Genomic DNA, 53620 nt, shown 5'->3' with positions numbered 1-53620 from the left:
GGCGTCTGCCTGCGGAGTTCTACAACCCATCGCCACTGCATGGGCGTTGAACACCTCCCTGGCGGCTGCCTTGTAGTCCACGTGGCGCAGATACTCGGCCATGTCCACTACCCTGGCCACCTTCTCCACCTGCTCTCTACAAGGCGAAAGTTCAAAAAGGGCGCGGGGCAACACTATGAGCGAGGAGACGCCGCGCGTGTTTAAGAAAAAGGCGCGGTCAACCACCATGCTGCACTTCTCCATCCAAGCCGCCGCCAGCTCTGCGCGGGGCACCAGGGGGTTGTCGTAGAAGTTTATCCCCAGGGGGTCGTAGAACCCCACGGCGTTGGGCACCTCGGGGAGCACCTCTAGCAAGTTGTCAAATGAGACGACGTCTGCGCCTAGGTCAATCACGGCGTAGTACTCGCCTGCCAATTTGGCGGCCACGTATCTGGCCACGACAGATTTCCCAACGCCGTGCGGCCCAATTAACACGACGGAGGTCCCCGCCTTCAGCGAGGAGACGAGGCGCGCTTCTAGTTCCTCAAACCATTTGACGAGCCGCGCCTTGTAGTTGTCTGTGATATTGAGCACGTAAAACTCGTCGGCCTCTTTGGCCACCCCGAGGAGAGAAGACACAAAGCCCCGTAGGCACAGCTATAAAAGTTATAAATTGAAGACTTCGAGGGGGCATGCCCATCACGCTGGACCCCGAGAAGTTGGCAATAGTGCTACAACACAGGTTTAACTACAAGATATGTAGAAACTGCGGCGCCCGCAATCCGCCAGACGCGGAGAAGTGCAGGAGGTGCCGCTCCCGCAACCTCAGGCCCAAGAAGTTTAAGAAGAAGTAGCTACAACAGTTCCACGTAGAACTTGGGCGGCTCAATTCGCTCGCTCTTGCACCGGGGGCATCTACTCGGCTTCTTAAGGCGTTCGCGGTCTCTAAACTCATAGCCACAGTTTTTACACACGGCTGGCACCATCTCCAGCCTATACCCCATCCTCTTCAACGTCTTTTTGACGTGTTCCAGCTCGTCGTAGAGCTCGGCCGGTTTGAGGTCTGTCGCCACTAGCGTCTGTAGTTGATAAACCGTGAGGGGCTCCCTGCTTTCGAGGAGCACTTTTATCAGGCGCTCTCTTACGGTCTCCATCAACGTTCTACTACGGCGGACTGGAGCCAAAGCGGCTTGAACTGCCCCCCTGGGCGCAACACGGCGAATGTGAAAATGTGCACGTTCTTGTCGCCGGGCTTGTTCGCCTCTATTCTTATGAACCTGGTCTGCTCCGGCTTCTCCACTGGGTCAACGTTGGCATCTAGGAGCTGTACCTTTGACGGAGTGTAGCCAGCCGCCTTTAGTTGCTCGACTATGCAGTTGGCTACGTCCTGCGGGCTGGCGCCGGTGCACTGGGCCTTTTCAATTGCCTCTTTTACCTTCCCGTGTTCTATGCTGTAATCCATGACGCCGCGTGTGTGGACATATTTAAATCAGTTGCTCAGCCGTCTTCACCTATCCGCCCTTGTAAGCTTCGTCACACTTAAAAAGGATGTAGATTCTTGCTATTTATGAGAGTTATCATAGTTCTTGCACTTGTTTTTATTATTATCGCCACTATTTTTATTCCACCCTCTTATCTCAGGCTTGCAGACCCGTTTAACGGGCCTATGAAGGCTGTTGCAAGGCCGCCTCCCCCCGCCGCCTTAGAAAACTACGTACTAGTCATAAAGGCCGACAGTGAGAGAGAGGCGTTTTACAAACTGGGGTACGCCCACGCGTATTACCGATTTTTCCAAATGGACGTAATGAGGAGAGTTGCGGAGGGGAGGTTAGCCGAGTTGCTCGGACCAGCCGCCTTGGAAACCGACGTTTATTTCAGGAGCAGAGGCCTCTACATCTCTGCCGCCAAGACGTGGGAATACATAAAGGCCAACTACCCCGAGTATGCGTCCCTTGTGGAGGAGTATGTCCGCGGAGTAAACGACTTTCTTGCCACGAATCCTCCTATACTGGAGTACTTGATATTGGGCAAAAAACCTGAGCCCTGGAGACCAGAGGATACCTTTGCCATTAACAAGTTAATCGCGTGGTCTCTAAGCGGGGGAGAGGACGACTTAACTCTCAAGGCCTTGGTGGATAGGGCAGGGCCCTGGGTCTTAGAGGTGGCGTTGAAGAGGGAGGTTAATACGCCTATTCTGCCGCGGCGGGCGACATTCTCGCCTGTAATGCATATGTTAGGCGAGAGCAATAACTGGATTATTTCGCCTAATTTCACTCAGTCTGGGGCGCCGATACTGGCGAACGACCCCCATCTCTCACTGTCGGCGCCGCCTATTTGGATTTTTCAACGAGTTGAGGCGCCGGGCTACACTGTGATGGGCGTGGCGTTTCCCGGCACTCCTGTCGTAGTAATAGGCACAAACGGCTTTGTTGCATGGGGGTTTACAAACACAGGCGTCGACGTAATTGACTACTATTACTACGTGTGGAATGGGACAAAGTACTTGTACAACGGCGTTTGGCTCGAGGCTGGGAAGAGGGAGGAGGTGTTGAAGGCTTGCGACGCCGATGGAAGATGTAGTCAGAGGACTTTGGTAGTTCTCGAGACGGTGCATGGGCCTGTTATTGAGTACAATGGGGAAAGATACGCGATGAGGTGGCTCGGCAATAACGTAACTCTGGAGGCGCTTGCCCTATATCAAATGGGCAAGGCGAGGAATTTGACAGAGTTTTTAAACGCGCTTAAATACTTCGTAGTCCCCAGCCAGAACACCGTTTATGCAGACATACACGGCGTAGTGGCTTATTTTGCCAGCGGCTATTTCCCCATCAGAGATGGGGGTTATCTCCCGTTTAATGGGTCGAGGGGGGAGGGCGAGTGGCGGCGTCTTGTGTGGTTGCCTAGTGTTTTAAACTACGTAAACCCACCCTACTTGGCCACTGCCAACAACAAGGTGGCAGACGCCAATATATACCTCCAGTGGAGGTGGGCTGACCGCTACCGCCATGATAGAATTATGGAGTTGATAACCCAGAAGATAGTTGCAAAGGGCAAGGTATCTGTAGACGACATAAAAGAGATTCAGCTAGACACGGTCGACATCTCGTGTAGAGATGTGAAAGCCTTGCTGAGGGACTACGGCGGCACGAGTGCCAAAAAGTTGTTTGACGAGTTGAATAAATGGGACTGCGTAATGGCCGCGGACTCCGTTGCCGCGGCGAGATACGCCACGTTTGTTTACACGTTGCAGAAGTTGGCGTGGGGCAAGTACAACGTCTCTCTCACTTTTATGCCGTTTGAAGTAACTCTTGAGGCAATTAAGAGGGGGTATGTGGATAGAGGCGTCGTAGAGGAGGCCGCGGCCGAGGCGTTGAAAGTGGACAAGCCGTGGGGGTCTTTGCATACGTACGACATAGAGCACGTCTTAGGCGGCGTATTTCCGCAGTTGAACTACAGGCCGGTTGCTGCCCCGGGTAGTTGGTTTACGGTGAACGTGGCGCCGGACTTCCACGTATCGCATGGGCCTAGCGTAAGATTCATAGTGGACTTTAAGGAAGGCGTGTACATGATGTTGCCAGGGGGCCCAGATGGCGATCCCCTGAGCCCGTTGTATGACGCAATGTACATGCCGTGGGTGCGGGGCGAGTATGTTAAAGTGGGTTAAGTATATAGGGGTCGCTCTGCCGCTTCTCGGATTTGCCGTAGAGTCACATTGGGTGAATGTGGTGCTTTTGCCCTTCCTCGGCGGAGTTGTGTTTGGCCTATTTGCCACAAGACGTGACCTGCTCCTCTCCCCCATAGCCGTCCTGGCGCCTATAGCCGCGGTGTTGCTATACTACGCCGCAATTGACTTACCGCGGCTTATGCGCTTTATCTACCTCTTCCCCCTGTTTGTGCTCCTGTGGATAGTTTTTTGGGCCGTCTTCTTTACGCTTGGGGCATTGGCTGGACGTATACTGAGCCAAAAGATAAAAACTTAAGAAAAGTGTGACGTATGAACTCAAAACTTCTGGCCGCAATACTTGCCGTAGTTGTTGTAATTATCGCCGCGGTGCTACTGGCCTGGCCTCCGGCCCAAGCCCCCGCCACTACAACTAGCCCCGGCGCGCAGACCACCACCCAAGCGGCAAAGCAGTCTATCTATGTGATATACGACATAGGTGGGAGAGGCGACTTGTCTTTTAACGACATGGCGTATCTAGGCGCCTCTAAAGCCGCGAGAGACTTCGGGCTAGGGCTGAAGGAGGTTCAAAGCAAGACGCAGGACGACTATGTGCCAAATCTGAGGGCAGCCGCGCGCTCTGGCGACGCTGCGCTGATCGTCGCCGTCGGCTTTCTAATGACTGACGCGGTAAAGCAGGTGTCGCAGGAGTACCCCAACGCCAAGTTTGCCATAGTGGACGGCTATGTGCCAGACAGGCCTAACGTTGTATCTATCTTGTTTAGGGAGAATGAGGGCTCTGCGTTAGTGGGCGCTCTGGCGGCCTTGACGGCCTACTACTACAACTGCACAAAGGTCGGCATTGTGCTAGGCATGGAGATCCCAGTGTTGTGGAAATTTGAAATTGGGTACGCCTACGGCGTGAGGTGGGCCGAGCGTTATGTAAAGCAGAAGTTTGGGAAAGACATAAAGTTCGACATATACTACATATACACCGGCTCTTTCAACGACCCGGCGAAGGGCAAACAGGCGGCAGAGGTCATGCTTTCCCAAGGCGTCTGCGTAATTTACCAAGCCGCGGGCGCCACTGGCTTAGGAGTGTTTGAGGCCGTGGCAGAGGCTGGGAAGAGGGCTGGACGGACCATGGGCCCGCCTTTTGCGATAGGCGTCGACGCCGACCAAGACTACATCAAGCCCGGCTTCATTTTGGCGTCTATGATGAAGCGCGTAGATGTAGGCGTTTACAAGGCCGCGGAGATGGCCGCCAGGGGCACTTTTAAGGGCGGCGTCCTCGAGTTGGGCTTAAAGGACGGAGGCGTTGGCGTAAGCACCTTAGACGACTTGACTCAGTTCATAGAGATAGGGGTTAGAGCTGGCGCCGTGAGGCAAGAAGACGCGCAGAACATTGTAAACACTGTGAGAGCCATGAGGTCTCAGATACCGAGCTGGGTGTGGGAGGGCGTCGACGTGTTGAAACAGGACATAATATCTGGGCGGGAGAAGGTTCCGCTTCCAACTACCCAGGACGAGGTGAACGCGCTTAGGAGAGAGCTCGGCCTAGGCGCCGCTAAGTAAATGCACGTCTCGCTTAGGAATATTCACAAGGTTTTTTCAGATGGTACACACGCCTTGAGGGGGGTTTCTCTCGACATTAACCCCGGCGAAGTAGTGGCGTTGTTGGGGGAGAACGGCGCTGGGAAGACCACTCTTATGAAAATACTCTCAGGCGTCTACAGGCCCACCTCTGGAGAGATATACATAGACGGCAAGCCCGTGAAGTTCAAAAGCGCGCGCGAGGCGATGAGGTTCGGCATCGCCATGGTGCACCAACACCTGTCCCTTATCCCAGGGCTGACGGCATTGGAGAACGTGGCCCTCCTCAGCGGCGGCGGACTTTCTCCCATTTCGCAAGAGCTTAGGCAGAAAGTGGCCGCAATAGCCCAAGAGCTGGGCTTTGAGGTAGAGTGGGATAGAGACGTGGAAGAACTACCTCTGGGAGTTAGGCAGAGGGTGGAGATTGTCAAGGCGTTGTACTGGGGCGCCAAATTGCTCATATTGGACGAGCCGACTACCGTGCTTTCTCCGCCGGAGGTGAAGTCTCTTTTCCAAGTGGTAAAGCGGCTGAGGGAGGGAGGAAGGGCGGTGGTGTATATTACGCACAAGATTCCGGAGGTGTTAGAGGTCGCAGACAGAGTGGTGGTTCTCAGGAGGGGGCTTGTGGCCGGGGAGTTTAAGCCCCCGTACGACGTCGACAAATTGGTGGAGGCCATGGTTGGGCGGCGGGTGGCTGGAGGCGTGGAGAGAGTGGGGCAACCAGGCGAGGGGACGGTGCTCGAGGTGGAGGACTTGTGGGTGTACGAGGGTGGAAGGGCGGTGGTACAGGGGGTGAGCCTTAGAGTGCGGGAGAGGGAGATCTTGGCCATAGTGGGCGTCGAGGGGAACGGCCAAGAGCAGTTGGTGGAGGCTATAGTGGGCGTTAGGAGGGGCAGAGGCGTGGTTAAGATCCATGGGGGCTACGCCTACATACCCGACGACAGGCACAAGGCACTTCTGCTGGAAATGACGCTTATGGAAAACTCGATAGTGGGGATGGAGGATAGGTTTGCAAAGAGGTGGCTTATCTCGTGGAGGGACGTGGAGCAGTTTGCCTCCAAGCTGATAGAGGAATACAACATAGTCGCACCGGGGCCCCGCGCAGTGGTTAAACACTTGTCTGGGGGGAACCAACAGAAGCTTGTGGTAGGGCGGGAATTTAGTAGAAACGCCAAGTTGATAATTGCCCACCAGCCGACGCGCGGCCTAGATGTGGCTACCACAGAGTTTGTCCACGGCCTCATAGTGGAGGCGAGAAATAGGGGGGCCGGCGTGCTGCTTGTGACAAGCGACTTAGACGAGGCGTATAAACTCGCCGACACTATAGCTGTCATGTTCAAGGGGAAGATCGTGGCGCAGGGGCCCGTGGAGGAGATGGGGCTGGAATACGTTGGGCGCAAGATGGCGGGGCTATGAGAGCCGGCTTGGACATACCTCTGGCCGTTGCGGCGGCCTTCGTAGTAGGGGCGCTGGCCATGTGGGCCTCTGGCTACGACCCGGCGGCCTCCTACCGCTCCATGCTGTTGACGCCGCTCATGGACCACGTGTACCTGTTTTCCGCGCTGGCCTTCTCAGCCCCCATAGTGTTGACCGGCCTCACGTTTGCGGTTGGGCTAAGGGCGGGGCTCTTCAACATAGGGGCTGAGGGTCAGGTCTACATGGGCGCGCTGGGCGCCGTGTTGGCCGCGTACTTAGTGAAGGGGTGGGCCGCCCTCCCCCTCGCCCTGTTGGCAGGAATCTCGCTTGCGGTGGCTTGGGCGGTGGTTCCCGCCCTATTGAAATCCCTCAGGGGGGTTAACGAGGTTGTCAGCACGATTATGATGAACTGGATAGCCTACTGGCTATCGATAATGGCGGTATCCACGGTTTTTGCAAATCCCCTCCAGCCGGAGGAGTCGGTGAAGACGCCGCCTGAGGCGAGGCTGACTCCCCTAGTGCCTGGCACCGATTTAACGCTCGCAGTTCCCATAGCCTACGCCGTGGCGGCGCTGGTCTACGTTTTCCTCAAGTACTCTGTGTGGGGCTTCCGGATTTCTGTGAGTGGGCAAAACCCCCTCGCCGCCAAGTCGTATGGCATAAGCCCGGGGCGCACAATTTTCTACGCCTTCGCCGTCGGCGCAGCCGTGGCCGGCTTAGCTGGCGTATTGCAGGTGGTGGCGAGGCCGCCCTCGTATAGTCTAGCCCGGAACTTGGCCAACGTATATGGGCTAGGCTTCGATGGGATAACTGCGGCAATGCTGGGGAGGGGCCACCCCCTCGGCGTAGTGCTCGCGGGGATTTTCCTCGGCGTTTTGCAAGAGGGGGCTCGGCATATGCAAATTGAGGCTGGGACGCCCTTTGAGTTCGTGAGAATTATACAGGGCGTGATAATTCTATTCCTAGCCGTGAGAATTTTGAGGACATGACAGACCTCGCACTACTGTTGCTCTACCAGGCGCTCTTCGCCTCTGTGCCTATCCTCCTGGCGTCGCTGGGAGAGATACTGACCGAGCGCAGCGGCGTGGTCAACATAGGCCTCGAGGGGCTTATGTTGCTAGGCGCCTTCTTTGGGCCACTCACCGCCGACTTCTTGAAATACCGCCTAGGCCTCTCGCTTCCAGACCCCTTGTGGCCCTTGGTGGCTCTGTTGGCCTCTGCGCTTGTGGGAGCCGTAGTTGGGGCGCTACATGGGTACATATCTACGTATCTCGCAGGGGATCAAATTATCAGCGGCATAGCCATAAACCTCTTTGGAGCAGGCGCCGTGGCGTACGGCATACAATCGTATTGGGGGGTAGCGGGCTATAAACAGGTGCCAGATTTTGTAAAAACAGATCCCACTGCCATTGCGGCGTTTGCCCTTGCCCTTGCCGCATTTATGTGGTTTCTCCTATTTAAGACCAGGCTTGGCATTGTGATAAGGGCGTGCGGCGAAGACCCCGAGGCTGCCTTTAACATGGGTGTGGACGTGGACAAGGTGAGGCTCTTTGCCACAATTGCGGGCGCAGTTCTAGCCGCCTTAGCCGGCGCATATTTGAGCATCGCATATCTCTCAGTTGTAACTAAGGAGGTTTCGGCTGGGAGGGGCTTTATAGCGCTTGCCAATGTGGTATTTGCAAACTGGAACCCCGCCCTAGCCGTTGCCGGCGCCTTTATCTTCGGCTTCTTTGACTCCTTGTCCTACTGGCTACAGACGCTGGGCGTGGCGCGGTACGAGTTGACGAGGATTATTCCATACGTGGCCACTTTGCTAATAGTCGCCGGCGCGATAGGCAGGGCTAGGCCGCCCAGGGCGGTGGGGAAGGCCTTCAGAAAAGAATAAAATACACGCCCATTTACTACCATGGACGAGTTTAGGAAGGCAATGGAAGAGCTTGCGAAGTCTATTCAGAAGATTGTAGAATCTGCAACAAAGGAGGCCACTAAGGCGGTCCAGTCGGTGGCTGGAGAGGGGAGAGAGTACCGCATAAGAGAAGAGGGCGAGGAGTTGATAGTCGAAATAGACATGCCCGGCCTCGAGGCGCAGGATATCTCGCTTACAATTTCAAAGGACGGCGCCTATATAAGAGCCGAGGGGGCGAGGGGCGATAGAAAGTACGCCAAGTACATCCGCCTCCCAGTCAGAATTGACCCCTCAAGTGCCTCCGCCGTATACAGAAACGGCGTATTGTACATAACTGCGAAAAAGGTCAAAGAGGAGGAGATAAGAGTACCTGTCAGAGGCTGAGCAACTTGTATAGGGCCACTGCGAGTTGGCCAAGCGAGCCAATGTCTCTATTCACCGCGTGGCTTAGGACAGCCCCGGGGGGCAACTCCCTCGGCGAAAACGAGAGATCTGCCCCGTGGACCAACAACAAAACCCTCCCCTCCACTTTTTCCACAGGCCTCGTGTCTTTGTCCGGCCTAGTTAGGGCAAAAACGACGTCGGGCTTCACAACCTCCACCACGTCGCCTATGTCGTTGAAGACCAAGACCTCCCCGCCCATTTTAAAGGCTAGTTTAAACAAATCGCCTATCTGCTGAGCCGCTGCTCCAAATACCTTGGCTAACACCAGCCGCTTGACTCCAAAGCCGTAGGCGATTTTGGCAAATTCCAACATCTTCGAGGCTGAGTTTATGTTGTAGACGCCTACTACGACTTCCACGGCGGGGAAAAGATGGGCTCTTTTAAATAATACGCGCCGGCTACTTGGCCCTAGCCGCTATGCAGAGCCTCTCCTCGTTACATTCGACGAAGAAGGGGACTCCGCCGAGTATGAGCAATCCCCTCTTAAACTCGCCCAGGTCGTCGCTTAGCTCATAGCGCATCCCGCAGATTTCTAGCTCTCTGCCTGCCTTAAACGTGAGGACGTCTGCGCACGGCTGTAGCTCCTCGACTTTTATAATTGCTACGTCACGTACCTGCACCACTTTTATTATCATGCTCCGCCAATATCTTAACCGCCTCGTTGGCCACCTTTATTGCGTCCTCAACCCCCACCTCTGGCTGAAATTCGTCGGTCTCTCTGTTGGCTATGGCCGCGTAGACTCCGCCGGCCCGCGCCCCATAGATAGAGGCAAGGGTAAAAATTGTGGCAGACTCCATTTCAAAGGACAGCACCCTGAGGCTTCTCAAAGTCTCTATAAGCCCCCTCGCCCAAGGCGGCATGAAGCCCCGGAACCCTGGCCTCTCTTGTCCAACGTAGAAGGAGTCGGTGGAGGCCACAATGCCCACGTGGTGTCTCACGCCGAGTCCCTCCGCCGCGTCGACGAGGGCCTTTACCACTTGCCAGTGGGCAACTGCGGGGTACTCAGGAGGCGCATACCAGCGGCTTGCCCCCTCCCACCTGACGGCGGCGGTGCCGATTATCAAGTCGCCCAGCTTTATCTCCCTCTTAAGCGCGCCGGTGGTCCCCACTCTTATGAGCGTATCAGCGCCTGCGTAAAGGAGCTCCTCTACCGCAATGGCGGTGGAGCCAGACCCTATGCCCGTGGAGGTGGCCGCTATCCTAACCCCCTTGTATATGCCCACCCACGTCGTAAACTCTCTGTTGCGCGCCACTTCTCTAGCCTCCTGCCAGTGTTTTGCAATAAGTGGGACGCGGCCGGGGTCCCCTGGCAGGAGGACGTAGCGCGGGACGTCGCCGGGGCCTATCAACAAGTGGTACGCCTTGTGCCCTATCTGCGGCCTTTGTGCCATGGCTACCCGGCAGTCCCCGTTTTTAAGCGTAGCGCTCTTACTAGGTTTATGAAAGAAAGTGCGCTTGACAGGGCGTTCAATGCCGTAAATACCGCATCGCCAATCAGTGCGGCGTAGATCGTGAGCGAGACGCTTCCGAGGAAGTAGAGTATTGTCAAATCTAGAGGCGGCGGGGGGCTTCTCCTCAAGATGTTCACGGCCCACGCCGCCGCTATTAATACAAGGCCCAGAAAGCCGAATAGCTGGATCATGCCCCGCCTCTGTATATGGAGACCTTGTAATACGCGTAGTTCATAGCCGTGAGAATTTTCTCAACGGCGTCTCCGTCTCTGGGCAGTATCAACACGGCGCCTCCTCTCCCAGCCCCGCTGATTTTACCCCCGTATACAAACGGCCTCAGTATCTCCAACGCCTGCACCACTCGGCTGTCTACCACGCCCAGGGCGCCAAGGAGCCAGTTGTTTATTTCCATAAGCTCTCCCACACAAGCCAGGTCTCCCGCCACGAGGCATTTGTGAGCCTCCTCAACCACTTCGCCGATTGCCTCAACCACGGCCTTAAGAGAGGGGCGGCGCTGCAACTTCGCCCTTACGTCTGCCACAATTTCGCCGGTAGTCCCCCTCCTCGGCAACAACAAGACGTAAAACTGGGGCAACTCGGCGCCTATTTGCTCGGCTCTGAAGGGGCTTGGCCAAATTTTTAAAAGGCCCCCCATGGCCGACACGGCGGTGTCCATGGGAGACGCGATGCCTTGAACCTTCAACTCAACGCTGTGGCCCAGCCTCGCAAGCTCCTCGGGACTAGGCCTTGCGCCGACGCACTGAGAATATGCCTTGAGCAACGCCACAGACACTGCAGCCGACGTGGCCAGCCCCACGCTGGGGGGAAAGTCGCTCTTGATCTTAAACGTCGCCCTCAAGTCCCCCCACCGCTCTCTCGCCACCTCCAGAGCCGCGTCGACGTAGGCAAAGAAGCGGCCTACGCCGACGCCCTCCACTCTGCCCCTCTCCGGGTAGTACACGGCCTCTGAGAGGGGGGCCACAGTCTCCACACGCAACTCGCCCCCTTCCTCACACTCGACATAGACCCCCTTATCTATGGCGGCGGCTATTGCCGGCTTGCCATACACCACCGCGTGCTCGCCAAAAAACTTGACGACACAGGGGGCAAATACCTTCATTAAAAGAGTGCGCCCAGAGAGCCGGCGATTTCCTCCTCGCTTGGGCCCTCTTTCTTCTCCTCAGCCTCCCCTCCCGCGGCGGGCTGTTGTTCAACTTGCTGCGGCTGGGCGGCTGGCTGCGGCGCCACTGCGACAGAGAGCCCGAGCTCCGGCGCCTTTGGCGCTACGGCGGCGGCCAGGGCGTTGGCCTCGGCAACGGCTCTGCTTAACAGCGCTGGGAGAGTCTCCTTGGTCACTACGCCGAGCTTGACAGCCAGGGCGAGGGCTCTCGCATGCGCCGCTGGTATAACCACTTGGAGCACTTCCCTCGTCGGATACACCACGTTGAGGGCCAAGTTTCTCGCGTAGGTGGCCGCCGCCTCTATCAGCTCTCTGTACTGCTTCACGTCGATTATGAGCTCCTCTATTGGGACAAAGCGTTTGCCCTTCCACAGCACTCCGATGAGGCGGAGCGACTCGAATATGGGCTCTATCCCCACTACTCTCAACACTTCGGCCATCTCGGGTGTAATCTCCTGCCCTGCCTTAGCCACCACTGTGTCTTTTGCAATCCAGATCTTGCCCTCTTGTACCCTAGTGGGTATCTTCAACTTGCCGAACTTGGAGATTATGGGGCCTGGCGATGCGTTAGTGGGGCCTGCGGGTATGACGATGTCGAAGGGCGCCTTGTCCCCCGGCCTGGCGGCTCTTCTAACCGCGTATTTGGCAACTAGTTTAACAACCTCTGCGGGGTTGTGATTTGTGAAAAAGAAGCCCACCTCGCCGCGGACTTTTTCAGCTATTTCAACCGGCACCCCGCCGTAGACCTTGGCGTATGCTATCTTGAACAGAGTCGGCTTAATTATCTTGACGGCGCCGTAGGGCCTGAGCTTGTACCTATACTCGCCGAGTATTCTGGCGGAAAGGCCGTGGAGGTCAAAGAGAAATACATACTGGTACTTCTGCAACAGCTCAGTGGCCTCTTGTACAATTCTGACCTTACGCGGCGGGTAGCTCTTCTCTCTGACATACTGCCTCTTGCCAATGGCGAGCATCAGGGATGGGGGATGGGGGATTTATATAATTTCAACGCGCTAAAACCTCAGCCGGCTTAATTCGCACAGGCGGCGACATGGTCTTCTTGATGTATATGTCTCTGAGGTACTGGCGTAGCGGGAACTTCCTATTTAGCTCCTCGAGCACTGCGAGTATGTTTGTCAAGATCTCCTCAGGCTTCTGCCCTTCTGCGCCAACTCTCACCTTTATCACTGGCTCATTCCTCAGCCTCACGCGCACAACTCTCCTCAGCCTCTCTACCACGGTTTTAACGTCGACGTTCGGCGGCACGACCTCGGGCATCTTCCCCCTTGGGCCAAAGATTGGGCCTATCACTCTGCCTAACAGCGGCATTAAGTCGGGAGGAGCTATAAAGAAGTCGTACTGCTTAGCCAACTTCCTAATGGCCCTCTTGTTTCCAGCCAGGCCCTCCACCTCCTGCCTCGTAATAACGGCGTCAACTCCCGCGTTCTTGGCCTGAGTCTCAAAGGCGCCATGGGCAAACGCGGCAATCTTATTGAGCTTAGGCGGGTGGGGCAACTCCACCAGGAGGTTGATACGATTCTCGGGCTTGCTCAAGTCGATGCCTCGAAGCACCACTATTAGCTCGACGCTCTGCCTAAACCGCCTCTTTTTCCCAGACTTGAGAGCCTCGTCAATCTTTTTCAACAAGGCCTCCCTTTGAACTACGGCGCTCATTGCGACCACTGAGATTCAAACTTTTTAAGTACTTCGTCGTATTTGCCCTCGTCGACTGCCTTAAGGACTTCGTCGGCCCTCTTCCCATCTACAAGAATGCCCATGCTCTTACACGTACTCAACAGCTGCTTAACAGCAGACTTGAGAGACTTAGACTTCAACTCGTCCCTCTTGAGCACCGCTATTTCGACAATTTTCTCAAACGGCAGATCGCCCAGCGTCTCCTTGGCAGAGTCGTGCGCGCCTGTGTCTTTCCCCAAGAGCTTTAGGAAGAGGTCTCCTATTGGCGGCAGATACACCTTCACCTCGTAGCCATCCGGCGAAACCTCCAGCTCCACCTTCTGCACTGGGTACTTCCCATATGCCTTCAACTTCTCCTGAACCTCCTGCACCACCTTGTTGGGGTCTAGCCCTGCCTGTTTAAGAGCGTCTTGGAACTGGGGATTAACAGCCACCTTTCCTCCCTGAAGCGGCACGACGATAACGCGCTTAGACATCGACCAGGCGAAGAGGCGAGTATTAAAATTTACCTATTGTTGCCCCGCCTTTTTTACGAGCTTCACCTCCGTGATCTTCAAGTCGAGCGGCATGGGGAAGGCGCTGTCTAGGAGCTCGACGCGTACAATGCCCTTTTCTCTGTCGACAAAGGTCACCCTGGCCCTACTGCCCTTTAATACGTCGGCGGTTATCTCAACTTCGTCGTTGACGTCGATCTCGACGGTCGGCTTGGGAGGCTTGAGTACCCTCATCACCTCCTCCACGTTTGTTATACCGCGCATAACCCCTTTTACGTGCTTCACTCCATACACCGCGCGGCTGACAACCGGCAAAGACTCTCCCTCAATGAACAACACGCCGAACGACTCGGGGGGTACCACAATGGCGTAAATTGGCAATTTGCCAGACTCCACCCGCATCTTCAACAGCATCACGATGTTGTACTCCTGCCTCGAGACGACGCTTACTGTGAAAACAGGGCACCTCTCAGACGACATTACCTCAACTTAGCCAACAAGTAAAGCATTGCGGCAAAGACCACAATCAGAGACGTCAATATAGCTATACTCTCTCTCACTGGGTCAAGCGGGGCAAGCCACTGCCCATACACGGCGCCACGGATATAGACACTCGCCACGTGAAACACGAGCTGAAAGGCCCCCGCCACGAACACCAAAAGCAAGAGGAAGCGCGCAGTGAGTTTAAACTCCTCGTCGTCGGGACGCGCCGCTGTGGAAATAACCCACCTAATGTCTCTAATCAAGTTGGCAATCTTCTCCTCAAGAGACGACACACATGAGCAATGCCACCACTATTTAAACTTAGACCCAGCTTCCCCTCACAGAGGTCCACCTGTCCACTCCCCATTATCTCGATAAATTCCACTCTCACTCAACCTAGTTATATATGGTGCCACAGCTTTCATAAGACCGATGTAGGGATCTTCTCCAGAGGACTAAGGCGACAAAGAGGGCCTACTCCACCAACTGCTTCACGTAGTCCAGCTTGACGAATTTTACAAGGTCTTTGTAGCTTTGTCCAACACCGAGGAAATACACTGGCCGCTTCAGAGTATACATAAAGGTGAGAATAGAGCCGCCCTTGGGGTATGCGTCGACCTTCGTCGCAATCATCCCGTCTATTCTGACGTATTTCGAGTAGTAGCGCGCAATCTCTAGCGCCTCGTTCCCCAGCTGCGCGTCAAAGACAAAGATGGAGAAGTGCGGCTCCGCCACCCGTTGAATCTTCCGAAGCTCCTCCATCAAGTTGGCATCGGTATGCATTCTCCCCGCCGTGTCGATGAGGACGAAGTGGTGGCCCCTAGACCTGGCGTGTTGCACGGCGTCGAAGGCCACCGAGGCTGGATCAGCCCCATATGGCCCCCCGATGACCTTGAACCCAACCCGCCTCCCATGCTCCTCTAACTGCTCCCTAGCGCCCGCCCTGAAAGTGTCGGCCGCGGCCCCCACGACGGTGTACCCCCTCTCCATTAGGTGGTATGCAAGCTTGGCGAGAGTGGTCGTCTTGCCGTACCCATTCGGCCCTAGGAACATTACCACCACCGGCCTGGCCCTATCCAGAAGCTTGCCCCCCTCCTCGTAGAAGTCGACGTCGGGGACGTCGGAGAGGATCTGTAGAACAGAATCCACCACCGCCCGCTTCACTGCGCCCTCTTTATCCCCAAACCGAGGCACCTTCAGGCCGACTAGCCTCCTCTTGAGCTCCTCCACAAGGGCGTCGGCCACCTCCACCGCCACGTCGCTCTCCACAAGCTCAAGGTAGAGATCTGTCACAAACTCCTCAACCTCCTTCTCCCCCAACGTGTCCTCCGTAACCGCAGATACAACCGCGTTTACAAATTTAGAAAACGTCCTCTTAAGCCTATCAAACATTACCTAAGCCCCAGCCTCTCCAGCACCTGGCGTATCTGAAGCGCCCTCTCAGTGAGCTTCTCAATGTTTTCCTCAAGAGAGGTCTTCACCTTGGAGTACTCCTCAAGCCTCTCTTTGACAATTCTCTCAGCGTTCTCCAAGTCGAGGAAGGCGTAGTACCCGGCGCCCAGCGGCGTAAGCACCTCCCGCCCCTCGAAAACGCCCCCCACGAAGATTCCGGCCCCTATATGCACGAGCCGCTCGCCGCCCTCGCTCTTCAAAAGCCTCACACCGTCAAGCGCGGTGCTCAGCTCCTCAACCAGCTCAGACACAGTGGCGTGCTGAGCCTGCAGACTCGCCAACAGATCATTCAACAACTGGTACTCCTCCAAGAGCCGCTGAATATCCTGCCTAGAGAGAGACATGCTAGTACCTCACCACCTTCTCCAACACCATCAACATCTTGGCCTCATTAGACTTAGCAGACGACGGCTCCACCACAGACACCTCCCTAATCCTAATCTGCGTCCTCTTAAGCTTATGCCTACTGCCGAGAACAGAGTAGACCTTCTCCAACGCGTCGTAAGGCCTCTCACCCACGACCTCTACGACAAACTTCATCCCAGTGGAAGTGTCCCCAACTACTCTATAAATCTTAGGCATGTGGCCCAATATGCCGAACCTTAATAAATTTTCGTCGACGGATGAAGAGCCAAACAGCCCGGCGGAAGAGAGATGTCAACCTTCTTCTCTAGATAGTCATAGCTACACACAGCGTGATGAGAGTGGTGTATTGCCGCATAATGTTAGCAAGGGTTCAGAAGGTGGAAGGCAAACTACGGCGGCCAGATATACGGACTAGATAAAGGAGACAACCGTGGCCTAGCCAAGTACTTGAGTAATCCTCATCAGTTCAGGGCCAGCCGTCTCGTCGCCCACAAGGGCCCCGTAGTCGTTGACCACAAGCCCCCCTCTCAGGAAGCTCTTGCCCTTGTTCACTGTGCCTACGTCTACCTTGACCTTGAAGTAGTCGGCCAGCTTCTTCAGGTCGTCGTCTGTGGCCTCGGGGGCCACTAACAAGCCACGGGAGTTGACGACTGCGAGTGACCCCACCAGCGGATTTCCTGCTATTGTGTCTACCACCACCTCGACTCCGAGCACGTCGGACACGGTCTTACGCGCCTGAGGCTCCAGGAGGGGGGACACCAGAGCCGCCCTGTTGTTTGCAAGCACGAGGTTGGACACCGCTGTGTACTTCGTGGCCACGATGCCCACGTTTAGCCCAAGGGACTTAAAGAGCTTGACCTCTTCCTCGAGGGCCAGCGGGGAGAGGAGGACTCCGTTGTCGTTTACTACGGTGAATATGCCAAGGAGGGGCGACTTGGCTATGGTGAACTTGGCCACCGTTGTGCGGAGGGTGTTGCGCACCAAATCGTCTATTTTCTCGGGGGTGTCAGGCGGCACAAAGGTGACGGTATTGTTAGTGGCTAGGAATACTCCGACGGACGACGAGCCGAACAGCCTGGCGGGGGAGATGTCGAACTTCACTGTTTCAACTCCACGCGGACAGTTCCGTCGTCTAGCTTTTCTACCACAACATGTACTCTCCTGGGGGGTTTCTCAATGCTACGGGCCCAGAGAGCCTCGTTGAGCGCCTGGCCTAGCTTGACGGCCTTGGGCTCCACTTTTAGGTGGCGTGCAACAAACCGCCTTATGAGGCCCACGGCGTACTTAGCCCTCTTGGTTCTCGACACCTCGCGAGTCCTCCTCAGGTTTATTACATACTCCCTCGTCAAGACTACCTTCTTTTCCTCAGACACGGGCTGGAAAAAGTGGCTGATTATAAATTTAGCCCCACAGCAACTCCGGCTTTTTCTTTCCCTCCACCTCCTTTACTCCTCCCTCTTTTCTTACCTTAAACACGTATATATCATTAACCTATATTTTAGCTTTTCCTTGTATATTTTTCAAGCAAAGTAAATAATTTAAGGCCTACGGCAGTATCTAACGTGGGCGGGAGCGGCAGACCGCATATTGATCCCGAGAGGTTGCTACAGCTTGTGCTCACATACGCAGTAAAGAGTGTGGGGGGCAAGGTGTATAGGTTGTACAAGAGGTTCAGGGCTGACAGGTGGTACGGCGGCATAGCCACCGCCGATGTCGTCGGGTGCAATCTGCGCTGCGGCATGTGCTGGGCGTGGCGCAACACCTCTTTTGTGCTCAGCGGCGGCGTGTGGATGGCGCCGGAGGAGGTGGCGGCGCGGCTTGACGAAATTGCAAAAGCCCGCGGGTTTAGGCAGGTGAGGATCTCGGGAGGGGAGCCCCTGATAGCGCCTAGGCACCTCCTAGAGGTGGCGGACTTACTGTCCAAGTACATCTTCATAGTGGAGACCAACGGCATACTCGTGGACAGGGAGCTGGCTAGGGAGCTCGCCGCGAGGCCGCACTTGGCTGTGCGCGTCTCTATAAAGGGCGCGACGCTTGAGGAGTTTGAGGAGATAACGCTGGCGCCGCCCTCCTACTTCTACAAACAGCTGGAGGCCATACGCGTGTTGGTGGAAAGCGGGATGGAGCCGTGCCGCGACGTCTACCCGGCGGCCATGCTGGGGTTCTCCACAGACGCCGCTGTGAAGAGGCTGGAGGAGGCCCTCGCCGAGATAGACCCGCGCCTGCCCAACTGCATCGACGTGGAGTACGTAATACTTTACCCACACGTGGTGAAGCTTATGAAGGCCAGGGGCCTCAAGCCGACCCGCGCCGTGACGCCGGACGGCGTGCCGGCTTTCATGATATGAACTGCCTAGACCTCACCCTCTACCCCAGCCTAGTCCTCGCCCTACTTGACGGCAATTATGTGAAAAAATTCGGCGTGAAAAAGGGCGTCTGGGCGGGCGACGATATATACATGTCGGGCCGCTGGTATTCGCCTTGGCGCTATGTAAACGAGGTGGATAGGGCTGCGGCCGACTACATACAGCCCCTCTTGGAGGAGTACGGAGACTGCGTAGGCATATCCACATCCCCCGGGGACGAGGACCTGCTCTTCGTAGTGGCCTTCCTAACCCAGAACACTAACTACCACGTGAACGTGCTGAGGTGGGCCAACGCGCTGTTTTCAAAGAGCGAGGACATCCGCGCCGCGGCGGCGAATGCCCCCAAAGTGGGGAGAAGCTACCAGTTGGCCAAGCTCCCAGATGCGGTGGCAGACTACATACGCCTGGGAAAGCCCAAGGATAGGCCCACTCTGCTAAAAATCAAGGGGGTAGGCCCCAAAGTCGCCGACCTCTACCTCCTCTACACGGGGGACGCAACAGCCGCCCCAGTGGATAAACACTTCACGAGAATAGCGCCGAGGCTTGGCCTCAAGGGGGAGCCGCCGCGCGCCGAGTATTGCAGGCGTTATGAATGCGGCAACTGCCCCCTGGCGGACAGATGCCTACGGTACAGAGCCTACGCGGCCTTCGGCAGATTGGCGGGGTGGGTGCAGACGATGAGCTACTTAATCGACAAGGGGCTGGCCGCCCCGACACGCGGCGCCCCGAGGCGTTGATCTTTTTATACCCCTGGCTTAGGTGCCTCCAATGGGGTGGACGAGGAGTTTGTAGTAACTCCGTGGGAGGTCAGGGGGAGGGTGGACTACCAGAAGCTGATGCAGCAGTTTGGCGCAAGGCCGCTCACCCAGGCCGAGGTGTCGCTCCTTGAAAAATACGCCGGCGAGGTGCACCCGCTCATTAGGAGAGGCTTCTTCTACGCGCATAGGGACTTAGACGCCATCCTCAAGTGGCACGGCGAGGGCAAGCCGTGGGCCCTCTACACGGGGCGAGGCCCAAGCGGCCCCGTCCACATAGGCCACATGGTGCCTTGGATACTCCTAAAGTGGCTCTCCGACAAATTTGGCGTAGAGGTCTACTTCCAAATGACAGACGACGAGAAGTTCTACGACGACCCCGAGATGCGGCTGGAGGAGGCCACCAAGTGGGCCTATGAAAACGCCCTCGACGTAATTGCCCTCGGCTTTACCCCAGACAAGCTACACCTCATAATAGACACCAAGGACATAAAGCCGCTCTACCCCATAGCCGCCAAAGTGGCGAAAAAGCTCACGTGGAACACTGTCAAGGCCACCTTCGGCTTCACAGACTCTACAAACATAGGCCTAATCTTCTACCCCTCGCTCCAGATAGCAGTAGCCTTCCTCCCCACCGAGCTACACGGAAGGCCAACCCCCGTGCTGATCCCATGCGCCATAGACCAAGACCCCTACTTTAGGCTGGCACGCGACATCGCAGAGAGCCTCGGCTATCCCAAGCCCGCCACCCTCTACTCCAAGTTCATCATGGCGCTCACAGGCGAGAGCAAGATGTCGGCGTCAAACCCCAACTCGGCCATTTACACGATAGACGACGAGAAGACCATACGCCGCAAGATAGCGAACGCCTACACCGGGGGGAGGCCAACAGCGGAGGAACAGAGAAGGCTCGGAGGCAACCCTGACGTCTGCCCCGTATACCACTACCACATGCTCTTCGACCCTGACGACGCCTCTGTGGAGAAGATATACCACTCCTGCAAATCGGGAGCCCTCCTGTGCGGAGAGTGTAAACAGATGCTGTACGAGAAAATCCGCAAATTTGTAAAACAGCACCAAGAGGCGAGAGAAAAGGCAAGAGACAAAGTAGACGCCTACCGCCTCAGCTCAAAGCTCAGCTGACTATTTTTGCAACCGCGTAAGTGTCGCCCACTCTCTCTATCTGAACCCTTACGTGCTGCCCTGGCTCAGCCCCAGGGACAAAGACAATGAAGCCCTCCACCTTAGCCACGCCATCTCCCCTACGCGACTTCTCCACGATGTCCACCTCCAACACGTCGCCTTCCTTAACCGGTTTTGGACCCGGCGGGCTGCGCCGCCTACGCGGCGCGCCGCCACCTCTACCTCTTCGTTCCATTGGCCCTAAGGAAGATGGGTATATAAACCTTTGCACAAAGCGAGACGGTGATTTAAGCCGGCAAAACTGACCACTGATGAATGCCGTGGCCGTACATGATACAGACTCTATGACAAACACTGATAGCGCTTAAGAAGGAGCTAATAGTTGAAATGCTTGTGCAAATATCAAGGCCAACGTGAACTCAACCAGCGTAGTAGAGCTGCTAGCCATTAGAAAAGCCACAACAAGCATTGTAGATGAAAAGCAAAGTGGCGGGCCCGGTGGGATTCGTAGGCGGCTTTGCCTGAACCCACGACCTACGGGTTAAGAGCCCGCCGCTCTACCAGGCTGAGCTACGGGCCCTGTGCGTCTCTAAACCCGTTGTTTAAAAGTTTAGCGCCCCGCTAGTGCGCTTCCTACATCGCCTATTCCCAATGCGTCGCCTTGGAGAATGGGGTGTAGCATGTTGAAGTAGAGGAAACCGGGCATGCGGCGGCCGGGATTTGAACCCGGGATCAACGGCTTGGCAGGCGTGTGGGGGCTGCGCCCTCGCCATCCTAAACCAGGCTAGACTACCGCCGCTGGGAGCTTCACACTTGTCTGTTTTAAAAAATTATCGGCCTTGGGACTCGTTATTTTAACCGTTTTTTATAAATGGGGACACGTTTCGTAGGGCCATGTCGAAGAAGCAGAAGTTGAAGTTCTACGACATAAAAGCGAAGCAGGCGTTTGAGACGGATCAGTATGAGGTGGTGGAGAAGCAGACTGCTCGTGGGCCAATGATGTTTGCAGTGGCCAAGTCCCCATACACCGGCATCAAAGTATACCGCCTACTAGGCAAGAAAAAGTAAAAACCCCAAAACCCACCTTTTTTCCATGCCTTTTAAGTTTGGGAATCTCGAGATATCTTGGCTTGGCCATGATGGGTTTAGGATTGTGGGGGGCGGCGTAGTTGTGTATATTGACCCGTTTCAGCTACAGGTGGGGGAGCCCAAGGCGGACTTTATCCTCGTCACGCATGAGCATTTTGACCACTGTGACCCGCCTTCTATTCAGCGCGTCTTGAAGCCTTCTACGAGGGTGGTGGCGCCGCGGGTGGCTAAGGCCTGTGTGAGTAAGGCCGCTCAGAACGTGGTAGAGATTTCGCCGGGGGCGTCTATCGACTTGGGTCCGCTGAGGGTGACCGCCTACCCCGCCTACAACATAAACAAGTTTAGAGACCCGGCGCGTGGCGTCGTGTTTCACCCTAGGGAGGATGGGAGAGTGGCGTATCTCATTGAGTGGGGCGGCGTGAGGATTTTCCACGCCGGGGATAGCGACTTTGTGCCAGAGTTTAGAGACGTGAAGGCCGACGTTGTGTTAGTTCCAGTTTCTGGGGTTTATGTAATGACGGCGCGAGAGGCCGCCGAGTTTATAAATACAATAAGGCCGAGGGTGGCAATTCCCATGCACTACGGCGCCATTGTTGGGTCGAGGAGAGACGCAGAGGAGTTCAAGTCGCTTGTGGGGCCTGGAGTTGAAGTAGTTGTCTTAGAGCGGGAAATATAGCCGCGGCCACCACCGCCACTGCAATGGAGAGGTAGGCTTTTACAAATTTCTCAACTTTTATTACCCTTATCCTGTGCCTCAGCGATGTGACTAGTAGGGCGGAGTATGCCACTAGGGTGAACGAGATGGGAATTCCCAGCGCCGTCCCCAGCGCCGCGGCTGTCGCCGCGGCGAGGTTCACCGAATTTGCCACCTTGCTCCTCAGCGCCGCTAGGTCTAAGACCCAGCGGGAGTAGCTGAGGCCTAGGTAAGTCCCCGCAGCCGCCGCAACTGCCGTCAGTGCGTAGTTTTCTGCGAATAGGGCTAGGTTGTTGTAGCCGAAGGCGTACATAACTGCGAACAGCGTCAGTAGCGTCGTATATCTGCCGCCCACGGCCTCGTAGGCGTAGGCGGAGAGGGCGACTGCGGGGGAGAGCAACCAGAACAGCGCAGCGTCTAGGCTTGGCCTGTGGATTGCGTAGGTGACGACTGCGACCGGGAGACTTATCTTCGCCGCCGTCAGCGCAACGTACAGCGCCGATATGTAGAAAAACTCCGCGGTGCCTATCTTCAGCGGTTGTAGGTTGCTCGTGGCCATTCCCAACATCTGGCCTGCCAAGGCTATGGCGAAGGACCTCCGGGGCCCGGCCCCCGAGCCCCAGGCGGTGGGGCCGAGCAACACAAGCGAGTTGTTGTAGGCTAGTAGGAAGGCAAGTACCGCGGGGTATATCATTAGGCCGAGGACACCACTGTGACGAGGTGGTACGCCGCGTCTTGTATATTGTCTGCTATCCTATCCGCGGTGAATACCAATGTGACTAAGTGGTTGAACTCGACGGCGGTTAGCTCGAGGCCGTATATTTTGTCTAACACGTCCTCTTTTATCTCGTCGATTTCCTCCTCGAGCGAGCTTACTATTCTGGCATAGTGCTTCACCTCTTCGACCTTCCCGGCGCTTAACATCTTTTGGAAGTACTCCAACATCGACTTTATCAAGTTGAATATCTCTCTGACCTCGTTTGCAACTATGGCGTATACGCTCTCCTTTTGCCACAGGTGGAAGCCCCTCCTTATCTCCTTCACGGCGAAGTAGATTAAGTCTAAGACGTTGTCCACGTTGTCAAGGAGAATTAAGACGAGGTTTGTCACTGTGGGGACGACTGCCCCCTGCGTCACCTCGTCCACCAAGCCTCTGATGATCTCGTCGCCTTCTCTCTCCAGCGCAGTGATTTTTCTCATGGCCTCGTCCACGTCGCTCTTAGCCGTGGCCCGCGCGGAGAGCAACTGGAGGAGGACCTCAAGCGACTGGCGTGACAGCTCTAGGTGCGAGGCTATTTTTGCCTTGACGTCCTCCACTCCACTGGTGAATATCCTCTTGATACGTTGCACACAGCTAATTTGCGCCCCCTTATTTATCCCTTTCCATGGGCGATGCCTTAGTGGCCCTGTTGCTCCTCACCATTGTGGTAGGAGGCATGGCGGCCAGGCCCCTCTACCCCCATCTGCCCACCTGGAGCATAATGTCGCTAGCCGCCTTTGTGGCAATAGTCCTCGGCCCAGTCTCCATCGACGATGTGCCCCAAATGCGGCGGGAAGATGGAAGAAGTAGGGCATAGGCGGATGAGGTGCACGGTCTGCGGCTTCGAAGCCGGAAGAGACGTCGTCGCCGTGTTAAACATCGAAAGGAGGGCCCGCGAGGTGTTGGGTAACCCCGCTTTTTCCCCACTGGCGATCTTAACGCCGAGCTAATCTTATAAACACCCTCGTTCATTCTCACATGCGTTGTCGCCCGGGGGATCGCCCCCGGGCATTCGACATGGGGGGAACTCCGGCCTCCCCGACCGCCCCCCAAATGACGGATGAAACCCCGACCAATGGGGGGAACCAATGACCCGCCCACGGGGGAACCCAGGGCGGCGAGGAGGTCGGATCCCTTAAGCCCGTTTCACATACCGCGCGAAGGCGTTTATGGGGACGTAGACAAACCTAAACTCGTCTCTCCACGTGGGCATGATCTTCCCCCTGATGGGTATCTTGGCGCCGCAGAACTTGCACCTATACTCCCCGCCCCTCTCGACGAGGTTTATCTCAAGGATGTCGAACCCCCTCCTCTTGATCACCACGTTTCCACACTCGGGGCAGTAGGTGTGCTCGTACTTGTGGCCGGGGACGTTCCCCACGTAAGCAAAGCGGGCCCCCTCCTCCTTGGCCACCTCCACGTGTTTCTCCAAGGTCTCCACCGGCGTGGGCGGGAGGTTCATCATCTTGTAGTCTGGGTGGAAGCGGAGGAAGTGTATGGGGACGTCGGGGCCTAGGATGTCTATGACTCTCCTCACGAGTCTCCTCGCCTTTTCTAAGTCGTCGCCGACGCGGGGCACCACGAGGTCTGTGACCTCTACCCAAATCCCATGCCGCTTCATCTCTGCCAACGTCTCGAATATCGGCTCGGCGTCTGGGACATAGACGTAGCGCCTTAGGAACTTCTCGTCAGCATTCCCCTTGAAGTCCACAGTGGCCGCGTCTAGGAACTCGCTTGCGTATTTCACAGCCTCGGGGGTCATATACCCATTTGTCACAAAGGTGTTGAAAAGGCCCCTAGACCTGGCCAATACTCCTACGTCGTGGGCAAACTCGATGAAGATTGTGGGCTCGTTGTACGTGTACGTTATGCCGTGCGCCCCGTAGCTCTCGGCCAATTTGACAAGGAGCTCAGGCGTTACCTCAAACCCCTCGGCCTTCCTCCTCTGGCTAATCTCAAAATTTTGACAGTACTGGCACGCCCAGTTGCAGCCGAATGTTGAAAACGAAAGGACAAGGGCGCCTGGGTAGAAGTGGGTGAGTGGCTTTTTCTCGATCGGATCCACCGCTATGGCCGAAATTAAGCCGTAGACGTCGAGCCGCAGCTTGCCTCCTCTGACGCTCCTCACGCCACAGAAGCCGGTCTGGCCCTCCCTCAGCCTACACCGCCTAGCACAAGCTGTACACTCTATACGGCCGTCGGGCAACGCCTTGCTCAACACAGCCTCCACAGAAGAGCCACGTCTCCCAGTAAAAAGCTTTTAGCGGGACAGCTTAGTGAGAAGAGAAGTGATGAGGGTAGTAGAACGATAGGTGAAGAGGCTGAGCTACGCTGATAAACAAGGCCCTTTTTGCACCAAGTGCGTTAACACTAGGGTAGGTGTTCTACGTATGGTTCATTCAACACACCGAGGTCAGCATTTCCGGCGCCGGCCATTGAAAGCCACAAATGCCTACTCATCACCGACAGCCACTGCTCCCGTCTTTATAAAGTATGTACCACTTCAGGAGGTGAGCAGGCTTGTGGCGTAGTTATTCAACGGACACTACCTCGTATGTTGCACACTTCTCTAGGGCTACGGCGTCTGCTGGCTCGGCGCCGTGGTAGTGTCTCACGGGGAAGTCCATGTTGTTGTCTGCCACGGCCTTGACTATGGGGAAGGCGTCTGTGGGCTTGGGACATTTGGTGAGTATTATGAGCTTTCGCGCCTTTATACGCGCCTCTCTCAAGAGCTTGACCCCGTCTACCCCCTTACAGTTTTCAAAGACGGCGATTAGGCAGTCCTTCTTTTCCATTTACACTCTTCTGCCTTTGCGGCCGCTGGGGGGCCTAATAGTGTCGTGCGGTATGGGGGTGACGTCCTCTATTCTGCCTATCACTAAGCCGGAGCGAGCCAAGGCGCGTATTGCGGCGGAGGCGCCGGGGCCGGGCACCTTCATGCCGTAGCCCCCGGGGCCTCTTACCTTTATGTGCACTGCGTTGATCCCCCTGGCGAGGGCTAGTTGCGCCGCCTTGTACGCCGCCTGCATGGCGGCCCAGGGCGACGGCTTGTCTTTGTCTGCGCGTACCACCATGCCTCCGCTTACCCGCGCCACCGTCTCGGCGCCTGTGAGGTCTGTAATTGTGATAATGGTGTTGTTTGACGACGAGTATATCCACGCTATGCCCCACCTGAGCTTTTGTTGTTGCTGTGGCTGTTGCGGTGTCTCTGCCGTGGACATCGTGGATGGGTTCAACGACCTATTTATGTTTTACCCGCTTTCCCGCATATCTCGGCAGGGCGCCTGCCTCCTCCAGGGCCGTGGTAAAGGCTATCATTAGGGAGGGGATTACGAAGTCTGTGGCTATGGTTACCTCGGGTATTAGGTCTACCACCACGTCGGCGAATCGGTATATGCCGGGGGGTATGCCCTCTCTGGCGCCTATTAAGACGTTTACTCTCTCACGGGCGAAGAGCTGGGCTAGCCTCTCTTTCACCGCTGTTACATAGTCGCCTTTGGGGTCTGTGACTATCAGCGGCTCGCCCGCCCTGCTTCTCACGTATTGGTAGAGCTCGTAGACAGATATGGGGACCTTGTGAACAGGCCTCCCGTAGCTCCTCGTCTGTATTTGGTATCTACTCTCGACGCCGGCCTCCACGGCCTCGAGGAAGACGCGTAGCGTCCTCGCGGGGATCTGCTTGTGCAAAAGGATCGCCAGCTCTGCCACTTCAAAGGTCTGGGCCGCTCTTCCGATTCTCTCGCCCATCTTTTTCACCGCCTCGTCGTCACCCTCGTACACCATTTGCCCAATGGCAACTTTCCTCAGGGCGTTGAGCGTCAGGGGCTTGTCTCTGCGCAACTTTCTGTACTCTCTAGTGGCTGGCACGCACACTGCGGCTACGTCTTGAAATATTTCCACGTATAGAGGCTTCGCCGGTTCCTCTAGGTCGACCTCGGCCCCCGTGGCCTCCTTGACCGCGGCGCCCACTCTTACATTTACGTCAATTGACGTAAAGGGGTGCGTACCCCTCCTGGTGGTCCTAATGGCGAAGGTGTCGCCAGGCGAGATATACCGCTTGGCCACTTCCACAGCCGCCTTCTCAATCTCGGCGATGTCCGCCTTGACAACTTCCTCTACCACGAGAATTCTGTCCGCCTCGAGCACCTTTTCGGCTATTAGCTCGGCGATTTTCCACTTCCCCTCGCCGAGGCCTTTTACGACCACTATGCCTAAGTACCCGCTCGGCGCTGGCAACACCTCAGCACCCTCGCCTACCAGCTCTTTTATGTATGACGCCGCCAGTTTCTCAAATCCTCTCCTTGTCTTAATTATTAGGTCCACGGCCTAAGTAACTATTATAAATAACTTGTACTATTTGACATGGCGTGGAAGCTCGAAGAGAACGTACAGCGTGACATTGAGAAGGCTCAGGAGAGCGTGGAGCTGTACGGCGGCCACCTCTTAAAGGCCCCCAATAGGTACGAGATTAGGACGGGCGTGGTCATAGCGGCGAGGTTCGCCGACAAGCTTAGGAGGACTGCCTTCGCGGTATTCGGCGGCGTTGTTCCCAAGGAGGAGATTGTGAGAGCCACTTCTGAGCTCAATAAGAAGATCTACGAGCGCCTCGTCTCCATGGGGGTGGGCAAGCTCGACATTGTCCGCATATCTGTGGAGGCCAGCGTCGAGGGGGGCAGGCTAATCTTCGGCGAGCCAAAGATCGAGTGGTTTGTGCCACACACGGAGGTGGAGAAGAGGGTAAAGGAGTGCGAGGAAAAATTCGCCGAGGTTAAACAAAAAATTGAGAACTTGCTTAAGGAGCTTTCTACTCTATCTTAATCTCAAATCCCTTTTTTCTCTTCTCGGTCTTCTCCAGCTCCACGGACAGCACGCCGTTTTTATAGGTGGCTTTTGCCTTGTTGGGGTCAACTGCGGCGGGTAGCCTAATCTCCTTGTGGTACTTCCTGTCTTTGCCTTTCGCGTCTATGGTTAGCGTTTTCCCGTCTTCGCTTATGTACAGCTTTATGTCCTCCTTCTCCACGCCGGGCATGTCGACCACCACTTTTATCTTGTCGTCTTCCTCAACTATGTCGGTGAGGGGGTCTATCTCGTCTACAACCTCTATCTTCTCGGCGTCGGCTCTCCTCCTGACGTTCCCAAATTCTCTTACCACGGGCCTCCCATCGGGGCCCATCGTAATTTCAAAGCCGTAGTAGTAGTACCTAGGCCTCCCCGCGCCCCTTGTGGCCGGCTCCGCTGTAAGCCTCCGGAAGTCTTCCTCAATCTGTCTCTCTATTTCCTCGAAGAACTTCTGCCACCTCCTCATAAATCTCTCAAACTCGTCGAAAATTGACATGTGGACGAGTTAGATGTCCCTATTTAAACTTACTCTAGAGGCCGGCGATTGTTCTCCTAACTCTCTTTGCCATTTCCTCGTACCGCCTTATGTCCTCAGGTGTGAGAGACGGCGGCACCCGCTTTAGGGCCTCCTCAAAGTGCCTCATTGAGACGGGCTTCACTTTGCCCTCTCTGATGACTTCCCGGAGGGCGAGCATGGCCGCCTCTCTCACTAACGCCGCTATGTCTGCGCCAGTGTAGCCCTCAGTCCTCTTGGCGAGCTCCTCTATGTTGACGTCGTCGGCCAGCTTTATCTTCTTCGTGTGAACCTTGAAGATCTCTACCCTGGCCTTGAAGTCGGGCGGCGGGACGTATATCACTCTGTCAAATCTGCCGGGCCTCAGCAACGCGGGGTCTAATATGTCGGGCCTATTGGTGGCCGCCATGACTACCACGTTTTTCAGAGTGCCTATGCCGTCCATCTCGGCGAGGAGCTGGTTTACGATCCTGTCCGTCACGCCAGAGTCGCCGAGGCGCGTGCCTCTGGCAGGCGCTATTGAGTCTATCTCGTCGAAGAAGATGACGCAAGGCGCGGCCATCCTGGCCTTTTTAAACACCTCGCGGACGGCCTTCTCCGACTCGCCGACCCACTTGGACAACAGCTCTGGCCCCCTCACCGCTATGAAGTTGGCCCCAGACTCGGTAGCCACCGCCTTGGCGAATAGGGTTTTTCCAACGCCGGGTGGGCCGAACAACAGTATGCCCTTGGGGGGCTCTACGCCCAGCTCGTCGAAGTAGTGTCTATACTTCATGGGCCACTCCACTATCTCCCTGAGCTCCTGCTTAATTGAGTCGTATCCCCCTATGTCGTCCCAGTGGACCTCTGGCACTTCGATTATCACCTCTCTCAGCACCGTCGGGTGCACGTACTTCATGGCGTTTAAGAAGTCCGACATTCCCACCTTCAGCTTGCTGAGCGTCTCCTGTGGAATTACGTCTTGGTCCACGTTTATCAAGCGGTTTTCAATAGCCCTCCTCAACGCGCTCATGGCCGCCTCCTTTGCCAACGCCGCTATATCTGCGCCAGTGTAGCCGTGCGTCATCTCGGCTATTTTATCTAAATCCACCTCGTCGCCGGGCTTGCACACGCCGCTTTCTACATCGGCCTTGGTACAGAGAGGCATATTCCTAGTGTGCACCGCCAATATCTCCCTCCTAGCCCTCTTGTCCGGCATAGGTATGTGGATCTCTCTGTCGAATCTTCCCGGTCTTCTCAACGCTGGGTCTACTGCGTCTGGGCGGTTTGTGGCTCCTATGACTATTACCTGTCCTCTTTCTTGTAGTCCGTCCATTAGGGTGAGGAGCTGTGCCACTACTCTCTTCTCCACTTCGCCGGTCACCTCCTCTCTCTTGGGCGCTATGGCGTCGATCTCGTCTATGAAGATGATTGCGGGGGCGTTCTTCTTAGCCTCTTCGAAGATCTCTCTCAGCCTAGCCTCAGACTCGCCGTAGTATTTGGACATAATCTCAGGCCCGTTAATGGCCACGAAGTAGGCGTTAGCCTCGTTGGCCACGGCCTTGGCCAAAAGCGTCTTCCCAGTGCCAGGAGGCCCAATCAGCAGAATGCCCTTAGGCGGCTCAATCCCCAAGTGCTTAAAAAGCTCAGGATGCCGAAGAGGAAGCTCCACAAGCTCCCTAATCTTCTGCTTAGCATCCTCCAAATCACCAATATCCTCCCAAGTGACCTTGGGTATTGTGAGCTCGGCCTCTTTTACAGGCTCCTCTCTCACCGTAACCTCTGTGTCTATGGAGACGTAAGCGGCTGGCCCCGGCTGTACCTGCACAACTACAAATCTTATGGCACCGCCGTAGAAGGGCACATCGATGGCTTGGCCCCGCGCTATTGGTTTCCCAAGTAGCACTTGCTTCTTTAGGTACTCGGGGTCTACTCTCACAGGCTCTGTTGGCGCTAGGACGACCCTCTGGGCTGGCTTTAACTGCACCTTACGCACCTTCACCGTGTCGCCTATGCCAACGCCTGCGTTTTGCCTAATGATGCCGTCCATGCGTATAATCTCCTTATCCTCGTCCTCGGGGTAGGCGGGCCACACTTGCGCATAGGCCGACTTCCTCCCAATAACCTCCACGTAGTCCCCGGGCTCTACCCCCAGCTTCCTCATTATTCTCACGGGGAGTCTCACAATGCTTCGGCCAACGTCGCGTGACCTAGCCTCAGCTACCTTTAGAATGACCTCGCTAGACATGACTCGGTCCACCTATGGATATAAAAATCTAGGCCCGCTCCTCTACTTGCTTGACTTCGGCCAGCTTCTCGGGCATCGCGTATGTCACATACACCCTGGCCAAGTCTTTCACTATGTCCATCTTATTCAACACGCCGACTAGCCGGCCTTGCTCGTCTACCACTGGGACAACGCCCTGCTCCACGAGTTTGTCGAGGACCTCTTTCACATCTGCATTGACATTGGCGACGTGATCCACTGGCCTAGACACGTCGAGCGCGGTTAAGGTGCCCACCTTAGAGTACCTAAGCCTAGACAGGCCGGTTGTTGCTTTTCGCAGAACTCCCGACTTTGTGAAATACACTACCCTCTCTCCTCTCAAAGTCTCCTCCACGGGCCTCAAGGCCAAGTCGTCCACCGTGACTACCCCCATTATGTTGCCGCCTTCGACGACTACAACTCCGTCGAGCTCAAAGGCGTTTATCTTCCTAGTTGTTGACATGAGGCTTGAGAATGGGTTTACCGCCGCCACGTCGGCGGGTGTCATGAGCTCCCCTACCTTGACGCTTCTCCCACGCTCCTTATAAGCCTTTACTAGCTCGTCTTTTGTAACAACGCCGATGGGCTGCCCAGCGCTATCTATAACAACTACGTAGTCTGTCCCAGCGGCCAACATCTTATACGCCACCTCCTCCAGCGTCGCGCTCTCAGAAACCGTGGGGTACTCAGACTTGGCCAAGTCGCCAGCTGTGCCCTCCTCAACCGCCAACTTGGCCTGCTCGCCTGGCAGAGCCTCTTCCCTGAGAACTAGGAGTTTTCCCTTCTGCCTCCTCCAGTACCCCAAGGACTTCTCTGCGATGTACGACATAAAGTCTCTCCTAGTTATAAACCCAACCACTTTCCCGCTGTCGTCCACTACCGCGAGGATCCCGCTCTTCGACCTTAGGAACGCCTTCCTAATACTCGACAGGGGGTCTCTCACGTTTACCATCGGCACGTCGCTCAACATGACGTCGCGCGCCCTAAGCCCAGTCACGTGTTTCACAGGCTTTAACCTAATGACGGCCTCCATGCTTGGCTTACTCACGGGGACTTCCACAGCTGTCTTCACCTCTACGTCTTCGCGCCCCTCCTTGGGGCCGTATAGGTACGCGTGGAGGACGTCCCACGCGGTGACCGCGCCTATGACTTTGCCATTTCTATCTACGACGGGCACTACGTATATTCCGAAGGTGGCCATGTACCTGGCCACGTCGGTGATGGGAGTATCGGGGTTCGCCACGGCGACCCCCCTGGACATAATTCTCCAGACTCTGGCCACCCCCCTGGGCTTGCTCTCGCCCCTCGTAACCCGCGTGCCAAAGATGGCGCGCGGCTCCCCAGATCCCCTAAACCACCTCCGACTCTTCAAGAAATTCCACACCGTCAATATTCCAGCGGCTCCCCCCTCCCTGTTCAACACCACATAGCCGTCCACTTCCCCGCCCACAAGCTTGTGGAAGATCTTAGACACCTTCTCTATCGCTTTAACAAAGCCTACTCTCGGCTTTTTCTCGTCGATCGACGTGTATACCGCGGCGACGGACTTGGCCTTCGGCTCCCTCAGAAGTAAGGCTGAGAGTAGGCCTCTCAGCGACACCACGCCCACGAACTTCCCCTCTTCGTCTACTACGACGGCGCCCCACTTGCTCTCGCTTATCAACATCTCGGCCACGTTCTCAATTCTCCAGCTCTCCTTAACCACAAGCGGCTGATTCAAAAACTCCCCCACCTTGGCGTCGAGCTTCTTGCTCTTAAGAAGAAGCGCCGTGTGTGGATACACAACCCCTGCGACCTCGTCGGAGAACACGGACTTGAACACCGGGACCACGTCCACGGGGAATTTCCTTAGATACGCTGCAAGCGTCTCAAGCGTGGTGTTCACAGTAACTCTAAACGGCGGGTGTTCCACAACATCTCTAACAAACTGAGGGACCCTCTTCTCGGCAAGTTTTTCCAACTCCTCCCTAGTTAACACATGTTATAAAACGCTCCTCCTTATTAAATTTCATCTGCATAAAACTCTCCCCCGAGATGCGCCAGCAGTATCCCATGTTCTACGTCAAATGTCCCAAAACTAGTCTCCACGGTCCTGGGACCCACAACGAGGAAGTCTCCGTAGAGCTTGTCCGTTATGAGAAACGTGGTAATACCTAAGCGTTTTGCATAGGCGGCCACCTCCTCTCTGTCTGTGACAATGGGGATTTTTCTCACATACGCATATACCAGCGAGTCGGCTACGCCCAGTCTCCCCCTGAGCGAGCTCGCCACCGCCCCCCTAGGTTCCTCCCCGCCTTCCCAGAGCTCTAGCACGGCGAGAAGCCACGGATGGCGGAGAGTCCAGCTCGCCACTTCGTCTCTGCCACGCGTTAAAAGCTCCTTTAGCAACGCGGCGTCGCCAGCGTCTAGCTCGAATACTGCCTCTAATACTGCCGCCGCGGCGGCTGGGTCCACTCTTGAAAGCGAGATTAGCCGCGCCTTAGGCACGTCGTCTGACTCCATAACTACCACAATGTCGCTGAAATACCGCCTTAGCGCATTCACCAACGCACGCGGGCTGGCCGAGGCGCGGATGACTCCGTCAAAGGCCTCGCGAGGCGGCGGGGGGAGGTAGCGGTAGAAGGGGCCTACGCGCCTGCCGAATTCCTCTCTGCTCAGCGCGGTGCAGAACACGTGCTGGCAGTGCCCGTAGAGGCTCCCCAACCGTATGTACACGTTGCCGACGCCGCGGCCTCCTCTCACGAAAAAACAGGCAACGCCAAGGGAGGGCACGAAGCCCACCTCGTCGAGCCCCCTCACGTCAGCCTTTTGGCATATGAAGCCGCAGGCCTCTACTCTATAGGCGAAGTACGCCGCCGCAGGCACGCCCACGGCAAGCGCTAGGAGCCCAGGGCGTATAAGCGACAAAGCGATGGCCGCCGTGGACAACAAACGCGATACCCCCGGCTTGAGCGGAGTTAAATACGCAGAGGCCAGCGACAGCGCCGCCAGTGGAATCTTTGCAGTGCCTGCCGCGGTTAGGGACAGAGCTAAGGCGAGAAGCGATGCTGACGCGGTCAACACGTCGCATTTGGCGTAGCGGATCCACAGAACTGCGTAGACGGCCACGTGCCTCCGCACTAAGTACAGAAGCGCCGCGGCGACGCCCAGCGGCGGACTGGCCACGAATATAGCCGCTATCAACAACAGAGCTACGAGGCGCCTCATGGTTAAAAACAAGTCGAGTATTTAATACGTGGTCACGCAGACACGCGTTCAAGTGGGAATCGTGGGAAAGCCAAACGCTGGCAAGTCGACGTTCTTCGCCGCGGCGACTCTGAAAGACGTCAAAATCTCGCCTGTGCCCTTTACCACTATCGACCCCAACGTGGGCATCGGCTACGCGCGCGTCGACGACTGTCCCTGTGCAAAAATCAAGTGCAACCCGAGGAGCTACATGGTCATCGACGGCGTGTGCTACGCCCCTGTAGAGCTCATAGACGTCGCAGGCCTGGTTCCGGGCGCTTGGCAGGGCAGGGGGCTTGGAAACCAGTTTTTAGACCACTTGAGGAGGGCCCCCGTGCTCTTACACATAGTAGACGCCTCAGGCTCCACCGATGAGGAGGGCAGAGTAGTTAAGCCTGGGAGCCACGACCCAGTCAGAGACGTGGAGTTTCTAGAGAGGGAGGTCGACATGTGGATCGCCTCTATCGTCAAGAGGGATTGGGACAAGACTGTGAGACTTGTGGAATTCAGCAAGAAGAACATAGCGGAGGTCTTGTCGGAGAGGTTGGGCGGCCTGGGCATTGGACGCGTGGAAGTGGAGAAGGCGCTGGAGGGGGCCGGTTTGGCCAAAAAGCCGCCTAGCAAGTGGGCCGAGGAGGACTTCTACAACTTCAGCCGCCTCGCCCGCTCCCTGAGCAAGCCCATAGTAATTGTGGCTAACAAGGTGGACCTCCCAGAGGGGGAGGAGGGGTACAAGAGGTTGAGAGAGGTTTACCTAAACCGCATAATAGTCCCGGCCTCCGCCGAGGCTGAGTTGGCCCTGCGAAAGGCCGCGGAGCGCGGCCTTGTGAAATATAAGCCGGGCGACCCCCACTTCGAGGTAGTCGGGACGTTGACGCCTCAGCAGAGGGCCGCCCTTGAGAAAATTGCAGAAGTCATGAAGAAGTGGGGCGGCACCGGCGTTGTGCAGGCAATAAACGCAGCAGTTTTCAACGCGCTCAAATACGTGGCCGTCTACCCCGTGGAAGACGAGAGGAGGATGAGCGACAAGGCGGGCAACGTGCTCCCGGACCTCCTCCTAGTTCCACACAGCTACACAGCCAGAGACGTGGCCTATGCAATCCACACGGAGCTGGGCGAGAGGTTTATAGCCGCCATCGACGTTAGGACTGGGAAAAGGCTAGCCGCGGACGAGCCGGTGAGCCACGGCCTTGTGCTGAAAATCTTGGCTAAGTAGCCTTGTTTCTAATAATGGAAATCCACACGTTTCGCCTAAGAGGCTCCGGCATGTGGCCGTCTCCGCCGAGGCGGACCTCTTCGCGCTGTGGACGAGGCTCCTCGCGCACCGGCCACCGGCGCGGCGCCTCTTGCCGCCCCTCTAGGAGAGACAGAATCTTCTCAAGCTTTTTCATTATGGCGTCATAAGCGTCGTATATGGCCACGGCGCCGCTGGAAGACACGGCCACGGGCTGAAAAGAGGCTGGTGGGTAGAGGTACACGTTTACAGAGAAGGAGGCAGAGAGCGGAAGTGAGGCAGGCGCTTCCTCGGCTACGGAGTAAGCCCTGCGGGCCTTTGACAAGGCCTTGTAAACCGTGTTTATGGAGATCCCCAGCGCCTCCGCGATCTCCCTTGGCCTAAGCCCCTTGGAGTACAGCTCCGCCACTCTCCTCTCCGTGTCAGTGAGCTTCACGTACATTGCGCCGCGCCTTAATAAATTGGACGCCCAAAATACTTGGGTAATACTTTGGAAAGCTTTTCCACCACCTCCCTCGCCTCGCTCTCCTTGATCTCGTCGCGTCCATGCCAGACAAGCGAGCCGCCCCACCTGGGGATCACATGTATATGGAAGTGGAAGACCACTTGCCCAGCCTCTCGCCCTGCGTTTGTCACAATATTGACCCCCTTTGCCCCCAGCTCGGCCCAGGCCTTGGCAAGCTTTGCGGCGATTTCAAAGCCGCGCGTCGCCACATCAAGCGGCGCATCTACCACATTCACATAGTGGCTCTTGGGCACCACCAGGAGGTGGCCAAAGGAGGCCGGATACTTGTCTAGAATCACTACGAATTTGTCATCCTCGTACACTTTCCACGCTGGCGCCTCCCCGCGGACAATCTTGCAGAAGATACAATCCATCGGCCCCGAGGAAAGAAAACTATTTTAAAACAGTTGTAGAAGTCCCGCGGGTGGGGGGCTTAAAGAGGCCCGACGCGGCCCCTATGAGCGAGCCCCCTGCCGCGGGGTCAACACGTTATTTTGCTACCGGGGTTCCCACCCCGCAGTATTTCTTCGACATATTCCGGCCTCCTTCCGTCGAATATGTATGTAGTCACGCAGTTCCTCCGCAGTATTGATATACTCCAAGGGTCAACGAGCTCGTAGCCCCCTGGCACGACGCTTGTTTTTAGAATTCTCTCAAGCTCGTCGTATGTAAGCGTCGGTATTTTTCTAGCGTTGGGGTTTCTCCTGGGGTCGTCGTCGTACACGGCGTCGATATTTGCCGCGTTGAGGAGGACAGAGGCGCCCGCCGCCTCTGCCACGAGGGCTGCCACAGTCGCCGTGGATTGCCCCGGCTGAAAGCCCCCGGCCACCACGACGCGGTGCCTCCTCCACGCGTCGAGGAACTCTTCCACTGTTGAGGGGGCCTTTGGGTAGGCGTCGTCGCCGATTAGCGAAATTAACAGGAGGGCGTTTAGCCGGCTGGCGTATATCCCTAGCAGGTCTTGGAAAGTGTTGGAGGCGCCGCCCTTTCGCGCCATGGCTATGTACCTCCTCGCCACTTCGCCGCCTCCAGTTACCACGGCCACTTTTCCGCCTATGCGCCTTATTATAGCTGCGTATTTGGCCACGAGGTCTTCTTCGTCGAAAATTCTGCCTGTAAGCTTAAGCACCAGCATGGCGCGAGAGGTACGCCTCTACGCCCTTCATAACCCCCTCTACCACGTGCGCGGGGGCCTCGCCGAAATCTATCTTGGGGGTTGCGCCGGTGCACAGCGACTTAATTTCCTCCATATTCCTCTGGGCCACCTCTATGAGATATCTGTCTTCGTATGGGTATAATACCTCGATTAACGCGTGGTCTGAGCAGTCTGACAAAAGCCACGCCGCCCTTGACTTGGCCTTGGAAAGCTCGGCAAGTAGGGTGTTGGGGTCCACCTCATTTCCGTAAAGCCACACTTTAACCTCTCTGCGGCCTAGGAACTTCTTCTGCACCTTTATGGTTACGGGGCCGAAAGTCCCTTCGCGGCCGTCTGAGAGGGCCTTGGTAACTTCTTCGGCGACTTTGGCAAGCTCGAAGTCTCTCTCATGCAGTTTCTTTAATTTCTCGCACTCGCACAGCCTAGTTACAAATTTGACAAAGGCCTCTGCCACTATGCCTACTACAACCTCCTGGGCGCCCACGGCCTCTAGTTGCACTAGGTTTAAAACTGTGCAATATGTAACACGCGTGAAGAGATCAGGCTAGCTGATCAATGATGTAGGACCTAAGCACTGACGACGCGGTTAACTCGGCGGCTGTTGCTTGATCCTTCTGGGGTATATGTACTCCTTTGGGGCGGCCTTTATGGGCTCTAGATACGGCCTAAGCGCCTTTGGTATTTCAACTACGCCGTCGTCGCGTTGGAAGTTTTCCAATATGGCGGTTATTGTGCGCGTGGTTGCCAACCCCGTGCAGTTGAGGGTGTGGACATACTCCTTCTTCATGCCTTTTCTTGTCACGCGGATGCCCAGCCTATACGACTGCCAGTCTGTGACATTGGAACAGCTGGCCAACTCCCTGTACTTGGCCTGCGCGGGGTACCACACCTCTATGTCGTATTTCTTGGCGGCGGGGGCTCCCAAGTCGTGGGCACATATGTTTACCACTCTGTAGGGCAGGCCGAGGCCTCTTATGAGTTCCTCAGTGTTTCTGGTAATCTCCTCGTGCCACTTCCACGACTCCTCTGGGAGAGAAAAGACGAACTGCTCCACCTTGTGGAATATGTGTACTCTGAATATGCCCTTGAGGTCTCTATTCCCGGCGCCGGCCTCTTTCCTAAAGCACGGAGACCACCCGACATAGAGCTGGGGGAGCTCCTCCTCTAGGAGTTCCCTCTTGTAGAGGTAGGCGGCTATTCCATGCTCAGCCGTGGCTATTAGGTAGAGGTCCTCCCCCTCTATTTTGTATATGGCGTCCTTAAATGTGTCAAAGTCTAAAACGCGGCGAATTATATCAAACTTCAGCATGTAGGGCGGTATGACGGGCCTAAACCCCTTCTGGGCTAGCTGGTCCATGGCATACATGGCGAGGGCAAAGTCCAGCCACACCAAGTCGTCGAAGAGGTAGTAGAACCTGCTCCCAGCCACCTCCCCCGCCTTAAGCGTGTCAGCCATCTGCAACACCACCTCCGCCATATCTGCGTGCCCCACAGGCTCCTTCTCCACCACCACGTACTCTACGCCTGGGTCTAGGGACTGCAACGCGGCATTGCTCACTTTGACAGTGCCCCAGTGCCTAACTGGCACGGAGTCCACGCCCTCTGGACACACTGGCACAGACTCGTGTATTAGATTCGGAAAACTGTAGAGTAGCTCCTCCCTCTGCCTCTCCAACTCCTTGACCTCCTCCTCCACTTTCTCCAACTTGGCGGCAAGCTCCCTAGCCTTTTCAGATATTTCTCTCCTGCGCTCAGGAGGGGCCTTGGCCCCCTCTCTAGACAGCTGGTTGTAGAGGTGGCGGAGCTCGTCTATCTCTTTTTTCAACTGACGCCACTTGGCGTCCAGAGCGAGGAACTTGTCCACGAGAGATGCGTCGACTCTCCTAGCCAGCAAGACCTTCCTCACCTCCTCTGGGCTCTTCCTCAGAGCCTCAAGCACACTATAAGACATGTGAGAAGCAAAGCCTCTGTATATAATTTTATCTACTCACCAGCGACTTAAGCAAGAGGAGCACTCTTGCGAGCTCCTCTCTATCCGACACCTTAAAAACCAACAGAGGAGCAGCGTGGCTGGGGTGCCAAAACTCGACGTACGTGGCCTCCCTCAAGGCCACTACGTGCACAAAGTACTCCCTCTCGGCAACCAGCCTATACACATAGCGGCGCCCAACCTCAAAGCGGAAGATTTCCACTAGCTCATAATACGGCGCCTCCTCTAACTCCCTAATCAGCAGGGCGTTCTCCACAATGAAATATACAACTGATTTAATTACCTGCCCGCCTTTTCCTTGTCTTACTCCCCCTCATAAAATGCCGCACCATCTTTTTTATTTTCGCGACACACTGAAGACCTCAGAAAAGGGCCGAGCTAGCCCATGCAGACAAAAATAAACTTTAGGCGAGACGAGAATGGCGTGTAAAGTTCAGTAACCTAGCTGTGGAATTAGCATAGAGGAGCGGGAAGAGGGGTTGCCCGAACCGTTTGCCCTTTTTATCTAGTCTCTACGCACCCTTACCCCGAAACGCTCCTGCCTCACACCTTCACTGCCAGCTACGACTTGCGCGCCGCCACTTTCGCTGTGATTAAGCTTACTCCAGCGTCTCGCTGCGGCGCTGGTCGGCGTGCACATCCAACACAAAAATACAGACAGCACCGTCATTGACAATGCGCCGCGAGGAAGGACCACCTTGGCCAGTCTCTTCTACACACTTTTCCGCATGTGGCTTTCTCACACACATCTGCAACTATTGAAGCATGTCCAGGCCACGCGGAGAGCCTCTCCCTCACCCGCTGTTTTCAAAAGCGTGTAGACCATAGCCTCGTCCTCTGTGGCTATGGCCCTTTCGAGTAGCCCCCTAAGCCGCGGGAGGAAGAAGTAGAACATTCGGGCGTCGCCGCCGGCCTCCTCCACTAGCCTCTTCAAAATTCTCCGAAATTCGCCCGCCGCCAGCTTCACGGCTTTTCCCTAATATGTCTCTTCCCAATGAGCTCGCCCACCCTCCTCACGTCTGCCTTGGCCAGCTTTACGATGTCGTTCCAGAGGGCCTTGTACCTACCCCTACGTCGCCAATGAGGCAAAGGAAGTGATCACGAGAAGTCTCTACATCGCTCCACAAAACAGCTAAAGAAAAACTTAAAAACAACCAAAAACGATACCTAAGAAACATAGAATCTCAAGAGGAGGATTGAAAGGTGCAGCTTCTGTCAATGGCGTCGTCCAAGAAGCGGGTGTGAATCTCAAGAAGAGGATTGAAAGAGTACACGTCGTCCTTGGAGGCGTTTGCGGCCATGTTTATCGAATCTCCGGAAGAGGATTGAAAGGAATACGCTAATGCGTTGTATATACACTGCCTCCCGGGTGAATCTCAAAGAAGAGAATTGGAACATCCCACTACCTACCCGTAACGCCGTTCATAATTTGAGAATCTCAGGAAGAGGATTGTGAGTGCTTGAAAGTGGTGAAAGGGAGATGGTATTTGGGTTTGGATTTTCAAATCTGTTAGTCTAAGATTTGCACTTGCACGGGTCGATTGACATGTAGAGGGTGCCGAGTTCGACGTAGCCGCACTTAAGCCCCTGCTCGTGGCACTGCTGGGCGCAGAAGGTGCAGAAGGCCAAGGATGTGGCTGACATCGCCAGTAACACGGCTGTGAACAAAGCTGCGTCGAGGTAGAGCATGAGGCGGGGGTTGCGGGTCTTGGCTGCGAGTAGGGCGAGGGCGGCGGCTGGCACAGCGACGAGGAGGGGCTCGGAGTAGTAAGTAAAGCCCTTGGCCCCCGGGACGCGGTAGGCGAGGGACGGCAAGTCTATGCCCGCCGCCGCGACGAAAAGGAGCAATACGTCGACCAACAGCACCACGCCCACCAACACGGCCAGAGACAAGGCCACAGCCTTCACCGCCGTCTTCCTCGCCAAGTCCTCCACTATGCCCCTCGCCTTTTTGTACAGGCGACGTACTCTCTCTTGCAACCTACTCCCCACGCCACTCCAAACTCTCATACCCCACATAGCGGCTAAGGTTTTAAGCCTTTGCCCGCGGCCAACCCTCGGCTACCGGCATGGGACGACAAACGGAGCGCCGGAGTCTCAAAGACACGTCAAAGACTTAACGAGATGCGAATAGAGAGGAGACATGAGGCCGCGCCAGCACTGGCGGTCTGCGTGAAGTTGTTCAACTCACCGTACAAGATGGGCAAACCATGGCTTGTGGAAAAGACAAGCTGTTAGCCACCGTGAAGGCCAAGGTGGAGCCCACGCCGGAGTTGATCGAGTTGCTGAAGAGGTACCGCGGCGGGTTAAACATGGCGATAAAGTGGGCCGTAGAAGAGGCGAGGGCAAAGGGACATGGGCCTACGCTATCCGAGATGCACAAGGCCCTCTACGAGCCGCTGAAGGCCATGGGACTGCCGTCGGTAATTGCACAAGAATGCTACAGAGAGGCGTTGGCCGTGGTGAAGTCGTATATAGCTAAGGGAGCTAGGGGCAAGACGCCAGTAGTGAGGAAGTTGCACATGCGGCTACGCAGAGACGCCTACAGCGTCAAAGACGGCTACCTCCATGTAACGGGTGGGCATAGGACGAGAATTGTGGGCATGGAGGAGAGGTACAAGGAAGGAGAATGGAGGGAGGCTAGGCTGGTCTACCGCGGCGGCAACTTGTCCCTCTACATATCGGTGGAAATTCCAAGGCCTATGCCAATCACGCCGAGGGGCGTAATCACTGTTAACATAAACAAACGGTATGTCTACTACGGCAATTCCCAGTGGATGAAAAAGGTGGAGACGCCGGTGGAAAGGCTGTGCGGCTGTGGAGACAGGCGGAACGTCTCGCCAAGAAGCGCTCTACGACGCACCGCCCGCCGTGGAGTAAGGGAAAGGAGCTCCAAGCCAGAATACGCCATTTCTAGATAAAGTAAAGTTGAATAACGTCACGGAGGACTGGGCGAAGACCCCATTTTTCCCACCTGTGGCTTTGATTCCCTCTGTTTAATCAATATAGGGTGGGTGGGAGTTGCGTTCATGGGTTGTTGCCTGGGGAGTCGCCCCCGGGCATGCGACATGGGGGGAGTCCGGCCTCCCCGACCGCCCCCCAAATGACGGATGAAACCCCGACCAATGGGGGGAACCAATGACCCGCCCCGGAACAACTTGAGATGGAAGAAGTCAGTGAGAACTTAGACGACTTCGATCTCCTTATCCTCTTCTTTTGTGGCCGTAAAATATAGCGCCTTGGCTAACCTGCGGCTCTCTGGCAAGATGCTGTTTATGTAGACTAGGGCGGATAGGGCGAGCAGAGCTAGGGACAGGGCGAGGGTCCCATCATAGCGGAGCTGGCTTATTACAAACGGCGATATAACGTGCCGCAGGCCCCCCAGCTTGGCCATGGCCGCTATCAGCGAGGAGAAGAAGGCAAGAGAGAGACCCACGGTGATTATCCACCTGCCGTCGCTTCTATTTCTAACCGCCGTTATTATGTTTAAGAAGATGTACGGAGTAACTGAGACAAATGTCATGAGGTATACGCCCACGAGAAGCGGATAGACGTCGAGCAGGCCAGCCCACCATATGTTGAAGAGGACGTACAAAACACTGAAGAGGACAAAGACGAGACCTATTCTAACAGACTTTGAAACAATCCACAGCATAGACCAAGGAGATCCACGCTATATTAACCCTACGTGTAAAACTAGCCGCACTCCCCGGTCTTGCAGTAGGGGTCTTTGCCCTCCTCAAGCGCCTTGAGCTTGACCTGCTCAGCCGCGTCGCTGATTGTGGCGTCGAGGGAGAGCGGCTTTACCACTATCTTGGTGTCCGCGAGCTTCTTCTTGATCTCCTGCTTAATGCCCGTGTATATCACTTGCACAGACTTAGACTTGTCGCGGTACACCGTTATCCCCTTGACCCCAAGAGCCCATGCAAGAGCAAACGCCCAATATACGTCATCTTTGGTCGCGTTAGCTGGCATATTAATCGTCTTCGATATGCCTTGATCCACCCACTGCTGTGCTGACGCTTGCATCAGTACATGCCAGGCCCAGTGTATCTCCATCGCCGTGGCCAACAAGTGCTTCACGTCCTCTGGCACGGGGGCGTCTCTCAACATGCCGCTCTCCTCCACCGCCCTCCTCACCTCAGGTGTCCAGAGACCCCTCGCCCTCAGATACTCGACGCCAGGCCAGTAGTACTCCACCAGGGTGCCGACGGTGACGTTGCGGAGGAAGGCCAGGGCGAAGACGGGCTCTACGCCGCTGGTGGTGCCCGCCAGTATGGAGGTGCGGCCCGTGGGGGCCACGGACATCACCACGGAGTTCCTCACCCCGCCCTTAACCTTCTCCGAGAGCTCGGCCAGGGTGGGCTTGCCGAACCTCTTGGCCATGGCGTCTAGCCACCTCCTCGTCTCGTAGGTTATGGCCTTTAGCCTGTCCCCAAGCTCTCTGTACTCCGGCGGGTACGCCGCCCTTACCCTCTCCCACCGAGACCAGACGAAGTCTTGGTACTTCAGCACGGGTATCACTCCCCTCGCGTAGTCGGACTGGTGGAAGTACTTAAAGGGCCCCCTCTCCCTCGCCAGCTCTGCAGACTCGTCGAGGGCGTTGAGATAGATCCACGCCAACACTCTGTTAACTAGCGTCACGGCATCCCAAGAGGCGTACGGGATCTCCAACTTTATCAACATCTCGGCGAGACCCATGACGCCGAGACCAATTTTGCGGATCTTCCGATACGTCTCATCTACATCTTTCATCCCAGTGGTGGATATATCTACGGCGTCGTCGAGAAATCTAACGCCAACGCGGGCTGTCTCGGCCAAGCCTGCCCAGTCTATACACTCCAGTTTTTCCTCCAACGTGCGGCCGCTACACCCCTCTTTCACAAATTTGACAAGGTTTATATGGGTCAAGTTGCAGACGTCTTTATCAGCGCCGGGCACCTCGGCACAAGGATTGGTACCAAACCACACATATCTGTCGCCATCTACATTGACATACAACAGTGAGTTCGACGCATTCATGTTCGACTTGAAGATCAGGCCGGGGTCGCCCGAGTCCCACGCGCCCTCTACGATCTCTCTGAATAGCTCTTTGGCATTAACTGACCCCACTGTCGCATCTTTTGGTAGTTGCACCTCTCTCGTGAGCTCTAACACCTCTATCGGCTTAATCCCCAATTTTTCTACAACAATCCTTGGATTGACAAGAGGATAGTTGGGATCTTTATCTACGTCTAATGCCTTTTCCATAAAAGCGTCATCCACCACCACCGAGATGTTGAAGTTCTGTAGGTGTACGTCCTTCAGCTCCCCCGTCTTGGCCTTTATGAACTTGCGTATGTCTGGGTGCCAGACGTGGAGCGTGCCCATCTGCGCGCCGCGCCTCTTGCCCCCCTGCTTAATGACTTCCACATTTGCGTCAAAGAGCTTCATAAAGGATATGGGGCCGGAGGCCACGCCCGCGGAGCCCCTCACCACGTCTCCCTCGGGCCTTAGGAGCGAGAAGTCGTAGCCCACACCACCTCCTGCCTGCTGTATTAGACCTGATCTGGTCAACACATCGTAGATACACCTCTTGCCAGGATGTGTGATTGACGACAAACAATCCTCAATCATCAGAATGAAGCAGGAGGCAAACATCTCCTTGCTAGTCCAGGCGTTGAACCAGTAGGGAGACGCCGGTATCAACTTCAGCGAGGTGATGTAGTCGTAGTACAGCCTTGCCCTCTCCACGTCTCTCGCCACTGCGGTGGCCACCCTGGCCGCGGCCATGGAGGGAGTCTCGGCCAGTTGGAAGTCCAGCCTCCTCAACGCGTAGTTGCCGTTGGTGAAGAGCCTAAGGGCGTTGTAGCTCAGCGAGCGGTCGAACTCGGGCCTCAGCTTCAGCTGCCTCAAGAGCTCCAAGGCCTCGGGCTTTATCACCCCCGCCAGTTTCTCAAAGGCCGCCAGGGCCCTCCTCTGGTACTCCTCGTCAGACTTAACGCGCAGGAAGTCTCTCCCAAATATCTCCTTGTATATTCTGCCGAGGAGATGCGACTTGGCCACCTCGGCGAGCTCCGGCCTCTCAATCGCCTTCTTCAAAAGCTCCACGTGCACCAAATCGGCGAGCTCCCAAGAGCCGACGTCTCTCTCCACTTTGATGTCGGCCGCCCCGTCCACCTCCACCCCCGCGTCCTGCGCCGCGCGCTCAATTGAGCGCCTCAGCTTCTCCGGCTGGAAGGGCTCCACAGAGCCGTTGAGCTTCAAGACTCTGTACATTGATTATATCTCGTCATTCATTAATATTCCCTTTAGTTAAAACTTCTCCGGGGGGAGAGTTAGCTGAAACTATTTGTTCCTGTATAATGAGAGGAACTCTGCGTCGTTTAAAATCTGCCCCTGCTCTTCCGCCACCTTCTCCATGTACCTCTTTCCGGATTCTCTCAAGACGTTGTACACTGCGTCGGCCACGTCGCTTGGGACATCTGGCCTTGGGTATGGGAGGCCCAGCCTCCCCACAGTGGCTTTTGCGAGTAGCCACATTTTCACGTGGGACTTCTCGACCTTGTCCACGTCTATGCCGAGCCAAAACATTTCTCTAACCATGCCGAACGTCAACACCTTAATTAAGCGCTCCCAGCGCTCCTCCAAGATACCTCTCTCCCTTTCCCTCAGCGCCTCCATTATCTGCGGAGTCTTGTGCTCCTGTCCGTGGTATCTGGCCCGGGAGAGCACTGCGACTAGCTCCGGCAACAGAATTGGCTTAAGCGACTTGTGTAAAACAACGGCGGATAAGATGGCTTGACTCGCCATAACTCCATTTACAAAATTTTCAACAGCCTCGTCTACAGCTAGTTCCTTCTCTGTCTTGCCGTCTCTTAGCGCGAGCACGTCCTCTGGCTCGACGGGGTCTAGCAACACGAGCCTCCCGTCGAGAAATACGGCCGGCACGCTTAAGACGTAGTTGGCCAAGTAGTGGAAGTAGGGCGCCTCGGCCATTTCAAACTCCACGCCTGCCACGCCGCGTAGCGCCTTGTAGAGGTTATACGACGACTTACATGTGTGGTGAAGGACCACCTTTATCATTAAGCGGGCGAAGGCCCGGATTTATCAACATTCTCCATTCCTCTTAAACTATTGAAGAAGAGTAAAATTGGAAGAAGACGAATCCGTGTCTCAACTCTCTTCTCTTCTTTGTTCAGCCCTTCTCCTCCTCTCCAAGTGGCAAGCCGCGAAGCGCGGCGTGATGGTAGTCGAGGTGGACCCAAGCGGCGCGTCCACAACGCGCACCAAGTGCTGCAGGAAAATGGAAGAAGTGGGACACAGAAGAATGAAGTGCACAACATGTGGCTTCGAGGCTTGGAGAGACGTAGTGGCACTGTTAAACATTGAAAAAAGGCTTGCAAGAGGTTGGGCACCCCCCGCTTTTTTCCCACTGATCGCTTTGATCCCCGTTGTTTAATAAATATTAGGGTGAGGGAGGCGCGCTCATGGGTTGTCGCCTGGGGGATCGCCCCCGGGCTTGCGACATGGGGGTAGTCAGGCCTCCCCGACTGCCCCGCAGATGACAGATGTGGCAACGAATAGATGCGGGGAACCAATGACCCGCCCACGGGGGAACCCAGGGCGGAGGAGGGGGTCGGATCAGCATTCGTTCCCCTCTTCACGCCTCTGAAAAGACCAACTTCATCACGGCTGAATTTTTATACGGAAATATGTTTCTAACGCCGTGATATTCAGGAGACGCAAGCCCAGCCTCACCCCAGTGGTCAAGACAGAGGTGGTTAAGAAAATTGTGGAAATTGCGCCTATTAAAGTGGGAAGTGGGAACAGGGCCGTAGTCGTATTCTTCGACTTGAAATGCCCCTTCTGCGCAAGGCTCTTCAAGGAGACTGAAGAGGTCATGCTAGAAATGGCCAAGAACGGCTTGATAACATACGCAATGTGCGACTACGTGGTCCATAAAGACGCCGAGTCTCTACACAGGGCCCTCCGCTGCATCGAGGCAGAAAAGAGGCTGGACTTCGTTAAAAGGATATACAGCGGCGAAAGGGTAAAAGCAGACGAGTGTCCAGCAGACGACTTAAAGGTCTGCGAAGAGCTCGCCGAGGCTGTTGGAGTCTACGGGACGCCGACCCTGCTCTTCTACGACTTCTCCAAGGGCCGTGGGTATATACACTTCGGCTACATGACGCCTGACCAGGTGCTGGAGGCCATATATGCCCTATGATACTGGGGGAAGCGGCTGGAAGATACGTCCTACGAGACCTTGGGACCTATCTCCTCTTTGACGTGCAGAACCCCCTTGCCGACGTCACCGTGGTGCCGCCGCCCCCCGGCTCCTCTTACCAGTTCGCAGTGGTGGGGGCCTTGGTGGCAAAGCTTGGGTATAGGACAAAGGTTTTGAACATGTCCACGTGTAGAAGAGAGACTATAAGCAGAATCTTGGCCAACGCGGCAGGCGAGCTTGTGTACGTGGGCTATGCACATAGGCTGGCATACGCTGGGCCAGGCGCCGTGGTTAACCCTGAGGAGGTAAGCGTTGAAAACGTGCGGAGAGTGGCCCTTCAAAACCTGAAGTATAGGGTGATGTGGGAGAAGTGCTTGCAGGCGGGTCCCCAGCAGAGGGATGTCGTAGAACTTGGGCATCTGCCCGAGGCCCTTGAGAGACTCGAGATTTGGCTGGCAGAGCGCGTTGGCAGGAGGTAGCTAGCAGAGCCGCTTGGCCGAGGGGAGCTCGTACACCCCGCCCCTAATTCTCCTAAAGCCGTAGATCTTCCAAGGCCCGGGGTTCAATATCCTCTGGCCAAGGTCCACGTGAGGCACGTGGCTGTGTCCATAGGCTATCCACACCCCATCTCTCAGGCTCAGCCTGCGCCTAAGGACTCGGCCTATTCTCCCCCTGTCTACTCTCTCGACTAAGTAGGCCACGACGCCGCTTTTCACGACGCTGTCGCCGTGTGTCACAACCACCTCCGAATCCTCTATAAAGATGTCGCCGTTGAAGGCGTATACCTCTGCGCCGTTTATCTTCTCCCACAGGGGGCCGGGCAACTGTGGGTCGTGGGATGAGGAGCTAAAGGCTATGTATAACTGCGCTGGGCGTAGGCCGAGCACGTCCATGGCCTTTGCTATAAGCCTAATGGCCTCCTCTCTCCCCACCAGCCTGTACTGGTCTTCAAAGAGGTCTCCCGTTATTGCAACTCTCTCTGGGCCGAGGGAGGCGAGGCACTTCTTCAACTCCTCTACTCTGGAGTGTGGAGAGCCGAGGTGGACGTCGCCGAAAACTATCACGGGCCTTTGTGCATAGCCCTATTTAAAACTTATATAGTATATAGATCTCTAGAGATATGAGAAGGGTCGCAATCATAGGCGCCGCTGGGCGCGACTTCCACGTCTACAACATGGTCTACAGGGGGAGCAAGGAGTATAAAGTTGTCGCATTCTTAATGACCCAGATACCGATACCCAATCGACGATATCCGCCGCCGCTCTCCGCCACGCCCGACGGCGTGCCGATATACACATGGAAGAGCTATGAAGAGCTGACGCGGTATTTGAAGGAGTTGCGCGTAGACGAGGCCGTGTTGGCTTACAGCGACTTGTTGTATGAAGAGGTGGGGCACATAATATCCGCGGTGTTGGCCAGCGGGGCGAGCTTTAGGATCCACGGGCCTAACGACACCTACCTCGACTCAATAAGGCCGGTCATAGCCGTCACGGCGACGAGGACTGGCGCGGGGAAGTCCACCATATCCCGCGAAGTGGTTAAAGAGCTGTCTGCCAGAGGCTTGAAAGTCGCCGTTGTCCGCCACCCAATGCCTTACAGAGAGCTAGAGGAGGCGGTTGTTGAGGTGTACAAGAGGCCTGAGGACTTGGATAAGCTCACCTTTGAAGAGCGGGAGGAGTACGAGCAGTATGTGGAAATGGGCGTGCCCGTCCTCGCTGGCGTTGACTATGGCAGAGTGTTAAGGGAGGCGGAGAGGCTTGGCGACGTAGTGCTGTGGGACGGCGGCAACAACGATTTTCCATTTTTCCGGCCGAACTACATGATAACTGTGACAGATGCCCGGAGGCCCGGCCACGAGGTTGGGTCATTTCCAGGCGAGGTGAACCTAAGGCTTGCAGATGCCGTTGTGATAACTAAAGTGAGCGACGCCCGCGCGGAGGACGTGGCAAAGGTCGTGGCCAATGTGAAAAAGGTCAATCCAAGGGCCGTGGTGGTCAAAGCGGATCTGGAGGTGTATGTGGATAGAGACATCGCTGGGAAGAGGGTCCTCGTGATAGAAGACGCGCCCACGGTGACCCACGGGGGTCTGCCCTACGCCGCTGGCTACATAGCCGCAGTTAAACACGGCGCAGTAGTGGTGGATCCAAGGCCGTACGCAGTCGGCGTAATTAGACGGATCTACGAAGAGTACGGCACGGGGCCCGTTTTGCCGAGTCTAGGCTACACCGAGGAACAGCGGAGAGACTTGGAGGAGACCATTAGGAGGGCGGACGTCGACCTCGTGGTAATAGCCTCCCCGGCCAAGATAGAGAGGGTGATAAGAATAGATAGGCCAGTTGCCAGGGTTGGATGGCGCCTCAAGGTGGTTGAGGGGCCCTCAGTGAAGGAGCTCGTGGACGCGTTTCTGGAAAAAGCGGGCGTTTCCTAGGCGATTTGCACCTCGCCTTCTGCTACTCCGCCTAGCAACGAAAAGAGTTTCCGCAGGTATAAAGCGGCGTCTATCAGCCTCGACAGCTCCACCCCGGGAACCCCTGCCACCACTACTAACACGTCTCTGGTATCGCGCTCGATTTTTGTCTCTACGCTGTCTCTATATGGGTATAAGTGGAGTATTTGCCCATCAGCCGCCAGCACTATCTGGCTGTCGAGCTCCACGGGGGAGCCGCCTATGGGGTAAAACACCTCGCCCCTCTTCGACCACCTCAGCCGCAAGACCTCGCCCTTGACCTTGGCCAAGTCGTAAAGGCCTATGGGAACTAGAAACTTTATCGACGCGGCGTTGCCCGCGTCCACGACTGGGCTAATCCTGGGAAGCGCCTCGCCGCGTAGAACGCGGCGCAGAAGCGCCTCTTGCGCTGGTCTCTGTTTTGTAGGATCTATCTTCACCACTCTCCAGTAGAAGTCGCGGTAGGCCCTAATCACCGGGTGGTCCTTCAACGTGTCTAAGGAGAGCGACGACCTTGCCTCGTCCACCGCTCTCTGAATCTCCTCCACTAGAGGCGGCGGGTACTCCCTATTGTCAACTCCTTTAACCACGTCGTACGCCACGAAGGCCCCCGTGTCTCTTACCTCATTTATTATTACGACCACGAGGACAACAGGTTTTGAATCTCCTCCACGTGTTTCCTTATCTTTTCTACAAGTTCTCTGCACTTATCGGCCCCGGCGAGCTCTGGCGGCAATTCCACCTTAAACCCCTCCTTGGCCAACCTCTCGTAGACCTTTAAGACCACTTGCCCAGCCTTTGTCTCTCCCTTTAAATGCCGTCTCACAGTAGCCTCTGTTACGCCGAGCTCCTCGGCGATTTTAGAGGCTGGAAGCCCCGCCCTTTCTCTGGCGAGCGCCGCAGCCGCCGTGTAAAGGGAGTCTACCCACGTCACTCTCTCCGCGGGGTTTTTAATAGCCTCTAAAACCTCTCTGTCGAACAACGACATGACCAACAGCGCTGACTCAAGCTTTCGAATGTCTTCGCGGCCCACCGGCTTTAGGGGCACCTCCGACATTGCTACTCCTCCTCTACCTCTATTTCAACTTTTCGTTGCCTTGCTTGACTTGTTTGACGCTCGGCCTCCTCCACGGCCCTACGCATGGCCTCCACCTCCTCCTTTGACAACTGCTCCACTTTTACAGAGGTGCCAGAGATCCTTATGTATTTGTCCCAAAAGATCTCCACCCCCGTGTCTTTTATCTCCATTGGGTGTCTCAACATGGAGTGCTTAGTGTCGCGCATCTTCCAGACTATTATGGAGCGGTACAGCTTTCCATCGACTTCGTCTAAGTCAAGTCTTATGATGCCGTCTACCGCGTGCTCTACGCCAGGTCCTCCAAACCCCCTCTCGCCCACGGACACCTGCGACACGAAAAAGGCAGTGCAACCGAGCCCGGCCAATACCCGCTTTAGCAACATTATGGTGGACCGGGCCACCGCCGGCTTGGTGAGATAAAGCGTAGACACCGAGTCTACAACGACTCTCCTGGCCCCGATTTCCTTTATCGCCTGTCGAAGCACGTCGCTGAGCTCGTGCACATCGTCCACTTGCTTAACCACATACCTCTCCCTCTGAGCCGCGGCGCCGACTCCGCCGGTGAACGCGTCTACAATGGCGAACTTGCCCTCCTTCTCGTACTGAGACACGTCCCAGCCAAAGTGGCGGAAGCTCCGGCGCACAGCCACGGGGTGTTCCTCCAAGGCTACGAAGATGCCGGGCTCATCCCTCTTAAGCCCATTAAAGAGGAACTGCTTCCCCAGAATGGACTTGCCAGTGCCCGGGCCGCCGCTCAGTAGCACTACGCTTCTCTCAGGTACTCCTCCAAATAGAATTTCATCTAGGCCAGGCACATACGTCCTAACCCGCGGAACCATGCCAATCCCCAGACACAGCTTAATATACTTTTGTCAACAGGAGATGCAACCGAAATGCGCCGAGCTAGATACGGCGACTTCCACGCAGAGACCGAGGTGTTTGTAGTCGGCGCCGTCATCATTCGCCGTGGTATCAATATTTTAACCCTGGCAAAATGGGAGACTATGGAGTCGCGCGTAAAAGACCCCTCGCTGGCCAGTAGAGGGAGGGAGCAACTCTACTGGGCTGAGCGGAATATGCCGGTGCTCATGGAAATTAGGCGGAGGTTTGAGAAAGAGAAGCCGCTGGTGGGCCAAACAGTAGCCGCGTGTCTCCATGTGACAAAGGAGACCGGCGTGTTGGTTAGGACGCTGGCGGCGGGCGGCGCGCGGGTTGTCCTAGTGCCGTCAAACCCGCTCTCTACGCAAGACGACGTGGCGGCGGCTCTTGCAGAGGAGGGGATCCACGTGTACGCGTGGCGGGGCATGTCGGAGAGGGAGTACTACAACGCCATAGGCTTTGCAATCTCCTTCTATCCAACAATTACGTTGGACGACGGCGCCGACCTCACTGCGACAATACACAAGCTTTGGCACGGGGTCAAGGACGAGAGCTTGAACTACGTCGCTGAGACAGCCGGCGGAGTCGACGTAGAGAAACTCGTGGCGGGGCTCAGAGGGGGCACTGAGGAGACTACGACAGGCGTCATTAGGCTACGCGCCCTGAAAAAGGCGGGGAAGTTGGTATACCCAATAATCGCCGTAAACGACTCCTACACAAAATACCTATTCGACAACAGATACGGCACTGGGCAGTCCACCTGGGACGGAGTTCTCAGGGCCACAAATCTGTTAATCGCAGGCAAAGTGGTCGTAGTAGCTGGCTACGGCTGGGTGGGGCGGGGGGTGGCAATGAGGGCAAGGGGCCTCGGCGCCCGCCGCGTAATCGTAGTGGAGGCAGACCCAATCAGGGCCCTTGAGGCCGTCTTCGACGGCTTTGAAGTCATGCCCATGGACAAGGCAGCTGAGGTAGGCGACATATTCATAACCGCCACAGGGAACGTACGAGTGATAAACCTCGGCCACATATTCAAGATGAGAGACGGCGCTGTGCTCGCCAACACGGGCCACTTCAACGTAGAAATAGACGTAGCCGGGCTGGAGAGAGTGGCAACGGCAAAGAGGAGGATTAGGCCCTACCTAGACGAGTACACTCTCCCAGGGGGCAAGAGGGTGTACCTCATCGCAGAGGGGCGGCTTGTAAATCTAGCGGCAGCCGAAGGCCACCCGTCCGAGGTCATGGACATGTCGTTTGCAAACCAAGCCTTGGCGGCTGAGTACTTAGTCAAAAACAAGCTGGCGCCAGACGTCTACAAGCTCCCCGACGAGCTCGACCGCGAAGTGGCAAGACTTAAGCTAAAGACCATGGGCATAGAGATAGAGGAAATGACAGAAGAACAGAGACAGTATCTATCCTCCTGGACCCTCGGCACCTAACGCTGTACCCACATTTTAAAAACCGCCCAGCTATGCTCTCTGCGAGGCAGGCCGCCGTACGCGAGTCGAAATTCGACCTCCTCTTTACACATGTCTTCGGCTATCTCATGTGACGTGACCCCCTCGCGCCACGCTGGCATAAGGGGGCACAAATATCACTTCATGGTCCAACTATTCGCCGACCGTAGCCTGGCCGAGGTCTTGTCAGAGGACAAGCCCCGTGTTGGAGAAGTACAGAAGACAGGGCGGCGGGGTATATATGAGTCACAATACGCATATCAAGATAAAAGTTTCAAAGCTACCCGCTAGATGGGATTTAAATTCCCTCCCCCTCTCTATTTTGATGATTGCAACTCTGGGGTCTGACTTGTGAAGATACTGACCTGCGATGAACATCTCTTGGCCATATCGCGGTATATTTTCACATTTCTCTTAGCGGCCTTGATCCTGCGCCTAAGCGTCTCTAAGTCGCTTGGAGAAATGCCGAGGGCCTTTAACTCGCGGTAGAGGGCCCTCAGCCTTTTCTCCTCCTCCTTGTAAACCTCTAGAAAAGTGGCTACCCTCCTACACTCTAGGGCGGAGACGTCCACGGGCTCTGAGTCTAGGCCCAAGATCCGAAACGCGGCGTCAGAGCTCTGCACTAGGGATGCCTTGACCTTTTCCACGTCTATGCCTCCCAAGTATTTGCCGAGGCGTTCAATTAAATAGTCGACTTCCATAGCCTCTCCACAACTCTCTTTCCCACATACTCGTCGTCTTCTACCACTTCAATTGTCTCCACGCGGCCCTCTAAGTGGTCCTCGGCCAACTCCTCCACATCTTCTACCACGTCGACGGGGTCTACGGCAACCCATCGCCTCGGGTTTTCCCCGACGCTCAAGTCGACGGCGAGCAAGGCGGCCACGTACTTGAAGTCCTCCTCGTCTAGTGTCTCCC

General features: G+C 55.9%; 70 protein-coding genes and 2 tRNA genes (2 of these 72 running past the window's edge). 23 read left to right on the top strand and 49 right to left on the bottom strand.

All coding sequences use genetic code 11. The annotated features are described in order from the left end of the window. Positions 1-618 carry the start of a nucleoside/nucleotide kinase family protein gene (locus PCAL_RS09790; RefSeq protein ID WP_011850525.1) on the bottom strand. It extends 1305 nt beyond the left edge of the window, so 618 of the gene's 1923 nt are visible here — the first part of the coding sequence; its start codon is at positions 616-618; its stop codon lies off the left edge, out of view. A 53-nt stretch (positions 619-671) separates the two neighbouring features. Between PCAL_RS09790 and PCAL_RS09785 the strand changes: the two genes are divergently transcribed. Next, complete coding sequence (locus PCAL_RS09785; protein ID WP_011850524.1) at positions 672-833, top strand: 50S ribosomal protein L40e; 162 nt, start codon at positions 672-674, stop codon at positions 831-833. Here the strand turns inward: PCAL_RS09785 and PCAL_RS09780 are convergent, their stop codons facing one another. Continuing rightward, the gene (locus PCAL_RS09780; RefSeq protein WP_011850523.1) at positions 834-1133 is read right to left on the bottom strand and encodes a transcriptional regulator; all 300 of its coding nucleotides are present in this window, start codon (positions 1131-1133) and stop codon (positions 834-836) included. Next, positions 1133-1441, bottom strand: coding sequence for a hypothetical protein (locus PCAL_RS09775; RefSeq protein WP_011850522.1), 309 nt, complete (start codon positions 1439-1441; stop codon positions 1133-1135). The genes PCAL_RS09780 and PCAL_RS09775 overlap by 1 nt, the downstream gene beginning before the upstream one ends. Positions 1442-1645: 204 nt before the next feature. Here PCAL_RS09775 and PCAL_RS09770 point away from each other — a divergent pair, with 204 nt between their 5' ends. The 7 genes from PCAL_RS09770 to PCAL_RS09740 are packed head-to-tail and all read left to right on the top strand — an operon-like array spanning position 1646 to position 8939. Beyond that, the gene (locus PCAL_RS09770) at positions 1646-3643 is read left to right on the top strand and encodes a penicillin acylase family protein (RefSeq protein ID WP_226951947.1); all 1998 of its coding nucleotides are present in this window, start codon (positions 1646-1648) and stop codon (positions 3641-3643) included. Continuing rightward, complete coding sequence (locus PCAL_RS09765) at positions 3627-3959, top strand: hypothetical protein (protein ID WP_011850520.1); 333 nt, start codon at positions 3627-3629, stop codon at positions 3957-3959. The genes PCAL_RS09770 and PCAL_RS09765 overlap by 17 nt, the downstream gene beginning before the upstream one ends. A gap of 14 nt (positions 3960-3973) precedes the next feature. Further along, positions 3974-5215 (top strand): BMP family lipoprotein, encoded by a 1242-nt coding sequence (locus PCAL_RS09760; protein WP_011850519.1) that lies wholly within the window; start codon positions 3974-3976, stop codon positions 5213-5215. After that, the gene (locus tag PCAL_RS09755) at positions 5216-6649 is read left to right on the top strand and encodes an ABC transporter ATP-binding protein (RefSeq protein WP_011850518.1); all 1434 of its coding nucleotides are present in this window, start codon (positions 5216-5218) and stop codon (positions 6647-6649) included. Further along, positions 6646-7638: an ABC transporter permease gene (locus PCAL_RS09750; protein WP_011850517.1), complete on the top strand. Its 993-nt coding sequence runs from the start codon at positions 6646-6648 to the stop codon at positions 7636-7638. The genes PCAL_RS09755 and PCAL_RS09750 overlap by 4 nt, the downstream gene beginning before the upstream one ends. Further along, the gene (locus tag PCAL_RS09745) at positions 7635-8534 is read left to right on the top strand and encodes an ABC transporter permease (protein ID WP_011850516.1); all 900 of its coding nucleotides are present in this window, start codon (positions 7635-7637) and stop codon (positions 8532-8534) included. The genes PCAL_RS09750 and PCAL_RS09745 overlap by 4 nt, the downstream gene beginning before the upstream one ends. A gap of 21 nt (positions 8535-8555) precedes the next feature. Next, positions 8556-8939 carry an Hsp20/alpha crystallin family protein gene (locus PCAL_RS09740; RefSeq protein WP_011850515.1) on the top strand — a complete coding sequence of 128 codons (384 nt, stop codon included), beginning with the start codon at positions 8556-8558 and terminating at the stop codon, positions 8937-8939. Here the strand turns inward: PCAL_RS09740 and PCAL_RS09735 are convergent. The 15 genes from PCAL_RS09735 to PCAL_RS09665 all read right to left on the bottom strand — a co-directional run bounded on the left by PCAL_RS09735 (position 8929) and on the right by PCAL_RS09665 (position 17494). Continuing rightward, entirely contained in the window at positions 8929-9357 is a 429-nt protein-coding gene (locus PCAL_RS09735) for a RecB-family nuclease (RefSeq protein ID WP_011850514.1), read from the bottom strand. The genes PCAL_RS09740 and PCAL_RS09735 overlap by 11 nt on opposite strands. Positions 9358-9397: 40 nt before the next feature. Beyond that, positions 9398-9634 (bottom strand): hypothetical protein, encoded by a 237-nt coding sequence (locus tag PCAL_RS09730; protein WP_011850513.1) that lies wholly within the window; start codon positions 9632-9634, stop codon positions 9398-9400. After that, on the bottom strand, positions 9606-10391 hold the full coding sequence (udp, locus tag PCAL_RS09725; protein WP_011850512.1) for a uridine phosphorylase: 786 nt from the start codon (positions 10389-10391) through the stop codon (positions 9606-9608). Before udp ends, PCAL_RS09730 begins: the two co-directional genes overlap by 29 nt. Before the next feature lie 2 nt (positions 10392-10393). Continuing rightward, positions 10394-10642 (bottom strand): hypothetical protein, encoded by a 249-nt coding sequence (locus PCAL_RS09720; RefSeq protein WP_011850511.1) that lies wholly within the window; start codon positions 10640-10642, stop codon positions 10394-10396. Further along, positions 10639-11571 (bottom strand): mevalonate kinase, encoded by a 933-nt coding sequence (gene mvk / locus PCAL_RS09715; protein WP_011850510.1) that lies wholly within the window; start codon positions 11569-11571, stop codon positions 10639-10641. The genes PCAL_RS09720 and mvk overlap by 4 nt, the downstream gene beginning before the upstream one ends. Continuing rightward, positions 11571-12605, bottom strand: a complete 1035-nt coding sequence (locus PCAL_RS09710; RefSeq protein WP_011850509.1) for a 50S ribosomal protein L10 — start codon at positions 12603-12605, stop codon at positions 11571-11573. The genes mvk and PCAL_RS09710 overlap by 1 nt, the downstream gene beginning before the upstream one ends. A 31-nt stretch (positions 12606-12636) precedes the next feature. Further along, positions 12637-13305: a 50S ribosomal protein L1 gene (locus tag PCAL_RS09705; RefSeq protein ID WP_011850508.1), complete on the bottom strand. Its 669-nt coding sequence runs from the start codon at positions 13303-13305 to the stop codon at positions 12637-12639. Further along, positions 13302-13802, bottom strand: a complete 501-nt coding sequence (locus PCAL_RS09700; protein ID WP_011850507.1) for a 50S ribosomal protein L11 — start codon at positions 13800-13802, stop codon at positions 13302-13304. Before PCAL_RS09700 ends, PCAL_RS09705 begins: the two co-directional genes overlap by 4 nt. Positions 13803-13835: 33 nt before the next feature. Beyond that, entirely contained in the window at positions 13836-14300 is a 465-nt protein-coding gene (locus PCAL_RS09695; RefSeq protein WP_011850506.1) for a transcription elongation factor Spt5, read from the bottom strand. Continuing rightward, on the bottom strand, positions 14300-14596 hold the full coding sequence (locus PCAL_RS09690) for a preprotein translocase subunit SecE (RefSeq protein WP_011850505.1): 297 nt from the start codon (positions 14594-14596) through the stop codon (positions 14300-14302). Before PCAL_RS09690 ends, PCAL_RS09695 begins: the two co-directional genes overlap by 1 nt. 181 nt (positions 14597-14777) lie before the next feature. Further along, positions 14778-15695 (bottom strand): signal recognition particle-docking protein FtsY, encoded by a 918-nt coding sequence (gene ftsY, locus PCAL_RS09685; protein ID WP_011850504.1) that lies wholly within the window; start codon positions 15693-15695, stop codon positions 14778-14780. Beyond that, a complete protein-coding gene (gene pfdA / locus PCAL_RS09680; RefSeq protein WP_011850503.1) occupies positions 15695-16099 on the bottom strand; it encodes a prefoldin subunit alpha in 405 nt (134 codons plus the stop codon). Before pfdA ends, ftsY begins: the two co-directional genes overlap by 1 nt. Position 16100: 1 nt before the next feature. Further along, complete coding sequence (rpl18a, locus tag PCAL_RS09675) at positions 16101-16337, bottom strand: 50S ribosomal protein L18Ae (protein ID WP_011850502.1); 237 nt, start codon at positions 16335-16337, stop codon at positions 16101-16103. Between the two features lie 219 nt (positions 16338-16556). Next, the gene (locus PCAL_RS09670) at positions 16557-17222 is read right to left on the bottom strand and encodes a translation initiation factor IF-6 (RefSeq protein WP_011850501.1); all 666 of its coding nucleotides are present in this window, start codon (positions 17220-17222) and stop codon (positions 16557-16559) included. Continuing rightward, a complete protein-coding gene (locus PCAL_RS09665; protein WP_011850500.1) occupies positions 17219-17494 on the bottom strand; it encodes a 50S ribosomal protein L31e in 276 nt (91 codons plus the stop codon). The genes PCAL_RS09670 and PCAL_RS09665 overlap by 4 nt, the downstream gene beginning before the upstream one ends. 189 nt (positions 17495-17683) lie before the next feature. Between PCAL_RS09665 and PCAL_RS09660 the strand changes: the two genes are divergently transcribed. Genes PCAL_RS09660 through PCAL_RS09650 form a run of 3 tightly spaced genes read left to right on the top strand, consistent with a single transcriptional unit; the run spans position 17684 to position 20385 of the window. Beyond that, a complete protein-coding gene (locus PCAL_RS09660; protein WP_011850499.1) occupies positions 17684-18469 on the top strand; it encodes a radical SAM protein in 786 nt (261 codons plus the stop codon). Further along, entirely contained in the window at positions 18466-19224 is a 759-nt protein-coding gene (locus tag PCAL_RS09655; protein WP_011850498.1) for an HhH-GDP family DNA glycosylase, read from the top strand. The genes PCAL_RS09660 and PCAL_RS09655 overlap by 4 nt, the downstream gene beginning before the upstream one ends. A 36-nt stretch (positions 19225-19260) precedes the next feature. Beyond that, a complete protein-coding gene (locus PCAL_RS09650) occupies positions 19261-20385 on the top strand; it encodes a tryptophan--tRNA ligase (RefSeq protein ID WP_011850497.1) in 1125 nt (374 codons plus the stop codon). On the opposite strand, the gene PCAL_RS09645 is transcribed toward PCAL_RS09650, so the two are convergent. The 3 genes from PCAL_RS09645 to PCAL_RS09635 all read right to left on the bottom strand — a co-directional run bounded on the left by PCAL_RS09645 (position 20378) and on the right by PCAL_RS09635 (position 21184). Then, positions 20378-20620 (bottom strand): TRAM domain-containing protein, encoded by a 243-nt coding sequence (locus PCAL_RS09645; protein ID WP_011850496.1) that lies wholly within the window; start codon positions 20618-20620, stop codon positions 20378-20380. The two genes, PCAL_RS09650 and PCAL_RS09645, sit on opposite strands and share 8 nt — an antisense overlap. 252 nt (positions 20621-20872) lie before the next feature. Continuing rightward, positions 20873-20965: transfer RNA gene (locus PCAL_RS09640), tRNA-Lys, on the bottom strand. Positions 20966-21090: 125 nt separating this feature from the next. Then, positions 21091-21184 (bottom strand) — tRNA-Gly (locus PCAL_RS09635). 95 nt (positions 21185-21279) lie between these two features. Here PCAL_RS09635 and cc1 point away from each other — a divergent pair. After that, positions 21280-21453 carry a DNA-binding protein CC1 gene (cc1, locus tag PCAL_RS09630; protein WP_011850438.1) on the top strand — a complete coding sequence of 58 codons (174 nt, stop codon included), beginning with the start codon at positions 21280-21282 and terminating at the stop codon, positions 21451-21453. A 25-nt stretch (positions 21454-21478) separates the two neighbouring features. After that, on the top strand, positions 21479-22150 hold the full coding sequence (locus PCAL_RS09625) for an MBL fold metallo-hydrolase (RefSeq protein ID WP_011850495.1): 672 nt from the start codon (positions 21479-21481) through the stop codon (positions 22148-22150). On the opposite strand, the gene PCAL_RS09620 is transcribed toward PCAL_RS09625, so the two are convergent. Both PCAL_RS09620 and PCAL_RS09615 read right to left on the bottom strand, forming a co-directional pair. Further along, positions 22095-22862, bottom strand: a complete 768-nt coding sequence (locus PCAL_RS09620; RefSeq protein ID WP_011850494.1) for a hypothetical protein — start codon at positions 22860-22862, stop codon at positions 22095-22097. The genes PCAL_RS09625 and PCAL_RS09620 overlap by 56 nt on opposite strands. After that, entirely contained in the window at positions 22862-23518 is a 657-nt protein-coding gene (locus PCAL_RS09615) for a DUF47 family protein (RefSeq protein ID WP_011850493.1), read from the bottom strand. The genes PCAL_RS09620 and PCAL_RS09615 overlap by 1 nt, the downstream gene beginning before the upstream one ends. Positions 23519-23553: 35 nt before the next feature. Here PCAL_RS09615 and PCAL_RS09610 point away from each other — a divergent pair, with 35 nt between their 5' ends. Further along, positions 23554-23745 (top strand): hypothetical protein, encoded by a 192-nt coding sequence (locus tag PCAL_RS09610; protein ID WP_011850492.1) that lies wholly within the window; start codon positions 23554-23556, stop codon positions 23743-23745. Next, positions 23702-23878: a zinc ribbon domain-containing protein gene (locus PCAL_RS09605; RefSeq protein ID WP_226951946.1), complete on the top strand. Its 177-nt coding sequence runs from the start codon at positions 23702-23704 to the stop codon at positions 23876-23878. Before PCAL_RS09610 ends, PCAL_RS09605 begins: the two co-directional genes overlap by 44 nt. Positions 23879-24063: 185 nt before the next feature. Here the strand turns inward: PCAL_RS09605 and amrS are convergent, their stop codons facing one another. From amrS to PCAL_RS09585, 4 genes are all read right to left on the bottom strand, one after another. Next, positions 24064-25158 (bottom strand): AmmeMemoRadiSam system radical SAM enzyme, encoded by a 1095-nt coding sequence (gene amrS / locus PCAL_RS09600; protein WP_011850491.1) that lies wholly within the window; start codon positions 25156-25158, stop codon positions 24064-24066. A 301-nt stretch (positions 25159-25459) separates the two neighbouring features. Next, the gene (locus PCAL_RS09595) at positions 25460-25723 is read right to left on the bottom strand and encodes a hypothetical protein (protein ID WP_011850490.1); all 264 of its coding nucleotides are present in this window, start codon (positions 25721-25723) and stop codon (positions 25460-25462) included. After that, on the bottom strand, positions 25724-26149 hold the full coding sequence (locus PCAL_RS09590) for a 30S ribosomal protein S11 (protein ID WP_011850489.1): 426 nt from the start codon (positions 26147-26149) through the stop codon (positions 25724-25726). It abuts the gene before it with no gap. Between the two features lie 19 nt (positions 26150-26168). Continuing rightward, positions 26169-27251 (bottom strand): SPOUT family RNA methylase, encoded by a 1083-nt coding sequence (locus PCAL_RS09585; protein WP_011850488.1) that lies wholly within the window; start codon positions 27249-27251, stop codon positions 26169-26171. Positions 27252-27290: 39 nt separating this feature from the next. On the opposite strand from PCAL_RS09585, the gene PCAL_RS09580 reads away from it, so the two are divergent. After that, the gene (locus tag PCAL_RS09580; protein WP_011850487.1) at positions 27291-27746 is read left to right on the top strand and encodes a DUF2258 domain-containing protein; all 456 of its coding nucleotides are present in this window, start codon (positions 27291-27293) and stop codon (positions 27744-27746) included. On the opposite strand, the gene hsp20 is transcribed toward PCAL_RS09580, so the two are convergent. From hsp20 to PCAL_RS09560, 4 genes are read right to left on the bottom strand one after another with little or no spacing between them, the layout of a single operon-like run. Beyond that, positions 27733-28263 carry an archaeal heat shock protein Hsp20 gene (gene hsp20, locus PCAL_RS09575; protein ID WP_011850486.1) on the bottom strand — a complete coding sequence of 177 codons (531 nt, stop codon included), beginning with the start codon at positions 28261-28263 and terminating at the stop codon, positions 27733-27735. The genes PCAL_RS09580 and hsp20 overlap by 14 nt on opposite strands. A gap of 34 nt (positions 28264-28297) precedes the next feature. Beyond that, positions 28298-30508, bottom strand: a complete 2211-nt coding sequence (locus PCAL_RS09570) for a CDC48 family AAA ATPase (protein WP_011850485.1) — start codon at positions 30506-30508, stop codon at positions 28298-28300. 28 nt (positions 30509-30536) lie between these two features. Further along, positions 30537-32504: a CBS domain-containing protein gene (locus PCAL_RS09565; protein ID WP_011850484.1), complete on the bottom strand. Its 1968-nt coding sequence runs from the start codon at positions 32502-32504 to the stop codon at positions 30537-30539. A 23-nt stretch (positions 32505-32527) separates the two neighbouring features. Beyond that, complete coding sequence (locus tag PCAL_RS09560; protein ID WP_011850483.1) at positions 32528-33733, bottom strand: hypothetical protein; 1206 nt, start codon at positions 33731-33733, stop codon at positions 32528-32530. Positions 33734-33761: 28 nt separating this feature from the next. On the opposite strand from PCAL_RS09560, the gene PCAL_RS09555 reads away from it, so the two are divergent. Then, a complete protein-coding gene (locus tag PCAL_RS09555) occupies positions 33762-34967 on the top strand; it encodes a redox-regulated ATPase YchF (RefSeq protein ID WP_011850482.1) in 1206 nt (401 codons plus the stop codon). On the opposite strand, the gene PCAL_RS09550 is transcribed toward PCAL_RS09555, so the two are convergent. From PCAL_RS09550 to PCAL_RS09515, 9 genes are all read right to left on the bottom strand, one after another. After that, positions 34960-35427 carry a helix-turn-helix transcriptional regulator gene (locus PCAL_RS09550; protein WP_193322672.1) on the bottom strand — a complete coding sequence of 156 codons (468 nt, stop codon included), beginning with the start codon at positions 35425-35427 and terminating at the stop codon, positions 34960-34962. The two genes, PCAL_RS09555 and PCAL_RS09550, sit on opposite strands and share 8 nt — an antisense overlap. Positions 35428-35438: 11 nt before the next feature. Continuing rightward, a complete protein-coding gene (locus tag PCAL_RS09545) occupies positions 35439-35864 on the bottom strand; it encodes an HIT family protein (RefSeq protein WP_011850481.1) in 426 nt (141 codons plus the stop codon). A gap of 107 nt (positions 35865-35971) precedes the next feature. Beyond that, the gene (pyrH, locus tag PCAL_RS09540) at positions 35972-36625 is read right to left on the bottom strand and encodes a UMP kinase (protein ID WP_011850480.1); all 654 of its coding nucleotides are present in this window, start codon (positions 36623-36625) and stop codon (positions 35972-35974) included. After that, entirely contained in the window at positions 36612-37130 is a 519-nt protein-coding gene (locus PCAL_RS09535; protein ID WP_193322671.1) for a hypothetical protein, read from the bottom strand. The genes pyrH and PCAL_RS09535 overlap by 14 nt, the downstream gene beginning before the upstream one ends. 102 nt (positions 37131-37232) lie before the next feature. Further along, positions 37233-38597: a serine--tRNA ligase gene (gene serS / locus PCAL_RS09530; protein ID WP_011850478.1), complete on the bottom strand. Its 1365-nt coding sequence runs from the start codon at positions 38595-38597 to the stop codon at positions 37233-37235. Between the two features lie 28 nt (positions 38598-38625). After that, entirely contained in the window at positions 38626-38892 is a 267-nt protein-coding gene (locus PCAL_RS09525; RefSeq protein WP_011850477.1) for a hypothetical protein, read from the bottom strand. Positions 38893-39375: 483 nt separating this feature from the next. Further along, positions 39376-39603 carry a hypothetical protein gene (locus PCAL_RS09520; protein WP_193322670.1) on the bottom strand — a complete coding sequence of 76 codons (228 nt, stop codon included), beginning with the start codon at positions 39601-39603 and terminating at the stop codon, positions 39376-39378. After that, the gene (locus PCAL_RS11715; RefSeq protein WP_264317707.1) at positions 39600-39725 is read right to left on the bottom strand and encodes a hypothetical protein; all 126 of its coding nucleotides are present in this window, start codon (positions 39723-39725) and stop codon (positions 39600-39602) included. The genes PCAL_RS09520 and PCAL_RS11715 overlap by 4 nt, the downstream gene beginning before the upstream one ends. 426 nt (positions 39726-40151) lie before the next feature. Beyond that, positions 40152-40646 carry a hypothetical protein gene (locus tag PCAL_RS09515; protein WP_193322669.1) on the bottom strand — a complete coding sequence of 165 codons (495 nt, stop codon included), beginning with the start codon at positions 40644-40646 and terminating at the stop codon, positions 40152-40154. Between the two features lie 200 nt (positions 40647-40846). Here PCAL_RS09515 and PCAL_RS09510 point away from each other — a divergent pair, with 200 nt between their 5' ends. Further along, positions 40847-41557, top strand: coding sequence for a hypothetical protein (locus PCAL_RS09510; protein ID WP_011850475.1), 711 nt, complete (start codon positions 40847-40849; stop codon positions 41555-41557). Positions 41558-41820: 263 nt separating this feature from the next. On the opposite strand, the gene PCAL_RS09505 is transcribed toward PCAL_RS09510, so the two are convergent. From PCAL_RS09505 to PCAL_RS09495, 3 genes are all read right to left on the bottom strand, one after another. Next, positions 41821-42291, bottom strand: a complete 471-nt coding sequence (locus PCAL_RS09505) for a hypothetical protein (protein ID WP_011850474.1) — start codon at positions 42289-42291, stop codon at positions 41821-41823. A gap of 41 nt (positions 42292-42332) precedes the next feature. Beyond that, a complete protein-coding gene (locus tag PCAL_RS09500) occupies positions 42333-44894 on the bottom strand; it encodes an adenosylcobalamin-dependent ribonucleoside-diphosphate reductase (protein WP_011850473.1) in 2562 nt (853 codons plus the stop codon). Between the two features lie 69 nt (positions 44895-44963). Further along, positions 44964-45701 (bottom strand): thioredoxin/glutaredoxin, encoded by a 738-nt coding sequence (locus PCAL_RS09495; RefSeq protein ID WP_011850472.1) that lies wholly within the window; start codon positions 45699-45701, stop codon positions 44964-44966. Positions 45702-45786: 85 nt separating this feature from the next. Here PCAL_RS09495 and PCAL_RS11625 point away from each other — a divergent pair, with 85 nt between their 5' ends. The 3 genes from PCAL_RS11625 to PCAL_RS09480 all read left to right on the top strand — a co-directional run bounded on the left by PCAL_RS11625 (position 45787) and on the right by PCAL_RS09480 (position 47324). Then, positions 45787-46077: a zinc ribbon domain-containing protein gene (locus tag PCAL_RS11625; protein WP_011850471.1), complete on the top strand. Its 291-nt coding sequence runs from the start codon at positions 45787-45789 to the stop codon at positions 46075-46077. 267 nt (positions 46078-46344) lie between these two features. Further along, positions 46345-46845: a DsbA family protein gene (locus PCAL_RS09485; protein WP_011850470.1), complete on the top strand. Its 501-nt coding sequence runs from the start codon at positions 46345-46347 to the stop codon at positions 46843-46845. Next, positions 46842-47324, top strand: a complete 483-nt coding sequence (locus PCAL_RS09480; RefSeq protein ID WP_011850469.1) for a hypothetical protein — start codon at positions 46842-46844, stop codon at positions 47322-47324. Before PCAL_RS09485 ends, PCAL_RS09480 begins: the two co-directional genes overlap by 4 nt. Here the strand turns inward: PCAL_RS09480 and PCAL_RS09475 are convergent, their stop codons facing one another. Beyond that, positions 47325-47909 (bottom strand): hypothetical protein, encoded by a 585-nt coding sequence (locus tag PCAL_RS09475; protein WP_011850468.1) that lies wholly within the window; start codon positions 47907-47909, stop codon positions 47325-47327. It lies immediately after the preceding gene. A 56-nt stretch (positions 47910-47965) separates the two neighbouring features. Between PCAL_RS09475 and PCAL_RS09470 the strand changes: the two genes are divergently transcribed. After that, on the top strand, positions 47966-49273 hold the full coding sequence (locus tag PCAL_RS09470; protein WP_011850467.1) for a cyclic 2,3-diphosphoglycerate synthase: 1308 nt from the start codon (positions 47966-47968) through the stop codon (positions 49271-49273). Here the strand turns inward: PCAL_RS09470 and PCAL_RS09465 are convergent. Genes PCAL_RS09465 through PCAL_RS09455 form a run of 3 tightly spaced genes read right to left on the bottom strand, consistent with a single transcriptional unit; the run spans position 49270 to position 51208 of the window. Further along, entirely contained in the window at positions 49270-49935 is a 666-nt protein-coding gene (locus PCAL_RS09465) for a B3/B4 domain-containing protein (protein ID WP_011850466.1), read from the bottom strand. The genes PCAL_RS09470 and PCAL_RS09465 overlap by 4 nt on opposite strands. After that, positions 49926-50348, bottom strand: coding sequence for a helix-turn-helix domain-containing protein (locus PCAL_RS09460; RefSeq protein ID WP_011850465.1), 423 nt, complete (start codon positions 50346-50348; stop codon positions 49926-49928). The genes PCAL_RS09465 and PCAL_RS09460 overlap by 10 nt, the downstream gene beginning before the upstream one ends. A gap of 2 nt (positions 50349-50350) precedes the next feature. After that, entirely contained in the window at positions 50351-51208 is an 858-nt protein-coding gene (locus PCAL_RS09455; RefSeq protein ID WP_011850464.1) for a KaiC domain-containing protein, read from the bottom strand. Between the two features lie 165 nt (positions 51209-51373). On the opposite strand from PCAL_RS09455, the gene ahcY reads away from it, so the two are divergent. Then, entirely contained in the window at positions 51374-52684 is a 1311-nt protein-coding gene (ahcY, locus tag PCAL_RS09450; RefSeq protein ID WP_011850463.1) for an adenosylhomocysteinase, read from the top strand. Between the two features lie 335 nt (positions 52685-53019). On the opposite strand, the gene PCAL_RS09445 is transcribed toward ahcY, so the two are convergent. Together PCAL_RS09445 and PCAL_RS09440 are read right to left on the bottom strand one after the other, a co-directional pair. Beyond that, entirely contained in the window at positions 53020-53403 is a 384-nt protein-coding gene (locus PCAL_RS09445) for a hypothetical protein (RefSeq protein WP_011850462.1), read from the bottom strand. Continuing rightward, positions 53385-53620, bottom strand: the 3' portion of a protein-coding gene (locus PCAL_RS09440; protein ID WP_011850461.1) for a hypothetical protein. The gene runs 82 nt beyond the window's last position; 236 of the gene's 318 nt are visible here — the last part of the coding sequence; its start codon lies off the right edge, out of view; its stop codon occupies positions 53385-53387. The genes PCAL_RS09445 and PCAL_RS09440 overlap by 19 nt, the downstream gene beginning before the upstream one ends.

This window comes from Pyrobaculum calidifontis JCM 11548 (assembly GCF_000015805.1).
In the GTDB taxonomy this organism is placed as follows: domain Archaea; phylum Thermoproteota; class Thermoprotei; order Thermoproteales; family Thermoproteaceae; genus Pyrobaculum; species Pyrobaculum calidifontis.
Note: the sequence above shows the minus strand (reverse complement) of the source record. Positions and strands in the feature narration are given on the sequence as shown.

Coding starts and splice junctions, on each gene's coding strand:
- PCAL_RS09785 (WP_011850524.1), top strand. CDS start 672: ATGCCCATCACGCTGGACCCCGAGAAGTTGGCAATAGTGCTACAACAC.
- PCAL_RS09780 (WP_011850523.1), bottom strand. CDS start 1,133: ATGGAGACCGTAAGAGAGCGCCTGATAAAAGTGCTCCTCGAAAGCAGG.
- PCAL_RS09775 (WP_011850522.1), bottom strand. CDS start 1,441: ATGGATTACAGCATAGAACACGGGAAGGTAAAAGAGGCAATTGAAAAG.
- PCAL_RS09770 (WP_226951947.1), top strand. CDS start 1,646: ATGAAGGCTGTTGCAAGGCCGCCTCCCCCCGCCGCCTTAGAAAACTAC.
- PCAL_RS09765 (WP_011850520.1), top strand. CDS start 3,627: ATGTTAAAGTGGGTTAAGTATATAGGGGTCGCTCTGCCGCTTCTCGGA.
- PCAL_RS09760 (WP_011850519.1), top strand. CDS start 3,974: ATGAACTCAAAACTTCTGGCCGCAATACTTGCCGTAGTTGTTGTAATT.
- PCAL_RS09755 (WP_011850518.1), top strand. CDS start 5,216: ATGCACGTCTCGCTTAGGAATATTCACAAGGTTTTTTCAGATGGTACA.
- PCAL_RS09750 (WP_011850517.1), top strand. CDS start 6,646: ATGAGAGCCGGCTTGGACATACCTCTGGCCGTTGCGGCGGCCTTCGTA.
- PCAL_RS09745 (WP_011850516.1), top strand. CDS start 7,635: ATGACAGACCTCGCACTACTGTTGCTCTACCAGGCGCTCTTCGCCTCT.
- PCAL_RS09740 (WP_011850515.1), top strand. CDS start 8,556: ATGGACGAGTTTAGGAAGGCAATGGAAGAGCTTGCGAAGTCTATTCAG.
- PCAL_RS09730 (WP_011850513.1), bottom strand. CDS start 9,634: ATGATAATAAAAGTGGTGCAGGTACGTGACGTAGCAATTATAAAAGTC.
- udp (WP_011850512.1), bottom strand. CDS start 10,391: ATGGCACAAAGGCCGCAGATAGGGCACAAGGCGTACCACTTGTTGATA.
- PCAL_RS09720 (WP_011850511.1), bottom strand. CDS start 10,642: ATGATCCAGCTATTCGGCTTTCTGGGCCTTGTATTAATAGCGGCGGCG.
- mvk (WP_011850510.1), bottom strand. CDS start 11,571: ATGAAGGTATTTGCCCCCTGTGTCGTCAAGTTTTTTGGCGAGCACGCG.
- PCAL_RS09710 (WP_011850509.1), bottom strand. CDS start 12,605: ATGCTCGCCATTGGCAAGAGGCAGTATGTCAGAGAGAAGAGCTACCCG.
- PCAL_RS09705 (WP_011850508.1), bottom strand. CDS start 13,305: ATGAGCGCCGTAGTTCAAAGGGAGGCCTTGTTGAAAAAGATTGACGAG.
- PCAL_RS09700 (WP_011850507.1), bottom strand. CDS start 13,802: ATGTCTAAGCGCGTTATCGTCGTGCCGCTTCAGGGAGGAAAGGTGGCT.
- PCAL_RS09695 (WP_011850506.1), bottom strand. CDS start 14,300: ATGTCGTCTGAGAGGTGCCCTGTTTTCACAGTAAGCGTCGTCTCGAGG.
- ftsY (WP_011850504.1), bottom strand. CDS start 15,695: ATGTTTGATAGGCTTAAGAGGACGTTTTCTAAATTTGTAAACGCGGTT.
- pfdA (WP_011850503.1), bottom strand. CDS start 16,099: ATGTCTCTCTCTAGGCAGGATATTCAGCGGCTCTTGGAGGAGTACCAG.
- rpl18a (WP_011850502.1), bottom strand. CDS start 16,337: ATGCCTAAGATTTATAGAGTAGTTGGGGACACTTCCACTGGGATGAAG.
- PCAL_RS09655 (WP_011850498.1), top strand. CDS start 18,466: ATGAACTGCCTAGACCTCACCCTCTACCCCAGCCTAGTCCTCGCCCTA.
- PCAL_RS09645 (WP_011850496.1), bottom strand. CDS start 20,620: ATGGAACGAAGAGGTAGAGGTGGCGGCGCGCCGCGTAGGCGGCGCAGC.
- cc1 (WP_011850438.1), top strand. CDS start 21,280: ATGTCGAAGAAGCAGAAGTTGAAGTTCTACGACATAAAAGCGAAGCAG.
- PCAL_RS09625 (WP_011850495.1), top strand. CDS start 21,479: ATGCCTTTTAAGTTTGGGAATCTCGAGATATCTTGGCTTGGCCATGAT.
- PCAL_RS09620 (WP_011850494.1), bottom strand. CDS start 22,862: ATGATATACCCCGCGGTACTTGCCTTCCTACTAGCCTACAACAACTCG.
- PCAL_RS09610 (WP_011850492.1), top strand. CDS start 23,554: ATGGGCGATGCCTTAGTGGCCCTGTTGCTCCTCACCATTGTGGTAGGA.
- PCAL_RS09605 (WP_226951946.1), top strand. CDS start 23,702: ATGTGCCCCAAATGCGGCGGGAAGATGGAAGAAGTAGGGCATAGGCGG.
- PCAL_RS09595 (WP_011850490.1), bottom strand. CDS start 25,723: ATGGAAAAGAAGGACTGCCTAATCGCCGTCTTTGAAAACTGTAAGGGG.
- PCAL_RS09590 (WP_011850489.1), bottom strand. CDS start 26,149: ATGTCCACGGCAGAGACACCGCAACAGCCACAGCAACAACAAAAGCTC.
- PCAL_RS09580 (WP_011850487.1), top strand. CDS start 27,291: ATGGCGTGGAAGCTCGAAGAGAACGTACAGCGTGACATTGAGAAGGCT.
- hsp20 (WP_011850486.1), bottom strand. CDS start 28,263: ATGTCAATTTTCGACGAGTTTGAGAGATTTATGAGGAGGTGGCAGAAG.
- PCAL_RS09570 (WP_011850485.1), bottom strand. CDS start 30,508: ATGTCTAGCGAGGTCATTCTAAAGGTAGCTGAGGCTAGGTCACGCGAC.
- PCAL_RS09560 (WP_011850483.1), bottom strand. CDS start 33,733: ATGAGGCGCCTCGTAGCTCTGTTGTTGATAGCGGCTATATTCGTGGCC.
- PCAL_RS09550 (WP_193322672.1), bottom strand. CDS start 35,427: ATGTACGTGAAGCTCACTGACACGGAGAGGAGAGTGGCGGAGCTGTAC.
- PCAL_RS09545 (WP_011850481.1), bottom strand. CDS start 35,864: ATGGATTGTATCTTCTGCAAGATTGTCCGCGGGGAGGCGCCAGCGTGG.
- pyrH (WP_011850480.1), bottom strand. CDS start 36,625: ATGCTGGTGCTTAAGCTTACAGGCAGAATTTTCGACGAAGAAGACCTC.
- serS (WP_011850478.1), bottom strand. CDS start 38,597: ATGTCTTATAGTGTGCTTGAGGCTCTGAGGAAGAGCCCAGAGGAGGTG.
- PCAL_RS09515 (WP_193322669.1), bottom strand. CDS start 40,646: ATGAGAGTTTGGAGTGGCGTGGGGAGTAGGTTGCAAGAGAGAGTACGT.
- PCAL_RS09510 (WP_011850475.1), top strand. CDS start 40,847: ATGGCTTGTGGAAAAGACAAGCTGTTAGCCACCGTGAAGGCCAAGGTG.
- PCAL_RS09505 (WP_011850474.1), bottom strand. CDS start 42,291: ATGCTGTGGATTGTTTCAAAGTCTGTTAGAATAGGTCTCGTCTTTGTC.
- PCAL_RS09500 (WP_011850473.1), bottom strand. CDS start 44,894: ATGTACAGAGTCTTGAAGCTCAACGGCTCTGTGGAGCCCTTCCAGCCG.
- PCAL_RS09495 (WP_011850472.1), bottom strand. CDS start 45,701: ATGATAAAGGTGGTCCTTCACCACACATGTAAGTCGTCGTATAACCTC.
- PCAL_RS09480 (WP_011850469.1), top strand. CDS start 46,842: ATGATACTGGGGGAAGCGGCTGGAAGATACGTCCTACGAGACCTTGGG.
- PCAL_RS09470 (WP_011850467.1), top strand. CDS start 47,966: ATGAGAAGGGTCGCAATCATAGGCGCCGCTGGGCGCGACTTCCACGTC.
- PCAL_RS09460 (WP_011850465.1), bottom strand. CDS start 50,348: ATGTCGGAGGTGCCCCTAAAGCCGGTGGGCCGCGAAGACATTCGAAAG.
- PCAL_RS09455 (WP_011850464.1), bottom strand. CDS start 51,208: ATGGTTCCGCGGGTTAGGACGTATGTGCCTGGCCTAGATGAAATTCTA.
- ahcY (WP_011850463.1), top strand. CDS start 51,374: ATGGAGTCGCGCGTAAAAGACCCCTCGCTGGCCAGTAGAGGGAGGGAG.
- PCAL_RS09445 (WP_011850462.1), bottom strand. CDS start 53,403: ATGGAAGTCGACTATTTAATTGAACGCCTCGGCAAATACTTGGGAGGC.